The 53033-nt window shown below is 74.3% G+C and carries 54 protein-coding genes and 2 pseudogenes (2 of these 56 running past the window's edge); 36 read left to right on the forward strand and 20 right to left on the reverse strand.

Annotated elements, in window-relative coordinates; all coding sequences use genetic code 11:
- The 5 genes from ACYVLJ_RS20590 to ACYVLJ_RS20610 all read left to right on the forward strand — a co-directional run.
- Positions 1 to 112 carry the end of an Hsp20/alpha crystallin family protein gene (locus tag ACYVLJ_RS20590; protein WP_460439867.1) on the forward strand. 299 nt of this gene lie to the left of the window's left edge, so the window shows 112 of its 411 coding nt (coding positions 300-411); the start codon falls outside the window, past its left edge; it ends in the stop codon at positions 110 to 112.
- Between the two features lie 67 nt (positions 113 to 179).
- Positions 180 to 2858 carry a bifunctional acetate--CoA ligase family protein/GNAT family N-acetyltransferase gene (locus ACYVLJ_RS20595; RefSeq protein WP_460439868.1) on the forward strand — a complete coding sequence of 893 codons (2679 nt, stop codon included), beginning with the start codon at positions 180 to 182 and terminating at the stop codon, positions 2856 to 2858.
- Between the two features lie 15 nt (positions 2859 to 2873).
- Entirely contained in the window at positions 2874 to 3959 is a 1086-nt protein-coding gene (locus ACYVLJ_RS20600) for an acetate/propionate family kinase (RefSeq protein ID WP_460439869.1), read from the forward strand.
- Between the two features lie 3 nt (positions 3960 to 3962).
- Positions 3963 to 4355 (forward strand): hypothetical protein, encoded by a 393-nt coding sequence (locus tag ACYVLJ_RS20605; protein ID WP_460439870.1) that lies wholly within the window; start codon positions 3963 to 3965, stop codon positions 4353 to 4355.
- Positions 4352 to 5080 (forward strand): hypothetical protein, encoded by a 729-nt coding sequence (locus ACYVLJ_RS20610; RefSeq protein ID WP_460439871.1) that lies wholly within the window; start codon positions 4352 to 4354, stop codon positions 5078 to 5080. Before ACYVLJ_RS20605 ends, ACYVLJ_RS20610 begins: the two co-directional genes overlap by 4 nt.
- Positions 5081 to 5173: 93 nt before the next feature.
- On the opposite strand, the gene ACYVLJ_RS20615 is transcribed toward ACYVLJ_RS20610, so the two are convergent.
- Positions 5174 to 6814: a hybrid sensor histidine kinase/response regulator gene (locus ACYVLJ_RS20615; protein WP_460439872.1), complete on the reverse strand. Its 1641-nt coding sequence runs from the start codon at positions 6812 to 6814 to the stop codon at positions 5174 to 5176.
- Complete coding sequence (locus ACYVLJ_RS20620) at positions 6811 to 7566, reverse strand: response regulator transcription factor (RefSeq protein WP_460439873.1); 756 nt, start codon at positions 7564 to 7566, stop codon at positions 6811 to 6813. The genes ACYVLJ_RS20615 and ACYVLJ_RS20620 overlap by 4 nt, the downstream gene beginning before the upstream one ends.
- A 53-nt stretch (positions 7567 to 7619) precedes the next feature.
- On the opposite strand from ACYVLJ_RS20620, the gene ACYVLJ_RS20625 reads away from it, so the two are divergent.
- The gene (locus tag ACYVLJ_RS20625) at positions 7620 to 7799 is read left to right on the forward strand and encodes a hypothetical protein (RefSeq protein ID WP_460439874.1); all 180 of its coding nucleotides are present in this window, start codon (positions 7620 to 7622) and stop codon (positions 7797 to 7799) included.
- Positions 7800 to 7807: 8 nt separating this feature from the next.
- Here the strand turns inward: ACYVLJ_RS20625 and ACYVLJ_RS20630 are convergent, their stop codons facing one another.
- The gene (locus ACYVLJ_RS20630) at positions 7808 to 8263 is read right to left on the reverse strand and encodes a universal stress protein (protein WP_460439875.1); all 456 of its coding nucleotides are present in this window, start codon (positions 8261 to 8263) and stop codon (positions 7808 to 7810) included.
- Positions 8264 to 8434: 171 nt separating this feature from the next.
- Here ACYVLJ_RS20630 and ACYVLJ_RS20635 point away from each other — a divergent pair, with 171 nt between their 5' ends.
- From ACYVLJ_RS20635 to ACYVLJ_RS20660, 6 genes are all read left to right on the forward strand, one after another.
- Positions 8435 to 9391, forward strand: coding sequence for a nitroreductase family protein (locus ACYVLJ_RS20635; RefSeq protein ID WP_460439876.1), 957 nt, complete (start codon positions 8435 to 8437; stop codon positions 9389 to 9391).
- Complete coding sequence (ppsA, locus tag ACYVLJ_RS20640) at positions 9388 to 11631, forward strand: phosphoenolpyruvate synthase (protein ID WP_460439877.1); 2244 nt, start codon at positions 9388 to 9390, stop codon at positions 11629 to 11631. The genes ACYVLJ_RS20635 and ppsA overlap by 4 nt, the downstream gene beginning before the upstream one ends.
- Positions 11628 to 12536 (forward strand): ABC transporter ATP-binding protein, encoded by a 909-nt coding sequence (locus tag ACYVLJ_RS20645; RefSeq protein ID WP_460439878.1) that lies wholly within the window; start codon positions 11628 to 11630, stop codon positions 12534 to 12536. Before ppsA ends, ACYVLJ_RS20645 begins: the two co-directional genes overlap by 4 nt.
- Entirely contained in the window at positions 12533 to 14125 is a 1593-nt protein-coding gene (locus ACYVLJ_RS20650) for an ABC transporter permease (protein WP_460439879.1), read from the forward strand. The genes ACYVLJ_RS20645 and ACYVLJ_RS20650 overlap by 4 nt, the downstream gene beginning before the upstream one ends.
- A gap of 22 nt (positions 14126 to 14147) precedes the next feature.
- A complete protein-coding gene (locus ACYVLJ_RS20655) occupies positions 14148 to 15551 on the forward strand; it encodes an MBL fold metallo-hydrolase (protein WP_460439880.1) in 1404 nt (467 codons plus the stop codon).
- A 128-nt stretch (positions 15552 to 15679) separates the two neighbouring features.
- A complete protein-coding gene (locus ACYVLJ_RS20660) occupies positions 15680 to 17809 on the forward strand; it encodes a N,N-dimethylformamidase beta subunit family domain-containing protein (protein WP_460439881.1) in 2130 nt (709 codons plus the stop codon).
- 4 nt (positions 17810 to 17813) lie between these two features.
- Here the strand turns inward: ACYVLJ_RS20660 and ACYVLJ_RS20665 are convergent, their stop codons facing one another.
- The gene (locus ACYVLJ_RS20665; RefSeq protein WP_460439882.1) at positions 17814 to 18326 is read right to left on the reverse strand and encodes a DinB family protein; all 513 of its coding nucleotides are present in this window, start codon (positions 18324 to 18326) and stop codon (positions 17814 to 17816) included.
- 167 nt (positions 18327 to 18493) lie between these two features.
- Here ACYVLJ_RS20665 and ACYVLJ_RS20670 point away from each other — a divergent pair, with 167 nt between their 5' ends.
- Entirely contained in the window at positions 18494 to 19480 is a 987-nt protein-coding gene (locus tag ACYVLJ_RS20670; protein ID WP_460439883.1) for a nitroreductase family protein, read from the forward strand.
- Positions 19481 to 19484: 4 nt separating this feature from the next.
- On the opposite strand, the gene ACYVLJ_RS20675 is transcribed toward ACYVLJ_RS20670, so the two are convergent.
- A complete protein-coding gene (locus ACYVLJ_RS20675) occupies positions 19485 to 19874 on the reverse strand; it encodes a CBS domain-containing protein (RefSeq protein ID WP_451987343.1) in 390 nt (129 codons plus the stop codon).
- Positions 19875 to 20045: 171 nt separating this feature from the next.
- Between ACYVLJ_RS20675 and ACYVLJ_RS20680 the strand changes: the two genes are divergently transcribed.
- The 3 genes from ACYVLJ_RS20680 to ACYVLJ_RS20690 are packed head-to-tail and all read left to right on the forward strand — an operon-like array spanning position 20046 to position 21892.
- Positions 20046 to 20645 carry an Rv1733c family protein gene (locus ACYVLJ_RS20680; protein ID WP_460439884.1) on the forward strand — a complete coding sequence of 200 codons (600 nt, stop codon included), beginning with the start codon at positions 20046 to 20048 and terminating at the stop codon, positions 20643 to 20645.
- A 24-nt stretch (positions 20646 to 20669) separates the two neighbouring features.
- On the forward strand, positions 20670 to 21182 hold the full coding sequence (locus tag ACYVLJ_RS20685) for a universal stress protein (RefSeq protein ID WP_460439885.1): 513 nt from the start codon (positions 20670 to 20672) through the stop codon (positions 21180 to 21182).
- A gap of 11 nt (positions 21183 to 21193) precedes the next feature.
- Complete coding sequence (locus ACYVLJ_RS20690; RefSeq protein ID WP_460439886.1) at positions 21194 to 21892, forward strand: CBS domain-containing protein; 699 nt, start codon at positions 21194 to 21196, stop codon at positions 21890 to 21892.
- Between the two features lie 57 nt (positions 21893 to 21949).
- Here the strand turns inward: ACYVLJ_RS20690 and ACYVLJ_RS20695 are convergent, their stop codons facing one another.
- The gene (locus ACYVLJ_RS20695; RefSeq protein WP_460439887.1) at positions 21950 to 22987 is read right to left on the reverse strand and encodes a zinc-dependent alcohol dehydrogenase family protein; all 1038 of its coding nucleotides are present in this window, start codon (positions 22985 to 22987) and stop codon (positions 21950 to 21952) included.
- Positions 22988 to 23054: 67 nt separating this feature from the next.
- A complete protein-coding gene (locus ACYVLJ_RS20700; RefSeq protein ID WP_460439888.1) occupies positions 23055 to 23663 on the reverse strand; it encodes a hypothetical protein in 609 nt (202 codons plus the stop codon).
- 210 nt (positions 23664 to 23873) lie between these two features.
- Between ACYVLJ_RS20700 and ACYVLJ_RS20705 the strand changes: the two genes are divergently transcribed.
- Complete coding sequence (locus ACYVLJ_RS20705; RefSeq protein ID WP_460439889.1) at positions 23874 to 24722, forward strand: universal stress protein; 849 nt, start codon at positions 23874 to 23876, stop codon at positions 24720 to 24722.
- Here the strand turns inward: ACYVLJ_RS20705 and ACYVLJ_RS20710 are convergent.
- Positions 24662 to 24913, reverse strand: coding sequence for a PLD nuclease N-terminal domain-containing protein (locus tag ACYVLJ_RS20710; protein ID WP_460439890.1), 252 nt, complete (start codon positions 24911 to 24913; stop codon positions 24662 to 24664). The two genes, ACYVLJ_RS20705 and ACYVLJ_RS20710, sit on opposite strands and share 61 nt — an antisense overlap.
- Before the next feature lie 150 nt (positions 24914 to 25063).
- On the opposite strand from ACYVLJ_RS20710, the gene ACYVLJ_RS20715 reads away from it, so the two are divergent.
- Complete coding sequence (locus tag ACYVLJ_RS20715) at positions 25064 to 25726, forward strand: CBS domain-containing protein (RefSeq protein ID WP_460439891.1); 663 nt, start codon at positions 25064 to 25066, stop codon at positions 25724 to 25726.
- Between the two features lie 94 nt (positions 25727 to 25820).
- On the opposite strand, the gene gap is transcribed toward ACYVLJ_RS20715, so the two are convergent.
- Positions 25821 to 26834: a type I glyceraldehyde-3-phosphate dehydrogenase gene (gene gap, locus ACYVLJ_RS20720; protein ID WP_460439892.1), complete on the reverse strand. Its 1014-nt coding sequence runs from the start codon at positions 26832 to 26834 to the stop codon at positions 25821 to 25823.
- 169 nt (positions 26835 to 27003) lie between these two features.
- On the opposite strand from gap, the gene ACYVLJ_RS20725 reads away from it, so the two are divergent.
- The 9 genes and pseudogenes from ACYVLJ_RS20725 (at position 27004) to ACYVLJ_RS20765 (ending at position 33645) form a co-directional block, all read left to right on the forward strand.
- Complete coding sequence (locus ACYVLJ_RS20725; RefSeq protein ID WP_460439893.1) at positions 27004 to 28113, forward strand: 4Fe-4S dicluster domain-containing protein; 1110 nt, start codon at positions 27004 to 27006, stop codon at positions 28111 to 28113.
- Positions 28100 to 28561: a Crp/Fnr family transcriptional regulator gene (locus ACYVLJ_RS20730; RefSeq protein WP_460439894.1), complete on the forward strand. Its 462-nt coding sequence runs from the start codon at positions 28100 to 28102 to the stop codon at positions 28559 to 28561. Before ACYVLJ_RS20725 ends, ACYVLJ_RS20730 begins: the two co-directional genes overlap by 14 nt.
- Entirely contained in the window at positions 28554 to 29375 is an 822-nt protein-coding gene (locus ACYVLJ_RS20735; protein ID WP_460439895.1) for an FAD/NAD(P)-binding protein, read from the forward strand. Before ACYVLJ_RS20730 ends, ACYVLJ_RS20735 begins: the two co-directional genes overlap by 8 nt.
- Position 29376: 1 nt before the next feature.
- Entirely contained in the window at positions 29377 to 30147 is a 771-nt protein-coding gene (locus tag ACYVLJ_RS20740; RefSeq protein WP_460439896.1) for an NADH-quinone oxidoreductase subunit B family protein, read from the forward strand.
- A complete protein-coding gene (locus tag ACYVLJ_RS20745; RefSeq protein ID WP_460439897.1) occupies positions 30144 to 31430 on the forward strand; it encodes a Ni/Fe hydrogenase subunit alpha in 1287 nt (428 codons plus the stop codon). The genes ACYVLJ_RS20740 and ACYVLJ_RS20745 overlap by 4 nt, the downstream gene beginning before the upstream one ends.
- The gene (locus ACYVLJ_RS20750) at positions 31427 to 31879 is read left to right on the forward strand and encodes a hydrogenase maturation protease (RefSeq protein WP_460439898.1); all 453 of its coding nucleotides are present in this window, start codon (positions 31427 to 31429) and stop codon (positions 31877 to 31879) included. Before ACYVLJ_RS20745 ends, ACYVLJ_RS20750 begins: the two co-directional genes overlap by 4 nt.
- 73 nt (positions 31880 to 31952) lie before the next feature.
- Positions 31953 to 32450, forward strand: a complete 498-nt coding sequence (locus tag ACYVLJ_RS20755) for a universal stress protein (protein ID WP_460439899.1) — start codon at positions 31953 to 31955, stop codon at positions 32448 to 32450.
- 137 nt (positions 32451 to 32587) lie between these two features.
- Positions 32588 to 32833, forward strand: a pseudogene (locus ACYVLJ_RS20760) (hypothetical protein); the annotation flags it as partial.
- Positions 32830 to 33645: a slipin family protein gene (locus ACYVLJ_RS20765; RefSeq protein WP_460439900.1), complete on the forward strand. Its 816-nt coding sequence runs from the start codon at positions 32830 to 32832 to the stop codon at positions 33643 to 33645. The pseudogene ACYVLJ_RS20760 and the gene ACYVLJ_RS20765, both read left to right, overlap by 4 nt.
- Before the next feature lie 55 nt (positions 33646 to 33700).
- Here ACYVLJ_RS20765 and ACYVLJ_RS20770 read toward each other — a convergent pair whose 3' ends face one another.
- The gene (locus ACYVLJ_RS20770; RefSeq protein ID WP_460439901.1) at positions 33701 to 34483 is read right to left on the reverse strand and encodes an NAD(P)/FAD-dependent oxidoreductase; all 783 of its coding nucleotides are present in this window, start codon (positions 34481 to 34483) and stop codon (positions 33701 to 33703) included.
- Positions 34453 to 34968: an NAD(P)/FAD-dependent oxidoreductase gene (locus tag ACYVLJ_RS20775; protein WP_460439902.1), complete on the reverse strand. Its 516-nt coding sequence runs from the start codon at positions 34966 to 34968 to the stop codon at positions 34453 to 34455. Before ACYVLJ_RS20775 ends, ACYVLJ_RS20770 begins: the two co-directional genes overlap by 31 nt.
- A gap of 141 nt (positions 34969 to 35109) precedes the next feature.
- Between ACYVLJ_RS20775 and ACYVLJ_RS20780 the strand changes: the two genes are divergently transcribed.
- Positions 35110 to 36648: a WS/DGAT/MGAT family O-acyltransferase gene (locus ACYVLJ_RS20780; protein ID WP_460439903.1), complete on the forward strand. Its 1539-nt coding sequence runs from the start codon at positions 35110 to 35112 to the stop codon at positions 36646 to 36648.
- Positions 36649 to 36654: 6 nt separating this feature from the next.
- On the opposite strand, the gene ACYVLJ_RS20785 is transcribed toward ACYVLJ_RS20780, so the two are convergent.
- Genes ACYVLJ_RS20785 through ACYVLJ_RS20805 form a run of 5 tightly spaced genes read right to left on the reverse strand, consistent with a single transcriptional unit; the run spans position 36655 to position 41540 of the window.
- A complete protein-coding gene (locus ACYVLJ_RS20785) occupies positions 36655 to 38016 on the reverse strand; it encodes a WS/DGAT/MGAT family O-acyltransferase (protein WP_460439904.1) in 1362 nt (453 codons plus the stop codon).
- Positions 38017 to 38025: 9 nt separating this feature from the next.
- Complete coding sequence (locus ACYVLJ_RS20790) at positions 38026 to 38730, reverse strand: AMIN-like domain-containing (lipo)protein (RefSeq protein ID WP_460439905.1); 705 nt, start codon at positions 38728 to 38730, stop codon at positions 38026 to 38028.
- Positions 38727 to 38966 carry an SHOCT domain-containing protein gene (locus ACYVLJ_RS20795; RefSeq protein ID WP_460439906.1) on the reverse strand — a complete coding sequence of 80 codons (240 nt, stop codon included), beginning with the start codon at positions 38964 to 38966 and terminating at the stop codon, positions 38727 to 38729. Before ACYVLJ_RS20795 ends, ACYVLJ_RS20790 begins: the two co-directional genes overlap by 4 nt.
- Positions 38967 to 38979: 13 nt before the next feature.
- Complete coding sequence (locus tag ACYVLJ_RS20800) at positions 38980 to 39990, reverse strand: nitroreductase family protein (RefSeq protein ID WP_460439907.1); 1011 nt, start codon at positions 39988 to 39990, stop codon at positions 38980 to 38982.
- Complete coding sequence (locus ACYVLJ_RS20805; protein WP_460439908.1) at positions 39990 to 41540, reverse strand: bifunctional aminoglycoside phosphotransferase/ATP-binding protein; 1551 nt, start codon at positions 41538 to 41540, stop codon at positions 39990 to 39992. Before ACYVLJ_RS20805 ends, ACYVLJ_RS20800 begins: the two co-directional genes overlap by 1 nt.
- A gap of 129 nt (positions 41541 to 41669) precedes the next feature.
- On the opposite strand from ACYVLJ_RS20805, the pseudogene ACYVLJ_RS20810 reads away from it, so the two are divergent.
- The 6 genes and pseudogenes from ACYVLJ_RS20810 to ACYVLJ_RS20835 form a co-directional block, all read left to right on the forward strand.
- A pseudogene (locus tag ACYVLJ_RS20810) lies at positions 41670 to 42182 on the forward strand (ABC transporter ATP-binding protein); the annotation flags it as partial.
- Positions 42183 to 42479: 297 nt separating this feature from the next.
- On the forward strand, positions 42480 to 42923 hold the full coding sequence (locus tag ACYVLJ_RS20815; RefSeq protein ID WP_460439909.1) for a DUF6292 family protein: 444 nt from the start codon (positions 42480 to 42482) through the stop codon (positions 42921 to 42923).
- A 5-nt stretch (positions 42924 to 42928) separates the two neighbouring features.
- Positions 42929 to 43921, forward strand: coding sequence for a nitroreductase family protein (locus ACYVLJ_RS20820; protein WP_460439910.1), 993 nt, complete (start codon positions 42929 to 42931; stop codon positions 43919 to 43921).
- Positions 43918 to 45258 carry a WS/DGAT/MGAT family O-acyltransferase gene (locus ACYVLJ_RS20825; protein ID WP_460439911.1) on the forward strand — a complete coding sequence of 447 codons (1341 nt, stop codon included), beginning with the start codon at positions 43918 to 43920 and terminating at the stop codon, positions 45256 to 45258. Before ACYVLJ_RS20820 ends, ACYVLJ_RS20825 begins: the two co-directional genes overlap by 4 nt.
- Positions 45259 to 45347: 89 nt before the next feature.
- A complete protein-coding gene (locus ACYVLJ_RS20830) occupies positions 45348 to 45827 on the forward strand; it encodes a hypothetical protein (protein ID WP_460439912.1) in 480 nt (159 codons plus the stop codon).
- Positions 45824 to 46957: a hypothetical protein gene (locus ACYVLJ_RS20835; protein ID WP_460439913.1), complete on the forward strand. Its 1134-nt coding sequence runs from the start codon at positions 45824 to 45826 to the stop codon at positions 46955 to 46957. Before ACYVLJ_RS20830 ends, ACYVLJ_RS20835 begins: the two co-directional genes overlap by 4 nt.
- A gap of 3 nt (positions 46958 to 46960) precedes the next feature.
- On the opposite strand, the gene ACYVLJ_RS20840 is transcribed toward ACYVLJ_RS20835, so the two are convergent.
- The gene (locus ACYVLJ_RS20840) at positions 46961 to 47893 is read right to left on the reverse strand and encodes a galactose-1-phosphate uridylyltransferase (protein ID WP_460439914.1); all 933 of its coding nucleotides are present in this window, start codon (positions 47891 to 47893) and stop codon (positions 46961 to 46963) included.
- Positions 47890 to 49299 carry a glycosyltransferase gene (locus ACYVLJ_RS20845; RefSeq protein ID WP_460439915.1) on the reverse strand — a complete coding sequence of 470 codons (1410 nt, stop codon included), beginning with the start codon at positions 49297 to 49299 and terminating at the stop codon, positions 47890 to 47892. Before ACYVLJ_RS20845 ends, ACYVLJ_RS20840 begins: the two co-directional genes overlap by 4 nt.
- Positions 49300 to 49496: 197 nt before the next feature.
- Between ACYVLJ_RS20845 and ACYVLJ_RS20850 the strand changes: the two genes are divergently transcribed.
- The gene (locus ACYVLJ_RS20850; RefSeq protein ID WP_460439916.1) at positions 49497 to 50117 is read left to right on the forward strand and encodes an Rv1733c family protein; all 621 of its coding nucleotides are present in this window, start codon (positions 49497 to 49499) and stop codon (positions 50115 to 50117) included.
- A 106-nt stretch (positions 50118 to 50223) separates the two neighbouring features.
- Here the strand turns inward: ACYVLJ_RS20850 and ACYVLJ_RS20855 are convergent, their stop codons facing one another.
- Both ACYVLJ_RS20855 and ACYVLJ_RS20860 read right to left on the reverse strand, forming a co-directional pair.
- The gene (locus tag ACYVLJ_RS20855) at positions 50224 to 50907 is read right to left on the reverse strand and encodes an ATP-binding protein (protein ID WP_460439917.1); all 684 of its coding nucleotides are present in this window, start codon (positions 50905 to 50907) and stop codon (positions 50224 to 50226) included.
- A 263-nt stretch (positions 50908 to 51170) separates the two neighbouring features.
- Positions 51171 to 52052 carry a LysR family transcriptional regulator gene (locus ACYVLJ_RS20860; protein WP_460439918.1) on the reverse strand — a complete coding sequence of 294 codons (882 nt, stop codon included), beginning with the start codon at positions 52050 to 52052 and terminating at the stop codon, positions 51171 to 51173.
- A gap of 78 nt (positions 52053 to 52130) precedes the next feature.
- On the opposite strand from ACYVLJ_RS20860, the gene ACYVLJ_RS20865 reads away from it, so the two are divergent.
- A protein-coding gene (locus tag ACYVLJ_RS20865; RefSeq protein ID WP_460439919.1) for an EamA/DMT transporter family protein crosses the window boundary here: on the forward strand, positions 52131 to 53033 show its 5' portion. It continues 15 nt past the right edge of the window; the window shows 903 of its 918 coding nt (coding positions 1-903); the start codon lies at positions 52131 to 52133; the stop codon falls past the right edge of the window.

Consider the following 53033-nt stretch of genomic DNA (forward strand, 5'->3'; position numbering starts at 1 on the left):
CGACCCGGCGAAGGTCAAGGCGACGTACGCCGACGGCATCCTCGAGATCTCGATGCCGGTTTCGGAGCACCCGCGCGACAAGCACGTCAAGATCCAGGTCACCAAGAGCTAGGTGACCCTCCGCGGTGGGCGCGGCCCCTTGGCCGGTCGCGCCCACTCTCGTGCCCTGAGGAGAAGCGATGACGCGGGCTCTGCTCGCCGGGGGTGACGTGGTGCGCGTGCGCCCGTTGCACCCGGCCGACACCGCCGAGGTACTCGCCCTGCACACCCGGCTCACCGACCGGGACACCTACTTCCGGTTCTTCGGCGCACCGTCCGGATTGGACAGACTCGCGGCGGGGATCGCGGCCGAGCCCGGGCCCGGCCACTACGCCGTGGGCTGCTACCTGCGCGGCGAACTCGTCGGCGTCGCCGACTACGAAGTGCTGACCGGCTCGGCCGACGCCGAAGTGGCCCTCGTCGTGGACGCCTCGGTGCGCACCCAGGGCGTCGCCACCCTGCTGATGGAACACCTCGTCTCCCACGCCCGCAAGGCCGGCCTGAAGCGGTTCCTCGCCGAAGTGCTGGCCGAGAACGCCAAGGTGATCCGCGTCTTCGCCGACCTCGGCCTCCGGTTCGAGGCCAGTACCGGCGGGCCCGAGCGCGACGTCGTGATGGTCCTCGAGGACGACCCCGCCTACGTGGACGCCGTGCTGAAGCGCGACTCGGTCGCCGACTCGGCCAGCCTGGCGCACCTGCTCAAGCCGGCGTCGATCGCCGTGATCGGCGCCGGGCGGCGGCCGGGTTCGGTGGGCCACGCCGTGTTGGCCAACCTCGTCGACTCGGGTTTCCGCGGGCCGATCGAAGTCGTGAACCGCAACGCCCGTGTCGTCCTGGGGGTGCCGAGCGTCCCGTCCGTCGCCCAGCTGAGCCGGACGCCTGAACTCGCCGTGGTCTGCCTGCCCGCACCGGCCGCCGCCGACGCCGTCGAAGCGTGCGGGAAGCGCGGCGTGCGCGCGGTCCTCGTGATCTCCTCGGGGCTCACGGGCACCGAGCACGGGGCCCGCGTCCGGGCGGCGGTCCGCGAGCACGGCATGCGGCTGGCCGGCCCGAACTGCCTCGGCATCCTCTCGACCGACCCGGCCTGCCCGCTGAACCTGACTTTCCTGGCCGGACCGGTGAAACCCGGCCACGTCGGCGTGGTCACCCAGTCCGGCGGGGTCGGCATCGCGCTCGCCGAATCGCTCACCGACCTCGGCCTCGGCCTGTCCACCCTGGTCTCCACCGGGGACAAGTACGACGTCAGCGGCAACGACCTGCTCATGTGGTGGACCGCCGACCTCCGCACGGAACTGGCCGTGCTCTACCTCGAATCGTTCGGCAACCCCCGCAAGTTCGGCCGGCTCGCGCGGCAGCTCGCCCGGACCCGGCCGGTGCTGGCCGTGCGGTCCGGCAGCGGGGACACCGCCCAGCGCGCCGCCGCCTCGCACACCGCCGCGGCCGCGACCCCGGCCGTCACCCGGGACGCGCTGTTCGAGCAGGCCGGGGTGATCGCCGTGGACACCGTCGCCGAGCTGGTCGACGTCATCGCCGGGCTGTCCTGGCAGCTCCTGCCCGGCGGCCCGCGGGTGGCCGTCGTGAGCAACGCCGGGGGAGCCGGGGTGCTGGCCGCCGACGCCTGCGAGCGCGAAGGCCTGATCATGGCGGACCTGTCCGGGGAGACCCGGGAGCGGCTGGTGAAGCTCCTGCCCGCCGAGGCCGCGCCGCGCAACCCGGTCGACACGACCGCCGCGGTCCCGCCCGAGGTGTTCGCCGACGCCCTGCGCGCGGTCCTGGACGACGACGGCGTCGACGCGGTGATCGCCGCGACCGTGCCGACCGCCGTCGGCGACCCCGGCACGTCCCTCGCCGCGGTGCTGCCGCCGGAGTACAAAACCGTCTTCGCCGTCCGGCCCGGCCAGCGGGCCCGGGTGACGGCGCTCGTGCCCGGCGCCGGCGTGACCGCCTGCTACGACGACCCGGCCGCGGCCGCCGCGGTGCTGGCCCGGCTCGTCCGCTACGAACAATGGCTCAACCGGCCCGAAACCGACGACCGCGTCGAGCCGCTGGAAGATCCGGACGCCCTGCGCGCGTTCGTGGCCGAGCGCGAAGGCTGGCTCCCGCCCGAGGACGCGGTGGAGTTGCTGCGGCTGGCCGAAATCCCGATGGTGCAGACCCGCTACATCAAGGCGGACGACTCGATGACCGCCGCGGCCACCGACCTCGGCTCGCCCGTCGTGCTCAAGGCCGACGCCGAAGGCGTGCTGCACAAGACCGCGGCCGGCGGCGTCCTGCTGAACGTGCGCGGCGCCGACCGCATCGTGGAAGCGTTCCGCACCTTGCGATCCCGGTTCGGGCCGGCCCTGCGCGGGGTGACTGTCCAGCCGATGGCCGAGCCCGGCCGCGAGCTGCTGGTCGGCGTGCGGTCGGACCCGGTGTTCGGCCCGCTGGTCGTGTTCGGGCTCGGCGGCGTCGACACCGACCTGATCGCCGACCGCGCGGCCCGGCTGGCGCCGTTGACCGGCACCGACGCCGACCTGCTGCTCGACGGCCTGCGCTCCTCGAAGGCGCTGTGGGCGTCGGGGCAGCTCGACCGCGCCGCCGTGCGCGAGCTGCTGCTCAAGGTCAGCCGGCTGGCCGAGCTGGTGCCGGAGCTGGCCGAGCTGGACCTCAACCCGGTGCGCGTACGGGCCCGTGACGACCGGGACTCCGCCCCGGGCCGGGGGCTCCGCCACCCGGAACCCCCGCAAGAAGGTGCGGGCTGCGTCGCCCTCGACGTCCGCGCCCGGCTGGCGCACCCGGTGGCCGAAGACCCGTTCCTGCGCCGGTTGCCGGACTGACCCGAGAGGAAAGCTGTGCGTGTGCTCACCCTGAACCCCGGCTCGTCGAGCATGAAGGTGTCGCTGGTGGCGGACGGCACCGGCGTCGGCTGGGCCGCCTGGGACCTCACGGCGCCGGACGCGATCGGCCAGGCGATCGGCCGGTGGTCCGATGTGGACGCCGTCGCCGTCCGGTTCGTCCACGGTGGTGCGCAAAAGGCCCCGGCCCGCGTCGATGACACCCTGCTCGCCAACCTCGAACGCCTGACGTCCCTGGCCCCGAACCACCAGCCCCGGTCGCTCTCGGTGGCCCGGGAGGTCCGCCGCCTGCTGCCGGACGTCCCGGTGGTCGCGTGCTTCGACACGGCGTTCCACGCCCGGATGCCCGAAGCCGCCGCACGATACCCGCTGCCGCGGGCGTGGACCGCGCAGAACCGCCTGCGCCGCTACGGTTTCCACGGTCTTTCGTGCCAGTACGCGCTGCGCCGCACCGGTGAGCTGCTGGGCCGGGAACCGGACGGGCTGCAGCTCGTGTGCGCCCACGTCGGCGCCGGGGTGTCGGTGACCGCGATCCGCGACGGCCACGGCGTCGACACCAGCATGGGGTTCACCCCGCTCGAAGGCGCGATGATGGCGACGCGCTCCGGCTCGGTCGATCCGGGGCTGCTGCTGCACGTGATGCAGACGGCGCCGATGGGCCCGGAAGAGATGGCGGACGCGCTGTTCCACCGCTCCGGCCTGGCCGGGATGACCGGCACCAACGGCGACCTGCGCCGGGTGCTCGCCGCCGCGGTGCGGGGCGAACCGGACGCCAAAGCCGCCCTCGCGGTGTACCGCCACCGGCTCCGCCGGGAGATCGGCGCGGCCGCCACGAGCCTGTCCCGGCTGGACGCCGTCGTGTTCACCGGCGGGGTCGCCGAGCACCAGCCGGACGTGATCACGTCCGTCCTCGACGGGCTCGGCGTGCTCGGCCTGCGGGCCGGGAAGGTCCCGCACACCGAAGCCGACCGGATCGTCACGCAGGCGGACTCGCCGGTGCCCGCCCTGATCGTCCTGCCCCGGGAAGACCTGGAGCTGGCCCGCGGCGCCGAAGAAGCGCTCGCCCGAACCTCCGCGAGGTGACCCATGCACGTCCTGCTGACCGAAGCGTCCTTCGGAGACGCCGACTTCCTCGTCCAGCCCCTGCGGGACGCCGGCTGCCTGGTCAGCCGCTGCCACACGCGGGCCGGGGTCTGCCGGGCCCTCGCGGTCGGCGGCCGGTGCCCGCTCGACGAGCCGTTCGCGCAGCCCGACCTCCTCGTCGACGTCCGCGGCCGGACCGGAGATCTGACCGCACGCGAGTACGGCGTCGTGTGCGCGGTCCGCGACCACGTGCCCGTCGCCCTGGTCTCCCCGGACCCGGACGTCCCGGCCGAGGTCCCGGCCGGGCTGGAGAACCGGGTCACCGTCATCGACGTCGACGGCCTGCTGGCCACCTGCCGGGCCGCCACGAGACACCTCGGTTCGCCGGGAAGATGACCGGCCCCGGGTTCCGGTGGGAGCGCTCGTCCCGGGCCGTCCTCGGCGACGCGCTGGCCCGGCTGGGCCCGAGCCGCGTCGTCGTCGAGGTCCGGCCGGACGAGGTCGTGCTGACCGAACCGCTCACCCGCCGGGAGCGGGCCGGGAACGCCGCTCTGCTCGACTGCGGAGCGGCACTGTCGACGGTCTGGACGGTCGTGCGGGTGCTGGGCCGGGAACCGGTCGTCACGTTCCCGGCCGACCCGGACCGCCCCGACGTCGCGGCCGTCGTCCGGGTCGGTGGCCCGCGCACGGCGTCGAGCGGGGATCGGGCCCGCTACGCGGTCTTGCGCAAGCTCGGCGAGCCGGGACACGGCGTGCCGCTGCGGCCGGTCGGTCTCGCCGTGCTCGACGCGCTGGCGGGCGACGACTTCTGGCCGGACACCGACGTCCGGATCGTCCGGCCGGGCTGGGCGCCGGCGCTCAAGCGGCTCGGCGCCGACCTCGCCGGCCAGTCGTCCCTGCTGGTCACCACCCCCGGCGACAGCCGCCGCGAGCACGTCCTCGCCGGCGCCGCCCTGCACGGGACCCGGCTCGCCGCGGCCGTCCGCGGGTGCGCCTCCCGAAGGGTGGTGCTGTCCGTTCTCGGGACGGCGGAGCGGGCCCGCCAAGCCGACGTGCTGCCCGGCGTCCCCCAGAGCGTGTTGCTGGTCCGCCTCGCCACCCCGGCGCGACGGAAGCCGTGACGACCACCCACCTGAGGCCGAAACCGGCGGAGCCCGAGCCGGTCGACGCCCGGCTGCCGATGCCGGTCCTGGTGCGGGGCGCGGACGAACTGTTCAGGTGGGCGGCTCGCCGCCGTCGTCCCGCGGCCGTGGCAGGGCGTCCAGTTCGGTGAGGTCGAGCGGTTTGGCGAAGTGGGCGTCGAACCCGGCGGCGCGGCTGCGCTCGCGGTCGGCGTCCTGGCTGAACCCGGACACCGCCACCAGCAGCGCGTGCCGGTGCCGCGGGTCCCGGCGCAGCCGCCGGGCGATTTCGTAACCGTCGATGTCCTCGCCGAGCGCGAGGTCGCAGAGGACGAGGTCGAACGCCGCCGAGCCGGCCGCGGCCAGCGCGTCGCGCGCGGTGGTGGCCACGGTGACCGTGTCGCCCCGGCCGCGGAGCATGATCGCGTACATCCCGGCCAGGTCGGCGTTGTCGTCCACGAGCAGCACCCGCAGCGGCCGGTGCGCGGAACCCGGCCCGGCCGGGGCGAGGGTCCTCGTGGTCAGCGGGAGCCGGACGGTGAACGCCGCGCCGGTGCCCGGGCCGGCGCTGTGCGCGCTGACCTCGCCGTCGTGGAGTTCCGCGATGCCGCGCACGATGGCGAGCCCGAGGCCCAGCCCGCCCGGCGCGCCCGCGCCCGTGCCGACCCTCGTGAACGGGTCGAACAGCGTGCCCGCCAGCGCGGGGTCGAACCCGGGGCCGGTGTCCCGGACGCGCAGTTCGGCCCGGCCCTCCCGCACGCCGAGGTGCACGGTCACCGCGGTGGTGTCGCCGGTGTGCTTGCGCGCGTTGTCCAGCAGGTTGGTCAGCAGCTGACCGAGCCGGACGGGGTCGCCGTCGATCACCACCGGCTCGGCCGGGAGGGCGACCGCCGGCCGGGGGACGTGCGCGGGCAGGTCGTCCACCGCCGCGTGCACGAGCGCGCGCAGGTCCAGCGGGGCGCGGCTGGCGCGGAGGTTGCCGGTCACGACGCGGGCGGCGTCGAGCAGGTCGCCGGTGAGCCGGGTGAGCGCGGTGAGCTGGCGCTCCAGCACCGCCTGGGCCGGGTGGCCGGCGACGTCCAGGCCCAGCACGTCCAGCGCCGCGCTGGCGGAGGCGAGCGGGTTGCGCAGCTCGTGGGACAGCGTGGCGATGAACCGGTCCTTGGCCCGCTGCTGGGCCCGCAGCTCCTCGGTGACCACGGCGAGCTCGGCGTTCGCCTCGCGCAGCCGCCGGTTGGCCTCCTGCACCTCGCGGGCACGGGAGAACAGGTCCGCCTCCATCTGCTGCAGCCGCGCGGCGGTGCGCTCCCGGTCCCGCTCGCGCAGGTCGATCAGCTCGGTGACGTCCTGCACCCGGTGCACGATCAGCACGACCCGGCCGTCGTCGTCGAAGACCGGGCTGTTGACCGGGCTCCAGTGCCGCACGACGAACCGGCCGTCCGGCTCGCGGATGTCGTAGCGCTGCAGGGCCATCGCGTCCGCCCGGCCGGTCTCCACCACGGTCTCCAGCGAGCGGCGCAGGTTGCCGACGCCGTCGGCGTCCGGGTCGTCGGGGTTGTCGGGGAACACCTCGAACATCGGCTTGCCCGCGACTTCGGCCGGGTCGATCATCGTGGCCCGCGCGTAGGCGTCGTTGACGGTGACGATCGTGAACCCGGCCGTCATCAGCAGGTACGGGGAGGGCAGGTGCTGGAACAGCCGGCGGTAGTCCAGGCCCGCGAACTCGCCGGTCACGGGTCCAGCCGGTAGCCGGCGCCGCGCACGGTGACGATCCGGGGCCGCTCGACCCCGGCCTCGGCGAGCTTGCGGCGCACCCGGTAGACGTGCTCGACGACCGACGACGGGTCGTGGCGCTCGTTCGCCCACCCCCACACCGCGGTCAGCAGCTGCGCGCTGGTGAAGACGCGGCGCGGCGCGGCGGCGAGGCACGCCAGCAGCCCGTATTCCAGCGGGGCGAGCTGAACCGGGCGGCCGTCCGCGGCGACCTCGTGCGAGGCGGTGTCGATCGTCAGCGGGCCGAGCCGGAGCACCGTGCCGGCCACCGGCGGCCGGCTGCGGCGCAGCACCGCCCGGATCCGCGCGGCCAGTTCGGGCAGCGAGAACGGTTTGACCACGTAGTCGTCGGCACCCAGCTCCAGGCCGACCACGCGGTCCCGCTCGCTGCTCCACCCGGTCAGGATGATCACCGGCAGGTGCCGGCCGGCGCGGACCCCGCGCAGCAGGTCCAGGCCGTTGCCGTCGGGCAGCCCGAGATCGAGGACCATCAGGTCGGCGTCGCGGTCGCGCAGGACCGTCGCGGCCGACCGCGCGTCGCCCGCGGTCACCACCTGGAAGCCGTCGCGGCGCAGGTAGGTCTCGGCCATCGCCACGAGGTCCGCTTCGTCTTCGACGAACAGCACCACCGGCCGGGCGAGGTCCGTGCTGAGCGGCTCGTACGGCTCGACTTCGTCGACCGGATGCCGATCGGGCGGCGATGCGGCGTCCATGTTCGGAAAGTACCACTGGAACGGCCGTCTCACGCCGGCGAAGGGAGCCCTCGTTGTCCAGTGCACGCGTCGAAGGCGGGGCCGGGTCCGACAGGGCGCGGCGCGCGACCGAGGCGGCCGAACGGGTCCGCCGGCGCCGCGACGCGTCCAAGGACCTGATCGACCGCGCGGAACGGCTGATCGAGGGCTCGGAGCGACGGATCGAGCGGTCGCCGCGGCTGCCGCCGGAGTGAAACCGCCGCTACGCCGGTGTCAGGCGGTGCGCGGCTTCGGGCGTGATCACCACGACCGGGCACCGCGAGTACCGCACGCACTCGCGCCCGACGCTGCCGAGCACCAGGTCCGCGACCGGGCCCCCGCGGTGGGCGCCCAGCACCAGCAAGTCGGCGTCGGCCGAGGCGGTCACCAGCTCGGTCGCGGGGTCGCCGTGGACCGTCCGGGTCTCGACGGTCGCCCGCGATTCCAGGCCGAGACCGGAAATGTGCGACGAGAGCGAGTAGCCGGCCTCCGGCACCCGGCCGTGCGGCTGGAGGGTGAACGACGTCCCCGGCAGCAGCGTGTCGCGGGGCCGGACGAGGATCGCGCGGACCGTGTCGCCGGCGTGCGCCGCGACTTCGAGGACCCAGCGCAGAGCCGCGTCGCCGCGGGGCGAACCGTCCATGCCGACGACGATCACGCGGCCGGTCTCTGACTCCATGGTCTTCCTTCTTTCCTCCGGTGTGGCCGCGATCGTGCGCCCGCCGGCCCGCCGCGGGTAGGGGACGAATTCCGCCGGAGCGGAGGACTTTGTGCTCCGGTGCCGGGCACCGGATCGCGGTGACGATGGCTCTCGGCGGAGCGCCGGGCTCCGCGCCGAGGAGTGACCGCGATGACCGCCGCCCTGACCACCGAGCAGATCGGTGTGCTCGCCCGGGCCGTGAGCCGGGCACCGTCGGTGCACGACAGCCAGCCGTGGCAGCTGCTCGTCCGCGGCACCGAGGTCGACCTGCTCGAACGCCGCGACGTCGAGCTGCGCCGGCACGACCCGTTCGGCCGGGACCGGCTGTTGTCCTGCGGTGCCGCCGTGACCAACCTCGTGCTCGCGGTCCGCGTCCTGGGCCGCGAGTGCCACGTCGAGTACGGCGACGACGTCGCGGCCACGGTGACGATCGGCCGCCCGCACACGACGTCGGCCCGGGACTTCGCGCTGTACAACGCCATCGCCCGCCGTCGCAGCTACCGGCACGCCTTCCACCCCGGCCGCGTACCCGCCGCCGTCCACGCCGCCGTGGCCGCCGCGGGGGAGACCCCGGGCGTGCACTTCGTCGCGCCCGGGCACCTGGACAAGCTGGCCGAGCTGCTCGGCTTCGCCACGCGCGTACTCCGCGAAGACCGCGGCTACCAACGCGAACTGGAAGTGTGGACCGCGCACACCCACGGCTGGGGCGACGGCGTGCCCGAGGACGCCCTGAGCGCCGAGGGGCCGCCGGTGGCGGGCCTCGTCCGCCGGAACACCCCGGTGCCGGACGACACCGTGCTCGCCGCCCGGCTGGCGGCCGAAGACCTGCTGGTGGTCTGCACCGACGGCGACACCCGCGCCGACCACCTCGCGGCCGGCGCGGCCCTGCAGCGCGGCTGGCTCACCACGACGGCCAAGGCCCTGGCCGGCTCGGTGCTCACCCAGCCCCTGCACCTGACCGGTTTCCGGGCGCGGCTCGTGTCGGAACTGGCGCTTCCCGGGTGCCCGCAGGCGATCTTCCGCTTCGGCTGCCCCGCCGTCCCGGCGGCACCCTCACCGCGGCTTCCGCTCGGCGAGCTGTTCCGAACCCCAGGAGGACCCCGATGACCTACGTACGCGACCTGACCGAAATCCGGCTCGCCGACGACGAAACCGTCGGCGGCAAGGGCGCCAACCTCGGCGAGCTGATCTCGGCCGGCTTCCCGGTGCCGGGTGGCTTCGTCATCTCGCGCGACGGCTACTGGGCCGCGCTCGAGAAGGCGGGCGTCCGCGCCGAGGTGGCCGACCTGCACGCCAAGGCACTGGCCAATGTGGACGACGCGAACTTCCTGGCCGAGCAGTGCGACCGCATCCGCGATCTCGTCCGCCTCGCCGGGCTCACCGGCGAGCTGCGGGAGGAGATCGCGCAGGCCTACCGCGAGCTCGGCTCGTCGACGCCGGTCGCCATCCGGTCCTCGGCGACCGGTGAGGACGGCGCGGAAGCCTCGTTCGCCGGGATGAACGCCACCTACACCAACATCTGGGGCGACCACGCGGTCGCCGAGCACGTCGTCGACTGCTGGACGTCGCTGTTCAGCCCGCGCGTCGTCAGCTACCGGGCCAGCCGCGGCTTCACGGGCGAGCCGGCGATCGCCGTCGTCGTCCAGCGCATGATCCGCTCCGAGCGCTCCGGCGTGATCTTCACGGCCGACCCGCGCACCGGCGACCGGGACCGCGTGGTCATCGAGGCCGTGTTCGGGCAGGGCGAGGCGATCGTCAGCGGGGCCGTCGAACCGGACACCTACGTCGTCGGCAAGCAGGACCTGCTGATCCTTTCCGTGCGGATCGGGAAGCAGACCCACAAGATCATCGCGGACACCGACGGCGGCGACGTCACCGTCCGGCTGCCGGAGCCCGCCGGCGGGCGGCGTGTGCTGAGCGAGACCGCCGTGCTCGAACTGGCCCGCATGGCCACGCGCGTCGAGGAGCACTACGCCGTGCCGCAGGACATCGAGTTCGCGATCGCCGACAGCGAGATCTTCCTGGTGCAGTCCCGGCCGATCACCACGCTCCCGCCGACCACGCCGGCGAGCACCGTCGCGCTGGTGACCGGGCTCGGCGCGTCGCCGGGCGAGGGGAGCGGCGCGGTGCGCGTGCTGCACGACCCGGTCGAGGCGAAACACCTGCGGGACGGCGAAATCCTGGTCGCGCCGATGACGAACCCGGACTGGGTGCCCGCGATCCGCCGGGCGGCCGCGGTCGTCACGGACGGCGGCGGGATGACCTGCCACGCCGCCGTCGTCGCGCGCGAGCTGGGGGTGCCCGCCGTGGTCGGTACCGGCGACGCCACCCGCGTCCTGGTCGACCGCAGCCTGGTCACCGTCGACGGCACGCAGGGCGAAGTCCGGCCGGGTGCGGCGAAGCACGAAGCCGCCCGTACCGCGCCCGTGGTCACCCAGGTCGTGCCGGAAGCCATCGGCACCAAGCTCTACGTCAACCTCGCGATGCCCGAGCACGCCGAAGAGGTGGCGGCCCAGCCGGTCGACGGCGTCGGCCTGCTGCGGGCGGAGTTCCTGCTCACGGAAGCTCTGGGCGGCCGGCACCCGCGCGACCTGCTCGCCAAGGGCGAAGAACGGTCCTTCGTGGACAAGATGGCGGAGTCGCTGCTGAAGATCACCAAGCCGTTCGGCACCCGGCCGGTCGTCTACCGGGCGACCGACCTGCGCACCAACGAGTTCCGCGGCCTGGCCGGCGGGGAGGAGTTCGAGCCGGCCGAGAGCAACCCGATGATCGGTTACCGCGGCTGCTACCGGTACGTGCGCGAGCGCGACCTGTTCGCGCTCGAGCTCGAGACCCTCGCGCGGGTGCGCGAGCAGACGCCGAACCTGCACCTGATGATCCCGTTCGTGCGCACCAAGTGGGAGCTCGAGGAATGCCTCGAGCTGGTCGACGCGAGCCCGCTGGGCAAGCAGCGCGGCCTGCACCGCTGGGTCATGGCCGAGGTGCCCTCGGTCGTGCACTGGCTGGGCGAGTACGCCGGGATGGGCATCGACGGCGTCTCCATCGGCAGCAACGACCTCACCCAGCTGATGCTGGGTGTCGACCGCGACTCGGGGCAGTGCGCGGAGCTGTTCGACGAAGCCGATCCCGCGGTGCTCGACGCCATCGAGCGGATCGTCCGCATCGCCCGCCACCGCGGCATCACCTCGTCGCTGTGCGGCCAGGCGCCGTCCACCAAGCCCGGCTTCGCCGAGCACCTGGTGCGCTTCGGGATCACGTCGATCTCGGTGAACCCGGACGTCATCGGCAGCGCCCGCGCGGCGATCGCGTCGGCCGAGCGCCGGATCCTGCTGGAGGCCACCCGATGAGCGCGGCGATCGAGATCCGCGGTCTGCGGAAGTCCTTCGGGCGCACCCGCGCGCTCGACGGGCTCGACCTGACCGTCGAACCCGGTGAGGTGCACGGCTTCCTCGGCCCGAACGGCGCCGGGAAGACCACCACGCTGCGTCTCCTGCTGGGCCTGCTGCGCGCCGATGCCGGCGAGATGCGGCTGCTGGGCGGCGATCCCTGGCGCGACGCGGTGCCGCTGCACCGGCGGCTCGCGTACGTGCCGGGGGAGGTGTCGCTGTGGCCGAACCTCACCGGCGGCGAGGTCATCGACCTGCTCGGCCGGCTGCGCGGCGGCCTGGACCCGGTGCGCCGCAAGCGGTACCTGGACCGCTTCGAACTCGACCCGCGGGTCAAGGGCCGGGCGTACTCGAAGGGCAACCGGCAGAAGGTCGCCGTCGTCGCGGCGCTCGCTTCGGACGTCGAGCTGCTGCTGCTCGACGAGCCGACCGCGGGGCTCGACCCGCTGATGGAAGAGGTCTTCCGGGAGTGCGTCCGCGAGGAACGCGAGCGGGGCCGCACGATCCTGCTGTCCAGCCACATCCTGTCCGAGGCGGAGGCCCTGTGCGACCGGGTCAGCATCATCCGCGCCGGGAAGCGGGTGGATTCCGGCAGCCTCGACGACCTTCGCCACCTGACCCGGACAACGATCACCGCGCGGCTCGCGGGCGCACCGGACGGCCTGGCGCGCTTGCCCGGGGTGCACGATTTCACCGCGGACGGCCCGGACATCCGCCTGACCGTCGACACTTCCGCGCTGTCCCCGGTGCTCGCGGCACTCGGGCAGTGCGGGGTGCACAGCCTCGTCAGCCGGCCGCCGACGCTCGAAGAGCTGTTCCTGCGGCACTACCGCGGTGCGGCGGCGACGGAGGCGGTGCCGGTATGAGCGGCACCTTCACCGGCACCGGCGCGCTGGTCCGGCTCGCGCTGCGGCGCGACCGGATCCGGCTGCCGGTGTGGACCGCCGTGTTCGCGGCGACGGCCGCCTCGGCGTCGGCCGCGACCGCGGCGGTCTACCCGACGGCCGCGGACCTGCACGCCGCGGCCGGCAGCATCAACGCCGTTCCCGCGCTGCGGGCCCTGTACGGGCCGGTGCACGAAGCGACCCTCGGCGCGATTTCGGTGTTCAAGCTGACCGCGTTCGGCGCGGCGCTGGTCGGCCTGGTGATGATCTTCACCGCGGTCCGGCACACCCGCGCCGAAGAGGAAGCGGGCCGGCGCGAGCTGCTCGGCTCGGCGGTGGTGGGCTGGTACGGCGGTCTCGCCGCCGCGCTGGCCGTGACGGCCGGGGCGAGCCTCGGGCTCGGCCTGGCCACGGCGGTGGCGCTGGCGGCGACCGGGCTGCCGGTCGCGGGCTCGCTTTCGTTCGGGCTCTGCTGGGCGTCCGCGGGCCTGGTCTTCGGTGGCGTCGCGGCCGTGACGGCCCAGTTGACCAAGAGCGCCCGGTCGGCTTCGGGGCTGGCCGTGCTCGTCCTGGTCGCCGCGTACTTCCTGCGCGCGGTGGGCGATTCCACCGGCCCGGCCTGGCTGTCGTGGGCGTCGCCGATCGGGTGGAGCGAAGAGATCCGGCCGTACGCCGGGGACGTCTGGTGGGTGCTCGCGATCCCGGCCGTGACGGCCGTGGTGCTCGGTGGGACCGCCGTCGCGTTCGCGAGGATCCGCGACCTCGACGCGGGACTGCTGCCCGACCACCCCGGCCCTGCCGGGGCGGGAAGGTCGCTGCGGAGTGCGTGGGGCCTCGCGTGGCGGCTCGACCGCGGCTCGCTGGCCGTCTGGGCGAGCGCGTACGTGCTGCTCGGCATGGTGTGCGGCAGCCTGGCCGGCAACGTGGGTTCGATGCTGACCAATGCCCAGGCCCAAGCCATGATCACCGCGCTGGGCGGGGAAAAGGGCATCTCCGACGCGTTCCTCGCGGCCGAGTTCGCGATGGCCGGGGTGATCACCTCGGCCTACGTCATCGCGGTGCTGGCCCGGCTGCGCGCCGAGGAGCGGGCGCTGCGCGTCGAACCGCTGCTGGCCACGGCCGTGGACCGGCGCCGGCTGCTCGGGGGCTACCTGGTCTTCGCCGCCGTCGCCCCGGCCCTGCTGCTGACCGCGCTCGGCCTGGCGGCCGGGCTGACCAACGGCGCCCACCTCGGCCGGGTCGGGCCCGAAGCCCTCCGGCTCACCGGCGCGGCGCTGGCGCAGCTGCCGGCGGTCTGGGTGCTGACCGGGATCGCGACCGTCGTGTTCGGGCTGCTCGGCCGCGCGCTGACCGCCGCATGGGTCGCCCTGGTGACGTTCCTGCTGCTCGGCGAGTTCGGCGCGCTGCTGAAGCTCGACCAGTGGGTCCTCGACCTCTCACCGTTCACCCACTCGCCGAAGCTTCCCGGTGCGGCCGTCCAGGGCGCGCCGTTGTTCTGGCTTACCGCGCTGGGCGCCGCGCTCGTCGTGGCCGGCGTGGCCGGGTTCCGCCGGCGGGACATCGCCGGCTGACGCCGCGAAAGGGGACGAACCGATGTCCGAAGGTTCCCGTGCCGCCGCGCTGACCGCGGCCCGCCGCGCGTCCGCGCGCTACCGCACCAGCCCCTGGCCGGGCCGGCTCCACGTGACCGGGCACCGGCCGGCGTCCCACGCCGATCCGGTGCTGACCTTCCTGGGCGGGGCCGGCTGCGCCCGGCACCTGCTCGAGACGCCGGACACCAGGTTGCTGGTCGGCTGCGGCCTGTTCGCCGGGCCGGAGGCGTTGTGGCGCCGCAACTTCTCGCCCGGCCCGGACGAGCTGCACGCGGTCGACGCGGTGATCCTGCCCGGCGCGAGCCTCGGGCAAGCGGGGTTCCTGCCGCAGCTGGTGGCCGAAGGCTGGCACGGAACCGTGGTGGCGACGCCCGGGACCGCGGCGTTGCTGCCGATCGTGCTTTCCGATGCCGCGAAGCAGTTCGCGGAAGACGCGGAGCGGGCCCCGTTCGGCCCCGAGCTGCCGCCCTTCCGGCCGGAGGACGTGACCCGGGCCGTCGCGCTGGTGCGGCCGGTCGAGTTCGGCACGCTCCGGCGGTGCGAAGGCGCGGAGGTCGAGTTCGGCCGCGCCGGCGGGCGGCTCGGGGCGGCCTGGGTCCGGGTCCGCGCCGGGGGCCGGTCGGTCGTGTTCGCGGGACCGCTCGGCGCCGCCGGTCACTCGCTGCTGCGCGCCCCGGACCCACGTCCGCGCTGCGACGCACTGGTGCTCGCCGCCCCGCGCCCGCCCGGCGACGGTCACCTGCCCGGCCGCCTGGCCGCGGCGATCCACCGCGCGGTCCGGCGGGGCGGCAGCGTCGTCGTCCCGACCTCCGTGACCGGCAGCGGGGAACTGCTGACGCTGCTGCGGAAACTCATGGACGCCCACGAGGTCCCGCGGTTGCCGGTCGTGCTGGATACCCCGGCGGACCGGGCCGCGCTCGACGTCCACCGGCGGGCCGAAGCCGAGCGGTGGCCCGAACTGCGCCGCGACGCGCACGCCGCGATCCCCGAGGCCGCTCAGGTGCCGGACGGGCCGTCGGTCGTCCTGGCCGGCTTCGCGACCGCGGACTCCGGCCGGGTGCTGCGGCACCTGGAAGCCCTGCTGCCGGACCCGCGCAACGGCGTCGTCCTGCTGGGGCACGCCTGGCCGGGAACGCGGGCCGCCCGGCTCGCGGAAGGCGCTCGCCAGCTGAAGATCCACGGGCGGTACGTCCCGGTCCGGGCGGAAGTGACCGCGCTGGGCGAGACCGGCGGGTTCGCGGGCCCGGCGGAGGTGCTGGCCTGGGTGACCGCGACCCCGGCCCCCGAGACGGCGTTCGTCGTCGAGGGCGAGCCGGAGCCGTCGCACGCGTTCGCGCGGGAACTGCACGCGGCCGCCGGGTGGTGCGCGGTGGTGCCGGAAAGCGGTGAACGAGTACTCGGCTGACTCCGAATCGCAATCAACCGTTGGGCTCATCGGGTGATCGTCACCCATTCGTGTAAACCTGCCGGGTGCTTTCCGCGCTTGACAGGTAGGCGTGCGCGAGGGCGCGCGGCGCAAGCATGGGGGTGAGCATGGGATTCCTTACCGGCCGTGAAGAACTTCCGATCAGCGAAGCCGAAGTACCCAAGGGCTACCGGCGGGCGAACGAAGTGCCGGCGGCGGCCGCCGCGGCCGTCGCGTCCGATCCGCACCAGCGGTGGAGCCGGTTCGTCGGCGGTGGCGACGGCATCCTCTACGGCGTCCAGTCGGACGGCGCGCTCTACTGGTACCGGCACCGCGGCTGGTCCACCGCCGCCTTCGACTGGGCCGGCGGCGGCTTCGGGGTGCAGATCGGCTCCGGCTGGCAGGACTTCACCACCGTGCTCGGCGACACCAACGGCGTCCTCTACGGCGTGCGCGGGGACGGCACCGTCCTGTACTACCAGCGGATCGTCTCCGACCTGGAAACCGGCGCGGGCACCTGGGCCAACGGCGGCACCGGCGTCGTCGTCGGGACCGGGTTCAACGCCTTCCCGCGGATCTTCGGCGGCCCGGGCGGGGTCATCTGGTGCGTCGACGCCGACGGCGTCCTCTACCGCTCGCGCCGGATCAGCGGCACCTTCGAGACCCCGCAGCCGCTCGGCGGCGGGTTCAACGTCGCCCGCTACCTGTTCGCCGACACCGGGAACGTCATCTACGCCGTCGGCGGCACCGGCGCGCTGACCTGGTTCCGCTACCGCGACGGCGTGGGCTGGGCGAACAACGGGACGCCCATCGTGATCGGCGACAGCGACTGGTTCGAGCTCATCCGGCGGGACCTGTTCGCCGGCGTCGCCAACGGCGCCGTCTACCTCGTCCGGATCGACCACTCGACCGTGCCCGGCGACGACGGCGACCTGATCGAGCTGCGGATGACCAACTTCCAGACCGTCGACACCGACGGCGGGGCGCGGTGGATCAACAACGCCACCGGCAAGCTCGTCGGCCAGGGCTTCACCATCGAACGCAGCGCCGGGCTGCAGGGCTACCCGCAGCGGCAGAGCGTGCCCGCCGGCGGCCGGGTGTCGGTCGCGCTGTCGACGGCGTTCACCTCGGTCAGCGCGCAGGTGGTGCGGGTCGTGCCCGGCGGGGACACGCCCACGGCCGTCACCGGCACGACGACCGTCACCGGCGGGCTCCAGGCGCTGCCGTCGAACTACCGCTCGGCCGGGTGCGGCTGGGCCGAGCGGTACGGCGTCACCATCCCCGCCGACTGGCCGTCCGGCGTCTACTCGGCCCAATTCACCGGGCGGTACAACCGGGTGCAGCACATCCCGTTCGTGGTGCGGCCGGCGGCACCGGCGAAGAAGATCGCCGTGGTCCTGCCGACCAACACCTACCACGCCTACAACGGCTGGGGCGGCCACGACCAGTACTCCGAAGGCCAGGACGGCGTCCAGCGCGTGATCTCGTTCCTGCGCCCCAGCTACGACTGGCTGATCGCGCCGAAGGGCCAGTACGACAACGAGCTGTGGAGCGACCTGGAACTGCTGCGCTGGCTGAGCGGCGAGCAGATCGGCTTCGACTGCTACACCGACTACGACCTGCACACCGGCGGCTGGCTCCGGTCCTACAGCGCGATCGTGCTCGGCGCGCACCCGGAGTACTTCTCGCTGGCCATGCGCACCAACCTGGCCGGCTACCTCGCGGCCGGCGGCAGCGTCATCGCCACCGGGGGCAACCAGATCTACGAGCGCGCCGAGTTCAACGCCGACGGCACCGCGCTGACCTTCCGCGCCGCCGACGGCAGCCGCGACCTGTTCCTGGACCACTACAACCTGCCAGAGTCGCAGCTGCTCGGCGTGAACTTCGAGTACGAGGGCTGGATGACGTTCGCGCCGTACCGGGTGCTGCACGACCACCCGTTCCTGGCCGGCACGGGGCTGTCGGTGGGGAGCGAGTTCGGCGCGCACGGCCGCAACGGCGCGGCGAGCGCGTGGGAGTTCGACACGCTGCAGGGCTTCGACGGCGAAGTACCGCCGGCCGCGGTCATCGCCCAGGGCACGAACCCGACCGACCGCGCGGGCGCGGCCATGGTGTGCAAGGAACTGCCGGGCGGCGGTTTCGTGTTCAGCACGTCGTCCCTGACGTTCAACGGCGCGATCCGCGTGGACCCGGTGGTGCAGCAGCTGCTGCGGAACGTCTTCGCCCGGGCGGTGAGCCGGCCCGCGCCGGGCGCCTGAGGCGCTAGCGGTCGAGGGTGAGCTGCCGCAGGTGGAACTCGAAGTGCCGCGCCGGGTAGCGGTAGACGTCGGCCAGCGTCATGTACGGCCGGAAGAACGGGTCCCACCGGACCGGGTAGTGCATCCCGCGGGCGAGGTCCGCTTCGCCGGCCCGGTCCAGGCTCCGGTGCAGTGAGGCGACGATCCGGTCGAGCCATGCGGCGGCGAGCCGCGGCCCCAGCAGGCCGCCGCCGCAGGACCCGAGGTAGTTGACCACGTGGAAGGGGGCGGTGGCCGCGTCGAGGAGGGCGGCGAACCGGCGGCTCACGGGGTCCGGGAGCCGCCCGAACACGCGGACCAGCACCAGCAGCGCCCGCACGATCTGGTAGCCGAACACGAGGTGGAAGACCAGCTGCCGGTTGGTCCACCGGGTGCCCCGCGACCGGCGGCGGAGCTCGGTGGCCGTGGCGGAGGCGACGAGCTCGTGCAGGGTCGCGCGATCGCGTTCCCACTGTTCGTGCACTGCCTGCCGATCCATGGCGCACCCTCCGGCCGTGGGGACAGGATCCCACCGGAAGGCTGAGAACGGCTTCAGCCGGGCCGGAGGTCTTTGGTCCCTCGGGGACGTGACGCGCGGCCGTCGTCATGGGTGGGCCGGCGGCGCGATGCTGGGCTGGTCCGCTACCCAGGAACCGGAGCCCGACGATGAACCGACCGCTGCCCACCGCGTTCGACCAGGCCCTCGCGTCGGCCGTGCGCGCGCCCTCGCCGCACAACACCCAGCCGTGGCGGTTCGTCGTCGAGCACGACGTGTTCGAGGTCTGGCTGGACCGCGAGCGCATGCTGACGGTCGCGGACCCGCACGGGCGGGAGGCCCGGCTCGCCTGCGGCGCGGCGGCCCTCAACCTGCAGATCTGCCTGCGCGCCAACGGGTTCGCGACGGTCGTGCGCCTGCTGCCCGACCCGGCCGAGCCCGACCTGGTCGCCGTGGTCCGCCTCGACGGCAACCAGAAGGCCACCGCCGCCGACCGCCGCCTCGCCGAGGCCGTGTTCCGCCGGCACACCAACCGCCGTCCGCTGCTGGACAAGGAAGTGCCGTCCGCGGTGCGGGCCGCGCTCAAGTCCGCGGCGCTGCACGAGGGCGGGCAGATCGAGTACCTCGACGTCTCGGGCCGCTACACCCCGGTCGCGTCGCTGGTCCGGCAGGCCGAGGCGCTGCAGGCCGACGACCTCGCGTTCAAGGCCGAGGCGGCGTACTGGACCCAGCGTGAACCCGGCAGTCCCGACGGCGTGCCGAAGGTCGCGGCCGGGCCGCCCCCGCGGAGTCCGGGGATCGTGTCGCTGCGGGCGACGCACGAGAACCCCGCGCTGCCCGAACGTGAGTACGAGCAGGAGCCCTTGCTCGGCGCCGTGCTGACGCGGGACAAGGGCCCGCACGCGGAGGTCCGGGCCGGGATGGCGATGCAGCGCGTGCTGCTCACCGCGACGGCCGAGGGCCTGGCGACTTCGTTCCTCTCGCAGCCCTTCGAGACCCCGCGCACGCGCGAGTCGCTCGACCGGCTCTTCGCCGGGCTCGGGCAGCCGCACACCCTGCTGCGCATCGGCTACGGCTACCCGACCCGGCTCACCGCCCGGCGTCCCGTCGAGGACGTGCTGACCTACCGCACGGGCCCGGACGTGCCGGCGAGCTGACGCCTCACCGGTGTCGCAGCACGTCCTGGAAGGTCACCATGCCGACCACGCGCCCGCCTTCGACGACCGGTGCCGAGCGCACGCCGGCGTCGGTCATCAGCCGCGCGAGCTCGCGCACTTCGGCGTCGGCCGGCACGGCCAGCCCGGACGTGCGCATGACCGAGCCCGCCGTGTGCCGGCCACCGTCCACCATCACCCCGGTGTCCGGGTCACCGGGCGGGACGGGCGCGCGCAGGATGTCCACTTCGGACAGCAGGCCGAGCAGCCGCCCGTCCGCGTCGACGACCGGCATCGTGGTGAACCCGTGGGCGGTCATCATCGCGGCGGCCTCGCCGAGGCTCGCCGACGGCGACAGGGCGAACGTCGGGGTGCTCATGATGTCGCGTGCGCGCATGGCCGGTGCTCCGTTTCCGTCGGGTGTCCCGACGATCTCGCTCCACCGCGCCGTGGCACAGGGCCCTAAGTCCCCGGCGTGCCCGCCCACGGACACCAGGCTGGGGTCCAAGGCCTCTTCGGCGAAGCGGGAATTCCGATGATCCTGGGAGGAACGGAAGGGAGCAGGACCATGAGCACGTCGTCGAACCGGGTCGCGCGGATGTGGCGCACGGTCTTCCCGCGCCGCGGTTCGGTGGCGCGGCCGTCGGACCGCGTCCAAGCCGGCCTGCTGGTCTTCGTGGTCCTCGTCGTGCTCGCGGCGCTGCCGGTGGCGGCGAGCTTCGGGTCGGAAACGTACGTGCGGCAACAGGCCCGGTCCGCGCAGCAGCTGAGCGAGCGCACCCGGGTCACCGCGACGCTGCTGGCCGACGGCCCGCCGCTGACGGTGAACTCGCGCACCGGCGTCACCGGATCCGGCGAGCCCACCGACGCCACGTGGGTGCTCCCGGACGGGACCCGCAAGGTCGGCAAGGTCATCGCGGACGAAGGCACGCTGAAGGGCGACACCCTGCCGGCCTGGGTGGACCGGGACGGCACCGTCGTCGACGCGCCCCTGAGCGGTGCCGGGGCCGCCATCGACGCCGTCGGCGTCGGGCTCGGCCTGTGGCTCGCGACCCTGGCCCTGCTGGCGGCCGCCTACCGGCTCACCGTGTTCGCCCTCGACCGGCTCCGCTACGCCCGGTGGCAGCAGGAGTGGTCCCAGGGCCAGGACCGCAAGACCCGTTCTTGAAGACGAGGAGAAGGTGAAACGGAAATGACCACGGCAAACCAGGGCGACATCGTCGTCGGCGTGGACCATTCGGCGGTCAGCGTGGCGGCGCTGCGCTGGGCGGCGGACGAAGGAGCGAAGAGCGGCCGCCAGGTCGTCGCGTTGCGGGCGTGGACGTTCGAACCGGTCTACGACCTCGGCGCGGCGGTCGCCGGAACCCCGCAGACGGTCGCGGACCGGGAGCGGCGGCAGCTCGACGAGGTCGTCGGGCCGGTCCGCGACGAGCACCCGGGTGTCGCGATCCGGGCCGAACTGGTCGAGCACTCGGCCACGGTGGCGCTGGAAGAGGCGTCGAAGACCGCGGCGATGCTCGTGCTCGGCAGCCACGGCCGCGGCCGGCTGCTGAAGCTGCTCGTCGGCTCGGTCGCCGAGCACTGCCTGCGCGAGGCGAGCTGCCCCGTCGTGGTCATCCCGGCGCGGACCGTCCCGGAGCCGGACAGGGAAACGGCCCCGGCCGGGGAGCCGGCGGCCACCTACTACCCCGGGCCGCTGCTGTGAAGGAGGTCGGGATGCCCAGTCGCCGCAAGGTGGGGATGGTCATGACGACCGACGTCGCCACCGTCGGGCCGGACACGCCGTTCAAGGCCGTCGCGGTCCTGCTGGCCTCGTGGAACATCAGCGGCGCCCCGGTCGTGGACGACGACGGGCTGGTGCTCGGCGTCGTCTCGCAGGGCGACCTGCTCGAGCACGAGGCGCCGCACGGTCTGCTGCAGCCCGGCGCCCGGCAGGCGAAGCGGAAGGCGGGGGCGGCGTTCGTCTCGGACCTGATGACGAAGCCCGCCGTCACCGTGCGGACGGACGACGACGTGACGGTGGCCGCGAAACTGCTGGAGAAGCACCACTTCCACCGGCTGCCGGTGGTGGACGGTGAGGGGAAGCTCGTCGGGGTGGTGTCCCGGTCGGACCTGCTCCGGGTGTTCCTGCGCACCGACAGGGAGATCCGGGACGAAGTCCGGGAGGAGGTGCTGCTGCGGGAGATGGCCCTTGACCCTGCTTCGTTGTACGTCGCGGTGCACAACGGGATCGTCACGCTCAACGGCTCCGTCGAGCGTGAGAGCATGATCCCGGTGATCACGGCGCTGATCCGCCGGGTCGACGGGGTGGTCGAAGTGCGGCAGAGCCTGAAGGCGCAGTTCGACGACCGGAGCATTTCCCCGACGCCGCCGGGCCCGGTCGGAGTCCTCAGCCCGCACAAGCCGCACAACTGAGCGCCGGCGCCGAAGGGGCCACTGTCCGGATCGGACGGTGGCCCCTTCGGCGTGGGATCAGCTGCGGAACAGCGCGACCTTCAAGGCGTTGCTGTCCTGCGGGTGGGCGAAGACGTCGTAGGCCTCGTCCATCTCGTCGAGCCCGAACCGGTGGGTGACGAACCGGCTGGTGTCCAGCCGCCCGGCCGCGAGCATGCGCAGCAGCGTCGGCGTGCTGGACGTGTCGACCAGCCCCGTCGTGATCGTCACGTCCTTGATCCACAGCTCCTCGAGGTGCAACGTCGCCGGCGCGCCGTGCACGCCGACGTTCGCCACGTGCCCGCCCGGGCGCACCAGGCGGGTGCACAGCTCGAACGTCTCCGGGACGCCGACGGCCTCGATCGCGACGTCCGCGCCGAGCCCGCCGCTGGCCTCGGCCACCGTCGCCGGAGCTTCGCCGGGCTGCACCATCAGGTCGGCGCCGAACGACTTCGCCGCGTCGAGCCGGGCCGGTTCCTTGTCCACCACGATGATCGTGCTGGGCGAGAACAGCTGGGCGTTCGTGATCGCGGCCAGCCCGATCGGCCCGGCGCCGATGATCACCACCGTGTCGCCCGGCTTGACCCCGCCGTTGCGCACGCCGACCTCGTAGGACGTCGGCACGATGTCGGCCAGCATCAGCGCGGACTCGTCGCTCACCCCGGAGGGCAGCACGTACGTCGAGGTGTCGGCGAACGGCACGCGCGCGTACTCCGCCTGGACGCCGTCGGTCGTGTGGCCGAGGATCCAGCCACCGCCGCCGAGGCACTGGCCGTACGCCGCCGCCCGGCAGTATTCGCAGCGCCCGCACGCGGAGATGCAGGACACGAGGACCCGGTCGCCGGCCTGGACCGAGGTCACCGCGGTCCCGGCCTCGACGACCGTGCCGACCGCTTCGTGACCGAGGATCCGGCCGCGTTCGACCTCCGGCACGTCGCCCTTGAGGATGTGCAGGTCGGTCCCGCAGATCGTGACGGCGTCGACCCGCACGATCGCGTCGGTCGCCGCGGTGAGCTCCGGTTCGGCGTGGTCGGTCCAGCTGCGCCGGCCGGGGCCGTCGTACACGAGTGCCTTCATCTTTCTTCCTTCCGGCAGGAAAACGGGCGCCCGCCGACCGGCGGGCGCCCAGGGGAACGGATCGCTTTCAGCGCAGCCACTTGCGCTCGCCGACGAGGTCGGCCCAGCGGCGGCCCAGACCCCACGTGTTCCCGGCCGCCGCGGCGGCCAGCGCGATGAGGACGAGCCCGTAGATGATGTGGTAGTCGACGATCGGGTTGGTCGAGTGCGTTGCTTCACCGGTGCTCATGCTCTGCGCGAGCGGCCATTCGGCGGCCCACATCATGAGCATCATCAGCCCGCCCGCCGCGGCGGACAGCCGCAGCCCGACGCCCGCCATGACGGCGATGCCGATGCCGCCCAGGCCGAGCATGAACAGCCAGTCGGCCCACCAGGTGCCGGCCCAGGCGTGGAACATCGACTCGAACGGGCCGACGTGGACGCCGCTCAGGAAGCCCTTGGTCGGGGAACCGCCACTGATCCACGCGCCCTTCGACGGGGTCGCGTAGCCCAGGCCGAACAGCTTGTCGAGGAACGCCCACAGGAAGATGAACCCGGTGGCGATCCGGAGGACGGCCAGGGACCTGCCGGCGACCGTGGGTCCGGCGACGAAATCGGGGGCCGGCGCCGGTTCGGTGGCCCGGTGGTTCGGGGCCTGGCTCGTGGCCGTCTTCTTTTCGTCCGGTCGGATGGACATGGGAAACCTCCGTTCTTTCGGTGCTGCGGTCAGTTTCTTCCGGCGCCACGGCCGTTTCTGGGGCCGAAGGTCCCCGGCGAGGAGGCCCTTCGGTGCCGGTTCACGAGGACCGCGGCGGAAAGGACCGAAGTCCTCCCGAACCGGGGCGGAAGCCTCCCGCCGCCGACGCCACCGGCCGGTTGACTTCGGCGAGGCGAAAGGGGAAAGCGGATGAACGGCACGGAACTGGTGGTCGGGGTCGACGGCTCGGCCGGAGCGCTCTCGGCGGTCCGCTGGGCGGCCCGCGTCGCGCGGGAGCGCCGGCTCGGCCTGCGCCTGGTCCATGCGTTGCCGGACCTGCCCGCGCCCTACCCGCGGGGCGATCCGACGTACGAGCAGCTGCTGGAAGCGGCCAGTGGGCAGGGCCGGGCCATGCTGGCCGAGGCGGGTGCGGCCGCTGCGGGCCTCGACGCGAAGGAGGTGCTGCGGCCCGAACGGCCCGCCGACGCGCTGGTCGCCGAGTCCGGCGACGCGGCGATGCTCGTGCTCGGCACGCCGGGGCTGCGGCCACTGGGCCGGATCCTGCTCGGCTCGGTCACGGTGGCCCTGGCCGCGCACGCGCGCTGCCCGGTGGCCTTGGTCCGCCCGCACGCCGGCGAAGACGAACCACCCGCCGAAGGCCCGGTGGTGGTCGGCGTCGACGGCAGCCCGGCGAGCGAGGAGGCCATCGCCACCGCCTACGAGGAGGCGGCCTGGCGGGGCGCCCGGCTGATCGCGGTGCACTGCCGCCGCGACGGCTGGTGGAGCGCGGGCGAAGGCGTGGACGAGTACGAACGCGAGCTGCTCGCCCAGCGGCTGGCCGGCTGGGCGGAGAAGTACCCGGACGTGGTGGTGGATCGCGAAGTACGGGCCGGGCGCCCCGCGGAGCGGCTGCTCGACTTCGCCGACCGGGCACAGCTGCTGGTCGTCGGCAGCCGGGGCCGGGGCGGGGTGACCGGGCTGGCCCTCGGCTCGACGAGTCAGGCGCTGATGTCGTACGCGCTCTGCCCGGTCGTGGTGGCCCGTCCCCGCGCGAAGTAGAGCACGGGCCCGACGAAGTTCACCGCGATCACGAGCGCCCACAGCCACTTCGGGCCGCGGACCTGCGTGGCGGGCCGGTGGGCCAGGTCCCACCACGCGGTCGCGGCGAGCAGGAGCTGGACGCTCGCCGCGACCCGGATCCGGGCCCGCTGCCGGGGAGTGAGGTCGCGCCACCGCCGGTGGTCGGTCATGTCGTGCTCCTTCCGCTGGGCCCTTCAGGGAAGGCCGTCCGGGGTGCGGGGCAAAGGGGCGAAAGACCCCTGGACGGGGGACCGTCGCCCACAGCGCGGCGGCGAAGCGGGTTTCTACCGTGAAGGCGAACCCTCAGCCGGAGGTGTGCGATGCGCGGTCCGCTGGTGTCGGATCTGATGACCTGGCCGGTGGTGACCGCCGGCACCGGGACGTCCTTCAAGGAGCTCGTCTCGCTGCTGGCCGAGCACGGCATCGCGGCGATCCCGGTGGTCGACGAGCACCGGCGCCCGATCGGCGTGGTCGGTGAAGCGGACCTGCTGGCCCGCCACCGCCGCGAGGCGCACCGGCCGGAGCCGGTGTTCCGGAAGCGTCGCGTGTGGACGAAGGCCCAGGGGCTGACCGCGCGCGAGCTGATGACCCGGCGCGTGCAGACCGTGGCCAAGGACGAGCCGGTGACCGGCGCGGCCCGGCGGCTGGTGGAGGCGAAACTGCGCCGCCTCTACGTCGTCGACGGCTCCGGCCGGCTGATCGGCGTGCTCGCCCGGCGGGACGTCCTGCGCGCGTTCCTGCGGCCGGACGACGAGATCAAGGAGACCGTCGAGCGCGAAGTGCTGCGGCGGTCGATCTGGGCGGACCCGGCGACCGCCGAGGTGCGCGTCGACGACGGTGTGGTGACCCTGACCGGCGTGCTCGACCGTCGGAGCGAGGTCGAGCGCGCGGGCTGGCTGACCGAGGCCGTGCCCGGGGTGGTCGCGGTGCGGAACCGCCTCAGGTACACCCAGGACGACGGCTCGGCCGCCGAGCTGCGCTGACGGGAGGGACCGGGAACCGCGTCGTGATCCCGGTTCCCGGCCCGGTGGGGACGGGTGCCCGCCGGGCGGCGTCACCGGCGGGCACCCGGGGCACCTAGCCCAGCGAGCGCCCGATCAGCTCCACCAGCTCGACCGTGCGGGTCGCGTAGCCCCATTCGTTGTCGTACCAGCCGAACACCTTCGCCAGGTGCGAGTCGGCCTTCGTCAGCTCCGCGTCGAACACGCACGAGGCCGGGTCGCCGATGATGTCGCGGGACACCACCGGGGCTTCCGTGTAGCGCAGGATGCCCTTCAGGTCGCCGTCCGACGCCTCGGCGAACGCGTGGTTGACCTGCTCCGCGGTCACCGGGCGGTCCAGCTCCACCGTCAGGTCGGTCAACGAGCCGTCCTCGACGGGGACGCGGACCGCGACGCCGTCCAGCTTGCCGGACAGTTCCGGCAGCACCAGCCCGATCGCCTTGGCGGCGCCCGTGCTGGTGGGCACGACGTTGACCGCGGCGGAGCGGGCGCGCCGTGGGTCCTTGTGCGGCCGGTCCAGCAGGGCCTGGTCGCCGGTGTAGCTGTGGATCGTGGTGAGCAGGCCGCGGCGGATGCCGAACGCCGAGTGCAGCACCTTCACCATCGGCGCGACGCAGTTCGTCGTGCACGAGGCGTTCGAGATGACGTGGTGCTTCGCGGGGTCGTAGCCGTCTTCGTTGACCCCGAGCACGATCGTCGCGTCGACGTCCTTGCCGGGCGCGGAGATCACGACCTTCTTGGCGCCCGCGGCCAGGTGCACGCCGGCGGCTTCACGGGTGCGGAACTTCCCGGTCGACTCGACGACGACGTCGGCGCCGTACTCGCCCCAGGGCAGGTCCGCCGGATCGGCCTTCGCGCTGACCTGGATCAGGTGGTCCCCGACGCGCAGGGCTTCGCCGTCGACGACCTCGACCGGGATGCGCAGCCGCCCGTAGGTGGAGTCGTGCGCGAGCAGGTGCGCCAGCATCTCCGGCGACGTGATGTCGTTGACCGCGACCACTTCGATCGGGCTGTCCGGGGTTTCCAGCACGCACCGGAGGATGTCGCGCCCGATCCGCCCGAAGCCGTTGATCCCGAGCCGTACCGTCATCTGCTTCTCCCTGTCTACGTCTGCTCCTCCTGATGGTTCGGCACCCGCGAGGCCGCTCGTAGGGCCCTAGTTCCCCGGTGGGAGGGCCGAACTTCCCCGGTCGGTGACCTTCGGCCCTAGGGCCGCGTGCCGCCCACCCGGTTCCCTGGACGCGGCGAAAGGGGAGCCGATGACCGGCGACATCCGGGTGCTCGACCGGGCGGGGCTCGACCGGCTGGTCGAGGTGCTGCTGGCCGAGGGGTACCGGGTCGTGGGCCCGACGGTCCGCGACGACGCGATCGTGCCGGCGGAGCTGGGTTCGGCGGCGGAGCTGCCGGCGGGCTGGAGCGTGGACACCGCGCCCGGCCGGTACCGGCTGCGGCGCCGCACCGACGCGGCGGTGTTCGCCCATTCGGCGGGACCCCAGTCGTGGAAGCGGTTTCTGCACCCGCCGCACCGGCCGCTGTGGCACACCGGTCCCGGCGGCGAGTACGTCGCGGCGGACGACGACGTGCCGCGGTACGCCTTCCTCGGCGTCCGCGCCTGCGACCTGGCCGCGATCTCCGTGCTCGGGACGGTGCTCGCCGCGAGCGGCGCGTTCGCCCGGCGGCGGCAAGGGCTGTTCACCGTCGCGGCCAACTGCACCGAACCCGGTGGGGTGTGCTTCTGCGCGTCGATGGGCACCGGACCGGGCGCCTCCGGCGGCTACGACCTCGCCCTCACCGAACGCATCGACGACGACGGCCACCGGTTCGTGGTCGACGTCGGGTCCGCCGAGGGCGCCCGGATCCTGGGGCTCGTCACCACCCGGGCCGCGGCGGACGGCGAGGTCGCCACGGCCCGGGCGGACGTCGCGGCCGCCGCCGGGAAGATGGGCCGGGAAATGCCCCCGGGCGACCTGCGGACGCTGCTTCGGGAATCGCGCGAATCACCGGTCTGGTCCGAGATCGCGAGCCGGTGCCTCACCTGCGGCAACTGCACCATGGTCTGCCCCACGTGCTTCTGCACCACGACCGAGGACGGCACCGACGTGACCGGCGAGCACGCCGGGCGGGCCGAGCGCTGGGCGTCCTGCTTCGAGCTCGACTTCTCCTACGTGCACGGCGGCAGCGTGCGCGAGTCCGGGCAAAGCCGGTACCGGCAGTGGATGAGCCACAAGCTGAGCACCTGGCACGACCAGTTCGGCACGTCGGGCTGCGTCGGCTGCGGACGGTGCATCGCCTGGTGCCCGGCGGGCATCGACATCACGGCCGAAGCCGCGCGGCTCGCCGGGGAAGGAGCCGGTCATGCCGGCGGTTGACCGCTTCACCGCGCTGCCCCCGTTCTCGCGCCTGTCGCCCGCCGAGACGGCCTTGCTGACCCGCGCCACCCGCGAGGTCGCGTTCGCCGCCGGCGAGCGGCTGTGCGCGGAAGGCAGGCCGGCGGACCGGCTCTGGGTGCTCGAGAGCGGCCGGGTCGAGATCGACACCGCGGTCCCCGGCCGCGGTGACGTCGTCGTCCAGACCCTGGGCGCGGGGGAGCTGCTGGGCTGGTCGTGGCTGGTCCCGCCCCACCGCTGGGACTTCGGTGCCCGCGCGGTCACCACCGTGACCGCGGCCGAGCTGGACGGGCACCTCCTGCGCGAGCTGGCCGACGCGGACCCGGCGTTCGGCTACGCCCTCACCCGCGCGCTGTTCGAAGTGCTCGCGAACCGGCTGCGCGGGACCCGGGCCCGGCTGCTCGACCTCTACCGGAGCGGTCGTGACTGAACCGATGCTGCCGGTGCCCTACCGCGTCGAGCGGCGCACCCAGCAGACCCGGGACACGGCCACGCTGCGGCTCGTCCCCGAGGGCGGGGCCGTGCCGCGGTTCCGGCCCGGGCAGTTCACGATGCTCTACGCCCGCGGCGTCGGCGAGGTCGCGATCTCGATCAGCGGCGATCCGTCCGAACGGGACGGTGCGCTCGAGCAGACCGTGCGGGACGTCGGCGCGGTCAGCCACGCCCTGCACACGTCGGGACCGGGGACGGTGCTCGGCGTGCGGGGGCCCTTCGGCCGCGGCTGGGACGTCGAGTCCGCGCGCGGCCGCGACGTCGTGATCGTCGCCGGGGGAGTGGGGCTGGCGCCGCTGCGCCCGGTCGTGCTCGCCGTGCTCGCCGACCGGGCGGCGTACGGCCGCGTGGTCCTGGTCGCCGGCGCCCGCACCCCGGGGGACTTCCTCTACCGCGACGAGTTCGCCGCGTGGGAGACCTCGATCGAAGTGCGCCGCACCGTCGACCAGCCCGCCGCCGGCTGGGCCGGCGAGGTCGGCTTCGTCACCGAGCCACTGGCCCGGGTGAAGCCGGCCGCGGGCCGGACCGTCGCGTTCGTCTGCGGCCCGGAGCCGATGATGCGCTTCAGCGCCCGCGTGCTGCGCCACGACGGGGTGGCCCCGGAAGACATCCGCGTCTCACTGGAACGGAACATGCAGTGCGGCGCGGCTTTGTGCGGGCACTGCCAGCTCGGCCCGCTGCTGCTGTGCCGCGACGGCCCGGTCGTGACCTACGCCGAAGCCGAACCCCTCCTCCTGGTCCGGGAGCTGTGACATGAGCCTGCCCACCCTCGCCGTCTGGAAGTTCGCCTCGTGCGACGGCTGCCAGCTGACGCTGCTCGACTGCGAGGACGAGCTGCTCACCCTCGCCGGCCGGGTGAAGATCGCCTCGTTCACCGAGGCGACCAGCGCCGTGGAGCCCGGGCCGTACGACGTCTCGCTCGTCGAAGGCTCCATCACCACCCCGGCGGACGAACGGCGGATCCGCGAAGTCCGCCGGCAGTCGCGGGTGCTCGTCACGATCGGCGCGTGCGCGACCAGCGGCGGCATCCAGGCCCTGCGCAACTTCGGTGACGTCGCCGAGTTCGCCGCGTCGGTCTACGCGAGCCCCGATTACCTGTCCACCTTGGACACTTCGACGCCGATCGGGGCCCACGTGCCGGTGGACTTCGAACTGCGGGGCTGTCCCATCGACCGCGGCCAGCTGCTCGAGACGCTCACCGCCTTCCTCGCCGGGCGGAAGCCGGACCTGCCGGACACCAGCGTCTGCACCGAATGCAAGCGCCGGGGCCTCACCTGCGTCACGGTCGCCGACGGCACCCCGTGCCTCGGGCCGGTCACGCACGCCGGGTGCGGCGCGCTCTGCCCCGCACACCGCCGAGGCTGCTTCGGCTGCTTCGGCCCGATGACGAAGCCCAACACCGCCGCACTGCTGCCGATCCTGCGGACCTGCGGGATGGGGGAGGACGCCGTCGGCCGGGTCTTCGCCACGTTCAACGCGGCCGCTCCCGAGTTCGAAGCGGTCTCGCGGGGGCGGCGGCCGTGACCGCGCGCCGGCTCGCGGTCAACGCGATCGCCCGCGTCGAAGGCGAAGGCGCCCTGCGGCTCGTCGTCGAGGACGGGCAGGTGCACACCGCCGAGCTGAACATCTACGAGCCACCGCGGTTCTTCGAAGCGCTGCTGCGCGGCCGGGACTTCACCGAGCCGCCGGACATCACGTCGCGCATCTGCGGCATCTGCCCGGTGGCCTACCAGACGAGCGCCTGCAACGCCCTCGAAGCGGCGTGCGGTGTCGAGCTCGACGGGCCGCTCGCCGACCTGCGGCGCCTGGTCTACTGCGGCGAGTGGATCTCCAGCCACGCCCTGCACATCCACCTGCTGCACGCGCCCGACTTCCTCGGCTACCCCGACGGGATCGCGATGGCGGCCGATCACCGCGGCGCCGTCGAACGCGGCCTGGCGCTCAAGAAGACCGGCAACGCGCTGATGGAACTGCTGGGCGGCCGGGCGATCCACCCGGTGAACGTCCGGGTCGGCGGGTTCTACTCGGTGCCGGCGCGCGCGGAGCTGGCGCCGATGCGCGAACGGCTGGCCGGCGCGCTGGACCAGGCGCGCGAAGTCGTCCGCTGGGTGTCCGCGTTCGACTTCCCCGACTGCGAAACCGACCACGACCTGCTGTCGGCGAGCGAGCCCGGGCGGTACCCGGTCGACCGCGGGAGCGTGGTCACGAGCACCGGCGAGGCCTTCCCCGCCACGGAGTTCCCCGGCCACGTCGTCGAACGGCAGGTGCCGCATTCGACGGCGCTGCACGCGAGCCTCGACGGCCGCCGGTACCTGACCGGGCCGCTCGCCCGGTATTCGCTGAACTCGGCGCTGCTCGGCCCGGCAGCGCGCGAAGCGGCCGCCGGCGCGGGACTGGGCGCCGAGTGCCGGAACCCGTTCCGGTCCATCGTGGTCCGGGCCGTCGAAGTCGTGTACGCGGTCGAAGAGGCGATCCGGCTGATCGACGGCTACGAGCGGCCCGACCGGCCGTGCGTCGACGTGACACCGCGCGCCGGGACCGGGCACGGGGTCAGCGAAGCGCCGCGGGGGTTGCTCTACCACCGGTACACCCTGGACGAGGCCGGGCTGGTCACCGCCGCGGCGATCGTCCCGCCGACGTCGCAGAACCAGGCGGCCATCGAGGACGACCTGTGCCGGCTCGCGAGTACCCGCCTCGACCTCGGCGACGACGCGCTCGCCCTGTTCTGCGAACGCGTGATCCGCAACCACGACCCGTGCATCTCCTGCGCCACGCACTTCCTCGACCTGACGGTCGTGCGCCGGTGACGGTCGTGGTGCTCGGGCTCGGCAACCCCCTGTGCGGGGACGACGGGATCGGCCCGGCCGTCGTGGCCGCGCTCCCGGCGCTGCCGGGCGTGCGGGTGGTGCCCCGGATCGCGGACCCGGCCGAGCTGGTGGACGCCTGGGCGGGCGCCTCGCTCGCGGTCGTCGTCGACGCTGCCCGGGGGCGCGTCCCGGCCGGGCGGATCCTGCGGTTCACCGGGGACGGCGGGTGGCCCGGCGGTGCCGGGCGGGGTGGCCACGCGCTCGACGTCGCGGCGGCGGTCCGGCTGGGCGAGGTCCTGGACCGGCGGCCTCGACACCTGGTCCTGCTCGGCGTCGCGGGCGCGGACTTCACGCCGGGTCACGGGCTTTCGGCGGCGGTCGCGGCGGCGGTCCCCGCCGCGGTGCGGGCCGTGCTCGCGGAAGGCCTTTGGTCCTCGCAGGTCGGGTAGAACTCCTGCTTCGCCGCACGTCACGCCGTAGTTCGCTGGACACCGGAGGGGACCGGGACGGAGAGGAGCGGTGATGACGGAAGCAACCGCGAAAGGCCGGATCGTGGTCGGCGTCGACGGATCGGAGGCGGGTACGGCCGCGCTCGTCTGGGCGGCCGGGCAGGCCGAGACCAGTGGCGCCGAACTGGACGTCCTGACGGTGTGGATGCACGACGAGATGCTCGACGAGGCCTCGGTCAACCGGACTCTGGAGGAGGCCAGGCGGGTGCACTTCCACGAACTCGAAAAGCTGGTCGCGGCGGTGACGAAGAACCTCAGCGGTGTCACCGCGCGGTGTTCGGTCCCGGACGGCGATCCCGCCGGGATCCTCACCGACCGGGCCAAGGACGCCACCATGCTGGTGGTCGGCAGCCACGGCAAGGGCAGGCTGCGCGGCGTGCTGGCCGGCTCCGTGAGCAGCGCGTGCCTGCGGCACGCGACGTGCCCGGTGGCCGTCATCCCGCCACCGGCCCGCACCCCGGACAGCCCGCTGGGCCGGCGGCTCGCCGAGCTCACCCAGGGCACGGCCTGACCGGGGCGTGACGGGCTTCCCTCGCTGCGCGTCCGGGGCGAAACCAAGAAGTTCGGGCCCGTCCAGGCACTGGCCGGGGTCGCCTCGACATCCCGGCCGGGCAGGTGACCGCGCTCGTCGGCGACAACAGCGCGGGCAAGTCCGTGCTGTGGCACTCGAAGCTGGTGATCATGGACGAGCCGACCGCGGCGCTCGGCGTGCAGCAGACCGAGGTCGTGCTGCAGCTGGTGGGGCGGCTGGCCGAACGCGGTCTCGGCGTGATCGTGGTGTCGCACAACATGAACGCCGGCGACCTGACCAAGGAAACGGTCGTCGACCTGATGACCGCCGGGCGCTCCGACCGCTGGAGCGGACCCGGCCGGATGAGAGGAGTCGCGTCATGATCGGCTGGCTGATCACCGCCGCGGTCGTCATCGTCTTGCTGGCGCTGTCGATCAGGATCGTCAAGCAGTACGAAAAGGGAGTGCTCTTCCGGCTGGGCCGGGTGGTCGGGGTCCGCGAGCCCGGGCTGCGGTTCATCATCCCGGTGATCGACGTGCTGCGCCGGGTTTCGCTGCGGATCGTCACGATGCCGATCCAGTCGCAGGGCATCATCACGCGGGACAACGTCAGCGTCGACGTCTCGGCGGTCGCGTACTTCCGCGTGGTGGACGCCGTGAAGTCCGTGGTGGCCATCGAGAACGTCTACGCGGCGATCGACCAGATCGCGCAGACGACGCTGCGGAAGGTCGTCGGCCAGCACACCCTCGACGAAACGCTCGCGGAGACCGACAAGATCAACTCGGACATCCGGCAGATCCTCGACGTGACCACCACCGAGTGGGGCGTCGACGTGACCCTCGTGGAGCTGAAGGACATCCAGCTGCCGGAGACGATGAAGCGCGCGATGGCCAAGCAGGCCGAGGCCGAGCGGGAGAAGCGCGCCAAGATCATCAACGCCGAGGGCGAGGCCCAGGCCGCGGCGGCGCTCGGCACCGCGTCGGACACGATGATGGCGCACCCGCTGGCGCTGCAGCTGCGCAACCTCCAGACGCTGATGGAGATCGGGGTCGACCACAACAGCACGGTGGTCTTCCCGGCACCGCTGATGAGCACGATCGGCGAGCTCGGCACGTTCCTCGCCCGCGAGGCGGCCGCCGCCGCACCGGCCAAGGCCGTGCCCAACGGCGAACCCGTCGTCCCGGCACCCCGCTGACCCGCCGGTCCGTGAGGGCCACGTCGGGGGACTCAGCGTCCCCTCGATGTGGCCCTCACGGTTTCAGCGGGTCAGCCAGCGGGTAGCGCCGCGCAGGCCGAAGGCCATGGCGTCCCACCCGGTCCCGGCGTGCACCGGCAGCCCGGCGCGGAACCGGCCCGGCACGTACGCGCCGAGGGCCTTCTTGCCCAGCCGCCAAGCCGGGGACGTGCCGACGCGGTAGGCGTCGAGCGCGTCCGGGTCGACGACCACCCGGCCGCGCCGGGTCGCCGGTGACGGCGAGCGGAACCTGCGCGAAGGTCGCCTTGTCCGCCATCTCCAGCACGCACATGCTCACCGGCTCGAACCCGGGCCCCGGCAGGTGCTCGCCGGCGTCGACGGCGATCTGCCCGGCCACCGCCTGGGCCTGCAGCAGCGCGAGGAACGCCTGCTTGACCGGGAAGTCCCCGGCGTCGCCGGGCGCGTAGATCCCCTTGTTCCCGAGCACCTCGCGCCGGCTCTCCTCGCAGACGAGGAACCCGCGGTCGTCGGCGGGGAGCCCGTCGAAGCGCTGGGCCGCGACGTACGGCGGGAAGGCGACCAGCAGGTCGAACTCCTGCGAGGTGCCGTCGGTGTAGGCGATCTCCAGCTCGCTGACCTTGTCGGGCACCGTCCCCGTGCGGCCCTCGATCCCGCGGGCCGCGAACTCCGCCGCCACGACCTCGTGCAGCCGCGGCCCGAACGCCTGGACGTAGGACTGCTCGGCGGTGGTGAACGCGATCTGGACGCTGTCGCGGACGTCGCGGCGGCGCAGCCAGGTGTCGAGCATCAGCGCGATCTCGTACAGCGGCCGGCGCACTTGTTGCCCGGCGGCACGAGGAACAGGACCTGCTGCAGCCGGCCGTGCCGCGCGTTCTGCGCCACCCACCGCACCCTTTCCCCGAGCGCGTGCAGCTGGCCCGGTGTCCAGACCGCCCGGGCGTGCTCGGCCAGGCCCGGCACCTCTTCGGGCCGCATCGCGGCCCCGGTGGCGATGACCAGGTGGTCGTAGGGGACCGGGCCGTGCGAGGTGTGCACGACGCCGCGGTCGACGTCGATGCCTTCGGCTTCGCCGATCCGGAAGTCGATCTCGCGGCGCCGCAACGGTTTCGCGAGCGGTACGTGCAGGGGCGCTTCGGCCGCGCCGAAGGGCAGGTAAATGCTGTTGGGCCGGAAGAGGAAGTCGTCCCGGTCGGACACCAGGCTCAGCCGGACTCGGTCGGGACTCGTCAGCGCACGCAGCGCGAACGCGGTCTCCAGTCCGGCGAACCCGCTGCCCAGCACGACGACGTGGGTGGGGGACATGAGGTTTCTCCGATGCTCCAGGATTTCGGCAGACGTCTCCACGATGGGGCCGGCCGGGGTGGCGAGGCAGGGTCCTCGGCGGTACCCGCGGGGGACTTCCGGCCCTTTTCGCCGGGCCGGGCGCGGACAGACGCTGAACGGGTGTCGAACACTCGGAAGCTCGTCGGGCCCCACCGGCGCATCCCGGCGCAGGACAGCCTGTGGCTGCACCTGGACCGGCCGGAGAACCTCATGGTCGTCACGTCCGTGCTGTGGACGCGGACCCCGGTGGACCCGGCCCGGCTGCGGTCGCTCGTCTCCGACCGGCTGCTCGCGCGCTATCCGGTGTACTTCCAGCGCGCCGTTCCGCACGGCCGCAGCCTGGCCTGGGAGACCGATCCCGGCTTCGACCTCGACGACCACGTCGTCGTGCGGGACCTCCCGGCGCCCGGCGACCAGGCGGCGCTCGAGGAGTACGTCGCCGCCCGCCGCGGCGAGCCGCTCGACCCGAAGCGTCCACTGTGGACCATCGAGCTGCTGCGGGGCTACCGCGGCGGCAGCGCGCTGGTGTGCCGGACGCACCACGCGATGGCCGACGGGATCCGGCTGACGCAGGTGCTGTTCAGCCTCCTGGACCCCGCCGACGCCAGCGCCGGCACGGCGCTGCACGCGAAGGTCGGCGGTGCCGCCCCGCACCGGGAACCCGTGGCGCAGCCGGTGGTCCGGCTCGGCGCGGCGGCCCTGCGGGCCCTCGCCGACGCCGGCGCGAAGGCGCAGCAACGCGCGGCCGGGGTGCACCCGGTCCTGGAGTCCGCGGTGGCCCTGCCCGTGCTCGGCGCGACCGCGGCGGTGGGCGTCACCGGCGCCGCTGCCGGGTTCGTGTCTTCGGCCCTGAGCGGCGGCCCGCGCCGCGCGGTCGACACCGTCGCGGGCGCGGTGACGACGCTCTGGCACAGCGCCACCGGCACCGGCGACCTGCTGGGTCCCTCGACCGCCACCGGGCTGTGGGACGGCGAACCGGGCGTCGAGAAGACCGCCGCCTGGGGCGAGCCGGTCCCGCTGCTCACGCTCGGCCGGATCGCCCACGAGACCGGCACGACGATCAACGACGTCTGCACCGCCCTGGTCACGGGGGCGCTCGACCGCTACTTCGCCGCGCACGGCACCGCCCGCCCCGGACCGTCCGACCTCGGCTGGCTCATCCCGGTGAGCCTCTCCTCCTTCGACGACGAGCTCCCCTCGACCCTCGGCAACCACTTCTCGCTGGTGCTGGCCCAGCTCCCGCTCGGTCGCCGGACGTTCGCCGGGCGCCTGGCCGAGGTGCACCGGCGGGTCGCGCGGATCCGCGACTCCTTCGAACCCGTGCTGACCTTCGGCGTGCAGTACGCGATCGCGCGGAGCCCGGCGGCGCTGGGCTTGCCGGTGAGCCGGTTCTTCGCCGGCAAGGCCGTCGGGGTGCTCACGAACGTCCCCGGCCCCCGGACGCCGATGACGCTGGCCGGCGCGGAGGTGGCGGGCATCGTCGGCTGGGCGCCGTGCAGCGGCCGCCAGGCGATCACCATCTGCGTCTTCAGCTACGCGGGCGAGGTGCGGTTCGGGTTCGGCACCGACCGCAAGCTGATCCCGGACCCCGGGGCCCTGGTCGACGCGCTGGCCGCGGAGTTCGCCGCGGTCAGCCGGGCCGGGGAGCCCGAGGCGTAGCGATGCTCAGCGGGCCGCGGCCCGCAGCGCCCGGACTTCGCCCTCGATCGCCTTCGCGAGCAGATCCGTCTCCGGGATCGCCTCCGCGTCGGAAGTGATCCCGAACGTCACCCGGCCGGCGTAGCTGAGCATCGCCACGCCGATGCGCACCCGCAGCGCGATCGGGACGTACGGGTAGATTTCGACGATCCGGCGGCCCAGGGCCGACAGCGGTTCGGCCGGGCCGCGGACGTTGGTCGTCACCGTGACGATGTTGCGCTGCGGCAGGTGCGAGGCCGCCCGGATCGCCCACGCTACGGGCGCGAACGGCTCGCGGGCCGCGGCCGCGGTGAGCAGCGCGCCGGCGGCGGCTTCGTCGCCCGCCTTCAGGGTGCGCAGCCGGTCGTGGACCCGGACCAGCCGCTGGGCCGGGTCGGCCAGGTCGACCGGGAGCAGCGGCAGCAGGAGCGAGACCTCGTTGTCGAGGGTGGTGCCGGTCCGCACGGACACCGGGACCAGGGACCGCACGCTGTCGGCGGCGGGCGTCTCACCCCGGTGCAGCAGCAGCTCGCGGAAGCCACCGGTGACGGCCGCCAGCAGGACGTCGTTCACCGTGACGTCGAAAGCGCGGGCCACGGTCTTGACGTCGGCCAGGGCCACCGAGGCCGTCGCGTAGTGCCGGTCGTGCCCGAGCCGTCCGGTCAGCGGGGTCGGCGACGCCGGCAGCAACGCCGTCGTCATCGCCGCGAGGCCGCGCGCGGCCTCGCTGACGCGCCGGGCCAGCCGGTTCGGGTGCAGCACCTCGCGAGCCAGCAGCCGCGCCTGGTCCCACGGGCTGCGCAGCAGCGCCCCGGCCGCCTCCAGCAGCAGCTTGGCGGCGCCGGGATCGGGTGCCGCCAGGCTGGAAGCGGCGTCCGCCGGGGCGTCCCCGAACAGGATCGTCTGCAGCCGGGTCGCCGCGAGCCCGTCGGCCAGCGCGTGGTGCACCTTCGCCAGGATCGCCCAGCGCCCCTCCGGCAGGCCCTCGATCACCCAGAACTCCCACAGCGGCCGGTCCCGCTCCAGCCGTTCGCCCATCAGCAGGGCGACCAGGTCGGTGAGGGCCGGTTCGTCGTGCGGCGCCGGAAGCGCGACCCGGCCGAAGTGCGCGGGGGCGTCGAACGCCGGGTCGTCCACCCAGGCCGGGGGCCCGAGGTCGAACGGGACCGTGCGCACCTTCTGGCGGTAGCGCGGGATCCCGGCCAGCCGGGCCAGCACGGCCGTCTCGAAGTCGTCCTGCCCCGGTGCCGGCCCTTCGGCGATGGCCAGCGAGGCGATGGCCAGTGAAGTACCGGGGTCTTCGTCTTCGATTTCGAGGAAGGCCGCGTCGAGCGGGCTGAGCCGGTCCATGACGTCCTCTCAGTGGGCGATGTCGACGACCACCCGGCGGACCTGGTCCTGGGGCCCGAGCTGGGTGAAGACGCGGAACGGCAGCTTCGCGCGGACACCTGCGGCGAACGTGCTCAGCCCTTCGAACGAGCCCGCGAAGCGCACGGCCTTCAGCGACGGCCAGCCCGGCGTGCTGACGAGGGTGTCGCCGACCGCGGCGAGGACCCGGCCCGGCTGGTGCCCGGACTCGTCCGTGCCGAGGGCGGGCGCGCGCACGACGATCTCGAGCGCGGCGCCGCCGGGAACCGGCAGCGGGCCGCCCTTCGGGTCCGAGGTCACCACGGTGACGTACCGGACGGCGTAGCCGGCCGCGGCCGGGCCGTTGACGTCGAAGACCACCCGGTCGAAGCAGGCGTGCCGGCCGGCCCGGACGAGGTAGAGCGCGTCGCGGCTCATCGGGTCCGACGTGCGTGCGTCCGTGCGCCAGCCCGCCGTTTCGGGACAGGACGGCGGCGCCGGTGGCGCGGTGGTGGTCGCGGCGGGCGGCGCCGGTTTCGTGGTCGTGGCCGGGCCGGGCGCCGACGTCGCGGTGGTCGCGGGCGCCGGGGCTACCGATGCCGCGGGCAGCGTGCTGGTCGTGCCGGGGGCGGGCGACGCACCTTGGTCGCTCCCGCACCCGGCGACCGCGAGCCCGCACACGAGCGCCACGAGGGCAGCGCGCCCGCGTCCGGTCATCTCGTCCTCGCGAGGGCGTCGCGGCGGCTTTCGTACTCTGCCTGGTCGATCTCGCCGCGGGCGAACCGCTCGTCGAGGATCCGCCGGGCGGTGTCGGCCGGGCTCGGCGGCTGCGGAGCCCGCCGCGCCAGAACGACGGCGAGGCTGACGAGGGCGGCGAGGACCAGCGCCATCAGCACGAGCATGCCGATGCCGCCGACCCAGCCCATGGTTCCGGGGTAGTGCCAGTACGGCATGACGGCTCCTTTCCTAGTGGGCTTGGAAGTGCTTCGGGGGCGCTTCGAGCGGCTGCAGCACGTCGGCGAGGTCGCGCCGGGGGGTCGCGGGCAGCGGGTCGGCGTTCGCGGGGGCCCAGCCGATGCGCAGCACCATCTGCGGGAACGACCCGCCGGTGACCCGCTCGGTCACGGTTTCGCGGACGTCGGGCAGCTCGAGCGGCTCGGTCAGGGGGCAGGACGAGAGGCCGAAGGCGTTCGCCGTCAGCAGCACCGCGCTCGTCGCTTCGCCGGCCCGCAGCCGCGACATCCGGTCGTCGGACGCGGTGCTCAGCACCAGCAGGACGGTCTCGTCGTCTTCGGCCTTCGCGCCGGGAGGCTGGGCGAGGAGCGGGTCGGCGAACGGGCGGCCCCGCAGCGCGCCCGGGGTGTCGTCCGGCGCCGGCGTGTTGCGGGCCGGGACGCCGTCGGGGGAGACGTGGCGGCCGCTCCACGCGGCCAGCTCGGTGCGGTAGGCGGGGTCGTCGGCGTGGCGTCGCGACGCCTCTTCGATCGCCGTGGCCAGGTGGTAGCGCGCCGCGTTCTCGGCGACCTGCAGCACGGTGCCCTCGAGCGCGGCGGCCCTCGCCAGTGCTTCGACGTGCCCGCGCGGCACGGCCCACGAGCTGTGCCGGCGCCGGTCGGTCCGCCGGCGCGGGATCGCCGCCGCCATCGCGACCTCGTCCTGCGACGGGTCGTGCTGGTGCAGCGTGATCGCCGCGAGGTGGCCGGGGTCGTCCGGGTTCGGCAGCCGGTGCACCTCGGCGGCCCAGCCGAGCGCGGCCAGGCCGATCCGGAGGTGGTGCAGCGCGGCGCCGCAGCTGAGGACCAGGTCCCGGCCGTCCGGGTCGGTTTCGTGCAGCAGCCGGTCCTGGTCGGCGTAGAGGTGCAGCGAGCTGTGGCCGATCCGCCAGTACCAGGGCTGGGAGTTGTGCACCGACGGCGCGCGGACGGCCATGGCGACCGCGGTCTTGACGGTGAAGTCGTCCGGGAATCCTCGGTCCATCATCGGCCTGCCTCGGGGTCGGGTGTGGCTTCCGGGTCGAGACTCGCACCGCGTTCGCGCCCGTCGGCAGGGCCGGAATGCCTCTGGGCCGGGGACTTTCGGTGCTCGGGCGCCAGCACCGCGATCGCCCGCGCGATCGATTCGGCCGGCGTGCCGGTCGTCGGCAGGAGGTGCGCCTCGGGCCACGGATCGGCGTCCGCGGCCATCCGGTGCGCGATCTCCGGCGTGGCGTCGGACAGGGCCGCCGTCCGCGTGGTGAGCCGCTCGGCCGCCGTCGCTTCCGGTGCGTGGCAGTGGACGGCGAGCAGCGGGCTGCTCGCCGTCTCGGCCGCTGCGGCGGCGAGCGCGCGGTGCCGGGCCGCGGTCCACGACGCGTCCAGCACCACGGTCTCGCCGAGGGCCAGCAGCTCACCGGTGCGGCGCGCGAGCTCCGCGTAGGTCGCGTCCGTGTGGGCGGTGTCGTAGAGCCCTTCGCGGTAGGCCTCGGCGGGCCGGGGGACCGGCTCGAGCCCGGCCAGTTCCTTCCGCAGCCGGTCCGACTGCAGGAGGGTGGCGCCCAGCCGGTCGGCCAGCCCGCCGGCGATCGTCGACTTGCCCGTGCCCGGTCCCCCGCCGACCAGGACGAGGCGGACCGCGCCCAGCCGGAGGTGCCGCAGCGCCAGGCCGGCGTACTCGCGGGCCAGGTCCGCGGCGCCGGGGTCGCCCTGGGTGTGGCGCAGGCAGGCGACCTTGACCCGGACGAACGCGCGGTAGGCCACGTAGTGGTGCACCAGGGCCGGGGGAGCGGGATCGCCGGTGAACTCGCGGTAGTCGCGCAGCAGCTGGTCCGCCGGTCCGGGCGCGCCGAGCCGCTCGAGGTCCATCGCCAGGAAGGCGACGTCGTCGAGCACGTCGACGTGCCGGAGCTGGTCGTCGAACTCCAGGCAGTCCAGCACGCGCGGGCCGTCGTCGAGGCAGAAGACGTCGTCGGCGAGCAGGTCGCCGTGCCCGTCGACGACGTGCCCTTCGGCGATCCGGCGGTCGAACAACGGCTTCCGGCCGGAGAGGAAGTCCTCGGCGAGCGCCTCGATCTCGACGGCCACGGCCGGGTCGAGCACCTCGCCGTGGAACGGCCGGACCTGGGCGAAGCTGTCGCGCCACCGGCCGCGCACGGCGTCGCGGGTTTCGCCGGCGCTGATCCCCGGCCCGCGCGCGGCCCGGGCGTGGAAGGCGGCGAGCTGCCGGGCCAGCTGCCGGACGGCGGTGCGCAGTGGCGCCCCTGATCTGACCAAAGTGGACAGTCGCCGGGCCTCGGGCATCCGGCGCATCACGACGAGGTGGTCGCACACCCCGCCGTCGGGACCGGTGACGTCGGCGACGCCGAGGTAGACGTCAGGCGCGAGCCGCCGGTTCAGCGCCACCTCCCGGTGGCAGACCCGCTCGCGCGTCTCGCGCGCCGAGAAGTCGAGGAAGCCGAGGTCGACCGGCTTCTTCAGCTTGTAGGCGAGGTCCCCCACGAGGAACACGGCGCCGATGTGGGTTTCGTGCACGGCGGCCCAGGGTCCGGTCATGCCCCGAGGATCGGCCCGGACGCCGGACGGGCACCGGGGACGAAAGTCACCGAGGCCGGGGACTCGGGGCACCTGTCCCGCACCGGGCGGCCGCCCACGATGGAGTCGTCGAGAGCGGAGGAGCGCGTCGTGGACGAAGCGGCGATCGAGGTCGCGGGCCTGCGGGTCCGCCGGGGCGGCCAGGAGGTGCTGCGCGACATCGGGTTCACCGTGCGGCGCGGCACGGTGACCGGTCTGCTCGGGCCGAACGGCTGCGGCAAGAGCACGCTGATGCGCTCGATCGCCGGGGTGCAGATCGTCGAGTCCGGCCGGGTGCACGTGCTGGGCCGCCCGGCGGGCAGCCCCGACCTGCGCCACCGGATCGGCTACGCGACCCGGGAACCGGCGATCTACGCCGACCTGACCGTGACCGAGGCCCTGCTGGGCACACCGGACCTGCTGGTGCTGGACGAGCCGACGGTCGGCTCCGACCCGCGGCTGCGCGACGAGCTCTGGCGGTTGTTCCACGACCTGGCGGAGACCGGCGTGACGCTGCTGATCTCCAGTCACGTGCTCGCCAGAGGCACCCCGGACACGCTGCGCGCGCGGACCGGGGCGGCCGACCTCGAGCAGGCGTTCCTGCGGCTGATCAAGACCGGGGAGGAACGCCTCATGACGATGCCGATCGCCATCCTCGAAGTGACGGTCCCGCTGGCGAAAGCCGAAGCGGGCGGCCAGGTCGAAATCCCGGTCACGACGAACTGACCGCCGGACGGCGGGCGGCGCGGCGCACTCCCGTGCCGCCCGTGGCCGCGCTCGGAACAGTGGCCGGCCGGAGTGACGAAAGTCCTCGCCACCGAGGCCGAAGGACGCCATCCGGCGGGCGTTCGGCGAACGTACGGTCGAAGCTCGGCGGGAACCGGTCCGATGTGGCCGGTCCACGCCCCGACGCGATGGAAGGTGATTCCCCTGCTGACCGGTATCGACCGTGACCACGGCCTGCGCGGCGGGCTGACCGGCTACCTGGCCGCGGTGAGCGCCGCGGTCGGCGTGGGGGAGGAGTCCTGCACCGCGGACCTCGACGTCCCCGCTTCGGCCTACGTCGCGCTGGACCTGCGGCTGCCCCGGTACCCCGGCCGCGACCTGGCGCTGCTGTGGGACGAGCGCCACGGCTGGGCGTTCGCCGTGGAAACCCATTCCGGGGAGGACCTGCTGGTGCTCGCCTACCTGTGCGCCGGGCTCGTCCCGCCGCCGGCCCGGGTCCGCGGCTTCGTCGCCGCGATCCGTTCCGCGGGCGGCGCCCGCGGCGAACCCGTGCCGCCGGACCTGCGTGCCGGCCACGGCGACCTCGCCGGTCTCCTGCGGCACCACCGCCGGGCACCCGTGCTGTCCAGGGCCAGGTGAGCAAAGTGTCCACTGTGGATACCCCGGCCTGGACGCCCGCCGAAACCCAGGTGCTGGTCCGCTCGATGACGCGGGCGCCGTCGGTGCACAACACCCAGCCGTGGCTGCTGGAGGTGTCGCCGGAAGCCCTCGTCGTGCGCGAACGCCCCGAACCGGTCCTCCCGCACCACGACCCGCACGGACGCGACCGCGCCGCTTCCTGCGGGGCCGCGGCGGCCAACCTCGAACTCGCGGTCCGCGCGCTCGGCCGGTCGGCGGAGGTGACGTTCCCGCCCGATGCCGGACAGCCCGACGTCGTCGCGCGGATCGCCGTCGGTGCCGCGGCGGCACCGGGCACCGAGGAACTGCGCCGCTTCGGCGCGATCACCCACCGGGCCAGCCACCGCGCGCCGTTCGAAGCGGTGGCGGTGCCGCCGCAGGTGGTGCGCGCCATCGTCGCGGCGGGCAGTGCACCGGGCGTCGAGGCACGCCCGGTCCGGCCGGGCCGTGAGGTGGCCGTCATCGCGCGCCTGCTGCACGCCGCCGCCGAGACCTTCCGGCGGGACAGCGGGTACCAGCGGGAACTTTCCCTCTGGACGATCCGGGACGAGAGCTCCCACCACCACGGCGTGGGCCTCGCCGCCAGCCGCATCCCCGCGGGGTCGATGCCGTGGGCGGGCCTCGTCCGCCGCGCGACCGAGGTGCCGGAACAGGCCGAACTCGAACGCCGGCTCGCCGACGAGACGCTCATGCTCTTCGTCACCGCTGACGACGGCCGCCCGGACCACGTCCGGGCCGGCTACGCGATGGAACGGGCCTGGCTGGCGACGGTCGCCCTCGGCCTGGCGGGCGCGGTGCTCACCCAGCCGCTGCACCTCGAGCCGGTCCGGTCGGCCCTGTGCGAGGACCTCGGGCTCACCGGCTTCCCCCAGGTGCTCCTGCGCATCGGCTACGCCGCCGAAACGGTCCCGCCCGCGCCACGCCGGGCCGTCGAAGAGGTCCTCCGGCCGGACCGATGACGCGGACGAGCGGCGCTCCGGTCGTCGACCGCGCGAGTCCCACCGACCGCGCGTTCCTCGCCATGGGCACGAGCGACCGGCCGGTGCAGTTCGGCGTGCTCCTGCTGCTGGGCCGGGCCCCCGGTCTCGACCTGGCCCGCGTCCGGCAGCTGATCGCCGAGCGGGTCCCGGCGGTCCCGCGCCTGCGCCGGCGCCTGGTCCCGGTAGCGCCGGGGGCGGGCGGCCCGATCTGGGCCGACGACCCCGGCTTCGACGTCCGCCGCCACGTCCGGGCCGCGGTGTGCCTGCCGCCGGGGGATCGGCAGGCGGCGCTCGACACCGCGCTGGCGCTGGTCTCCGACCCGCTGCCCCGGACCGCCCCGCGGTGGTCGGCGACCTTCGTCACCGGGCTGGCCGGCGGGGAAACCGCCCTGGTGATCGTGCTCGACCACGTGCTCGCGGACGGAGTCGGCGGCCTCGCCGTGCTGGCCCGGCTGGTCGACGGCGGTCCCGACGTGCCGGCCGTGCCGTTCCCGCTCCCGTGGCCCGGGACCGGGGCCCTCGTCCGGGACGCCCTGGCCGGCCGGCTGCGGGCGGTGCGCCGGATCGGCCCCGCCGTGCGGGCGCTGCGTGCGTCGACCGCGGCGAGCGGCGGCCTGCACCCGGCGCGGGCCGCGCCGTGCTCGCTGCTCGGGCCCACCGGAGCGCACCGGCTGGCGGCGGTCGTCACCACCGAGCTCGCGGCCCTGCGGGCGGGCGCGCACCGGCACGGGGCTTCGGTCAACGACGCGGTCCTGGTCGCCGTGGCCGGTGCCCTGCACCGGCTGCTTCTGGCCCGCGGCGAAACCGTCGAGACGTTCGCGATCGCCGTGCCGGTGTCCGGCCGGTCCGCGGAGGCGGGCACCGCGCTCGGCAACGCGGTCAGCCCGATGCTCGTCGCCGTCCCGGCCACCGGTCCCGTGCCGGACCGGCTGGCCCGGGTCGCGGCCCGCGTCCGCGCCACGAAGACGGCCGCGACGGGACCGCCGCCGATCGCGGTGCTGGGCCCGGCGTTCCGGACCCTGGCCGCGCTCGGCGGGTACCGCCGGTACCTGAACCACCAGCGGCGGATGCACACGCTCGTCAGTCACGTGCGGGGCCCGGCCGGGCGGGTCGCGTTCGGGGGCGTGCCGGTCCGGGCGGCGATCCCGCTCGGTGTCGGCGAAAACGGGAACCTGACGGTCGTGTTCGAAGCGCTGTCCTACGCCGGCGCGCTGACGATTTCGCTGCTGGCCGACCGTGACCGGTGCCCGGACCTGGACGTCCTGGCCGGCGGCCTGGCGGCCGAGCTCGCCCTGCCGGCCCGCGAACCCCGCTGAGGAGCGGCCTTTCGGCTCTGCGCCGGGGGACCCAGGACCCTGCCGCCGGGTCCGGCGGTGGCGCGACGATCGGGCGAACGGAGGTCACGATGACGACCGAAGCGAAACCCCGCCGACCACGCGCCAGGACCCGGCTCGCCGGGTACTTCGCCGGGGTCGTGGTCAACGGCGTCCTGCTCGCCCTGATCAACGGCCGGCCCGGCTGGGCGGCCGTGCCGTTCCTCACCGCCGGGTTCTCCTCCGTGGTCGGGCTCGTCGACCTCGCCCTGGTGGCCGGTCTGGTCACCGCGTTCGTCCACCTCTGGCACGACCCCGAGTGGCTGGTCGCCCTCGACGGCGTCGTGACGACCTGCGCCGGCCTGGCCGCGCTGGTCCGCCTCTGGCAAGTCTTCCCGCTCGACTTCGGCCCTTCGCCGTCCGGCTGGGCCACGGTGGCCCGGGTCGTCCTGGCCGCCGCCGTCGCGGGGTCCGTGCTCGGCCTGCTCACCGGGCTGGTCACCCTGGCCCGCGCGGCGTTGCGGCGGCACCGACCGGAAAGTGTTCCCTCCGAACGAAAGGATCGGTCATGACCGATTCCGTCCTCACCGGGCAAGCGGTCACCGAAGACCTGCTGATCGACCGGTTCCTGCCCCGGTACGACGTGACGCTGATCGAGCACGTCGTCGTCGGCGCCGGCGTCGAGGCGACCTGGCGGGCCGTGCGTGAGCTGGACCTGCTGCGGGTTCGCTCGCCGTTGACCGGGCTGGCGATCTACGCGCGGCACGTGCCGGCCACGCTGGCCCGGCGGGCCAGGGGAACCGGCGCGGACGAGCCGCCACCCCGGCTGGTGCCCTTCGGCGCCGGCCCCGGGCTCCCCGGCTGGCTGCGCCTGGGCGAGACCCCGGGCCGCGAGGTGGTCCTGGGCGCCGTCGGCCGGTTCTGGCAGCCCGACATCGAGTGGTACGACGTGCGGGAGATGACCCCGGAGGCCTTCGCCCGGTTCACCGAGCCGGGCTGGGGCCGGATCGCCGCCGCGATCTCGCTGCGGCCGTACGGCCGGTCGCACACGCTCGTCACGTACGAGGCGCGCACCGCCACCGCCGATCCCGCGTCGGCGCAGCGGTTCGCCCGCTACTGGACGCTGGTGCGGCCGTTCGTGCGGGTCGTGATGCGAGCGGCCCTGCGCACCGTCCGCCGGGACGCCGAATCGCCCCGCGGCGGCTCGGCGCCGTCCGGCGGCCCGGTGCACCGGTGGTCCCGCCGGCAGTACCGCGGCGCCCGGCCCCACGGCGTGGCCCGGCTGATGAACCGCGGTGACGCGGTCGCGTACGGGGCCGGCGCGCTGCCGCACCGCGGCGTGACGCTGGAGGTCCCCGGCCGCACCTCCGGGCGGCTGGTCAAGGTGCCGCTCGTCGTCGCCGACCTCGCCGGGGAGCGCTACCTCGTGGCGATGCTCGGTGACCGGACCCAGTGGGTGCGCAACGTCCACGCCGCCGGTGGTCACGCGGTGCTGCGGCACGGCCGCGCCGAACCCGTGCGGCTCGAAGCGGTGCCGCCCGGTGAACGTCCGCCGGTGCTGCGCCGGTACCTCGCCGTGGCTCCCGGAGCCCGGCCCCACATCCCGGTCGACCGGCACGCTCCGCTCGAGGAGTTCGGCCGGATCGCCGCGGACTTCCCGGTGTTCCGGATCGTGCCCGAGCCGGCGACCGCCGGGAGCTGACCGCTACCGCGCCTGCGCCGTCCCGACCGCGGTGCGCAGGCGCGCCGCGGCGTGCTCCGGGGCCACCGTCGTCACCGGGACGCCCGTCGCCAGCTCGAGCCCGGCGGGGATTTCCAGGCGGGGGACCACCTGCAGCGACCACGCGAGGAACGGCGCGGTCTCGTAGCTCCGGGGCGCGGTCCGGACGACGACGTTGTACGCCGGGTCGCCGAGTTCGGCGCGCAGCGCGGCCAAGACGGTGCGCACGCAGCCGGCGGTCGCCCGGATCTCCTCGGTCGTGGCGGCCGCGAAGTCGGGCCGGGCGTGGTGCGGGACGATCCGGACCTCGTACGCGGCGACCTGCGCGAACGGCGCGTAGGCGACCACGTGGTCGTCCGCGAAGACGATCCGCCTCCCGTCGCTCAGCGCCGCTTCGAGCTGCTCGTCCGCCAGCCGCCGCCGATGACCGGCGTGGTGGGCCCGCGCCGTCTCCAGCTCACGGCGGGTCCCGGCCGACAGCACCGGCAGCCCGGCCACCTGCGAATGCGGGTGCGCCAGCGAGATCCCGGCCGCGGCGCCGTGGTTGCGGAACACGACGACCTGCGCGGCGGACGTTCGCAGCGCGCGGTGCCGGTGCTGCCAGGCGGTGAGGACGTCCGCGACCTCGGCCTCGGTGCCGGTCGCCAGGTCCCAGTCGTGGCGGGGTGATTCGATGACGATCTCGTGCTTGTCGGACAGCGCGTAGCGGTTGGGGACCGCGCGGACGCGCCAGGCCGGCCCGCCGCCGGGGAGCCGCCAGGTCTCCGGCGGGGTGTCCTGCGAGGAACCCGGGCAGAACGGGCAGGCGGCCCGCGCGACCCCGTGCGGACGCCCCCGCCGCCCCGGTGCCAGGACGGTCCAGTCCTCGGTTTCGTCGTTCCAGCGCAGCTCGCCACCGTGCCACTGCCGGGTTGTCATGACGCTTCTCCGGCCAGGAACGCGGTGCGGCACCGCTCGGAGCAGAAGACGTGGGTCCGCCCGTGCCCGGACGCCGTCGGCGCGCCGTCCGGCGGGACCGTCAGCCCGCAGACCGGGTCCCGGTGGGCGGACCGCGTCATCAGCGCACCCGGCGGGTCGTCGTGGGCGAGGCCGTCCAGCAGGGTCAGTTCGTCGAGCAGGAGCCGGGGCAGGAGGAAGTGCCGCCGGACGCGCTCGCGGCCCGAGGCGCCGGTGGCCGCCGACCGGCCCGGGTCGCGGAGGAGCCCCAGCAAGGCCTGCGCGCAGTCCTCGGCCGAGTCGACGAGCAGGCCGCCGGCGCCGTCGGCGACCTGCAGCGGGATCCCGCCGGCCCGGCCCGCGACGATCGGCGTGCCCTTCCACAGCGCTTCCGAGACCACCAGCCCGAAGCCCTCGCGGACCGACTTCTGGATCATCACCGAAGAAAACCGCTGGAAGGCGTTGACCTCGACGTTGCCGACGCCGGTGAGGTTGGTGAAGACGTGGATGTCCGGGTCGTCGCGGCCGGCCTCGCCGATCTGGCGGTAGACCTCCCAGCCCTGCGGGTCGTCCAGCGCCATCGAGCCGACCAGGGCCAGCTGCAGGCCGGGCAGCTCGGACCGGACCAGGCGGAACGCCTCGATCACCCCCAGCGGGTCCTTCCACGGGTCGAAGCGCGACACCTGGGTGACGAGCGGGCGATCGGGTTCGATGCCGATCCAGTTGAGCACGGCGTGCGCGGTCCGGTCGTCCAGCGACATGTTCTTGGGACTGAGCGGGTCGATCGCCGGGCAGATGATGTCCGCGCGGTCGCGGGACAGCGTCGGCGGCACGAAGTCCGCCATCGTGAACACCGTCGCGTCGTAGCGCTCGACGAACTTGCCGAGGTAGTCCCACACCCCAGGGGCCGGCTCCGAGGTGTCGACGTGGCAGCGCCACACCGACCGCGCGCCGCGGGTGTCCGCAAAGGACAGCACGGCGGCGGGCTGGGGGTCGTGCACGAAGACGAAGTCGCAGTCCCGGAAGTCCGGGTCGGCCGAGAGCTGCTCGGCGTTGCGGCGCGAAGTCTCCTCGTACAGCCGGATGTCGGCGTCGGTGACCGGTTCGGCGCCGCCCTGCAGGGCGTTGTGGAGCTTCTTGGTCACCGCGAAGAACGCGGGTTCGCCGCTGATGATCTTCCAGCTCGCCCGCACACCGAGGTCGTTGCAGAGCGGGACGGCCGACCGCAGCAGCTCGGAAACCCCGCCACCGTAGGGGGTCGCGCTCAGGTGGAGCACGCGGGCGCCGCGAAGCCGCTCCGCGACGGCGAGCAGCGGCTCGATGATCCAGGGGGGCGCGACCGCCCGGTAGGCCGAGACGGACAGCGCACCGACGTCGACGGTCTGCATCTGGCGGCCTCTCGCTCGGCGGACGGGTCTCCAGCGTCGGGCACTCCGCCCGTCGCGGACAGGGCCCAAAGTCACCGGAACCCCGGCCGCGGAAACGGCCGCACGGCCCGCGAACCGAGGACCCTCGCCCCTGCGGATCGCCCGCCCCGCCCGGCGATGCTGGGCCACGTCTTCCAGCGAACCGAAAGGCAGGGGCGATGTACACCAGGATGCGGTTGACCCGGTTACGGCACAGCCTGCTGCCCGGACGCGGCTCGCTCGCCCGCCCGTCCGACCGCTGGCAGGCGGCGCTCCTGGCACTCGTCATCCTGCTGTCGCTCCTGGCGGCCGCGGGGGCGGTGCTGCTGGGCATCGGCGTCTATTCGGCGCAGGCGGCCAAGGCCCGCGAACAGGCGGCGACCCACTACCCGGCGACGGCGGTCCTGCTGGCCGACGGCCCGTTGCCGGCCGCGGCCGGCCGGGGTGGCACGCCCTTCGACTCCGCGCCGACCCGCGCGACGTGGTGGACGCGTGACGGGCAGCAGCGCGTCGGGGACGTGGACGCGGCAGCGGGCGCACTCGCGGGCGGCCGGGTCGACATCTGGCTCGACGAAACGGGAATGCCCGCGGAGCGCCCGCTGACCCCGGCCGCGGCGATCATCGGCGCCCCGCTGGCGGCGGCGACCTTCTGGACGGCTTTCGTGACGCTGCTCGTCGCGTGCTACCGCGGCGTGGTCTTCGGGCTCGACCGGCACCGCCTCGCCCAGTGGCAGCGCGAGTGGACGGCCCGCCAGACCGGCCGCACCCGCCGGGACGACCAGAGCCCCGCCGGCTCCTGACCCGGCGGCTCGGCCTGGGCCGGGTGCGGCACGGCAGCCCCGAAACGGGGGCGAGCACGGGCCCGGTCCCTTGCACCCGAGCCGGACACGACGGGCCCGGCTTCGGTCAGCCGATGCGGCCGACCCCGAGCACGGCCCAGACGACCTTGCCGCCGGACCAGCGCGGGCTGCTGCCCCACGTCTTCGCCGCGTGGGCCACGAGCCGCAGCCCCAGGCCCGGGCCGCGGGGGCCGGGCCGGTCGATGAGCGCGGCGGGCCGCGGGTCGTCGTCGAGGACCGCGATCGACAGCAGGCCGCGGCGGAGGTCCAGTTCGAGCCGGGGGACCGAGGCCGTGTGCTGGATCGCGTTGCCGACCAGTTCGGCCGCGATGATGGTGCCGTCGTAGACCGACTTGGGGATCGCCCAGTCGTGGCAGCACCGCCGGACGAACTCGCGGGCGAGCTCCGTCGCGTCGCGGGTTCGGGGCAGCGTCCGGCCGGCCCGCCACCGGAACGGGTGGCGCAACGCCTCCAGGGCCGTGTCGGCGTCGGGGCTGACCGAGACGTGCCGGTCGATGGCGGACAGGTGGAACAGCCGGAGGTGCTCGCGTCGCCCGGTGACCAGCGCGAAGGGGATGCCCGGCCACTCGCCCATACGCTTGGCGACGAGCGTGAACACCATCGCGGGCGAAGCCTCGCCGATGACCAGGCCGTCGACGTCGGCGATCAACCCGGACGGCGAGTCCGCAGCGATCTTCAGCAGCCCGTCCCGCAGGACCGCGTAACCGGCGAGGTCGAGTTCCCCCCTCACAGTCACCAAGATCGTGGTGTGGCGGGGTTCCGCTGTCAGTTCGATGCCCATCACGTTAGTCCGTGGCCGGGCGTTGGCAATGCTCCGCCGGGGACCGCCTCGAATTCACCCGGGTGGCCCTGTGGGCAGCAAAGCATTAAACGCCAGTAGGTAAAGCCTCGCCGAATTTCTCTTCAGGCCACAGTGGACGGTCAGGGCGCCGGCCGCCGCCGAGTGGAGCAGCTCGTCCTGCTCCGCACTGTCCACAGTAGAGAGTCAGGGCGTCAGTCCCGGCGGGTGTCGATGCCCAGCAGGGCGACGAACGCGCTCGCGGCCGGTGTCGGGTTCGCCCGGTCCCAGATGACGTACTCGACGCGGGCCGGGGCGTCGGTGATCTCGATCGTCACCACGCCCGTCAGCTGCGGCGCGTACCCGGCGGGCACCATGGCGACGCCCAGGCCGGGGCCGACCAGGCGCGCGATGTAGTCGGCGCTGGTGACTTCGTAGGCGACGTCGCGGTCCAGGCCCGCCGCGGCGAAGGCCTGGTCGGACTGCAGGCGCCCGGCGGTGCCGGCCGGGAGGTCGACGAACACCTCGGAAGCCAGGCGCCGCAGGCTGACCGTCGCTTCGCCGGCCAGCGGGTGGTCCGGCGCGACGACGGCGACCAGGTGGCCGCGCGCCAGTTCGTGGACCGCGACGCCGCGCGGGTGCGCCGTGGTCGGCAGGCCGAGGAAGGCGACGTCGAGGCGGCCGTCGGCGACCTGCTCGATGAGGTCGTCGCTGGCGCCGACCCGGAGGCTGATGCGCACCTGCGGGAAGCGTTCGTGGAGCTCGCGCAGCGCGGCCGGGACGTCGGCCGCGGTGACCGTCGGGATCAGGCCGACGGCCAGGCGCCCGCGCACCTCGCCCACGGCGGCCGCGACCTCGGCGGCCGCCCGCTCGGCCGCGTCCAGGCACTGGCGCGCCGACGGCAGGAACGCTTCGCCGGCGGGGGTCAGCCGCACGCGGCGGCTGGTCCGTTCGAACAGCCGCGCCCCGAGCTCGCGTTCCAGCCGGGCGACCTGGTGGCTGAGCGCCGACTGGACGACCAGGCACCGCTCGGCGGCACGGGTGAAGCTGGACGTCTCGGCGACGGCGACGACGTAACGCAGCTGCTGCAGTTCCACCGATTCATCTTGGATCACGATCGCTGCCGTGACAAACATGTATTGGACTCATGGATCGGGCTCCGGTGGGATCGGGGTATGACAAGCCAACTCCTGCGGCCGGACGCCGGGGGGACCCGCCGCGCGGACCTGCCGCGCGTCGCGCTCACCGCGTTCGCGCCCGCGGTCTGGGGGACGACCTACGTCGTCACCACCGAATTCCTCCCGCCGGGCCACCCGCTGTTCGCGGGCCTGCTGCGCGCGTTGCCCGCGGGCGTGATCGCGCTCGCGCTCACCCGGACGCTGCCGCGCGGCGCGTGGTGGGGGAAGGCCGCCGCGCTCGGGGTGCTCAACATCGGGCTGTTCCTGCCGCTGCTGTTCGTCGCCGCCGAACGCCTGCCCGGCGGCGTGGCCGCGACCCTGGCCGCCGCGCAACCGCTCGCCGTCGCCGTGCTGTCGGTCGCCGTGCTGCGCGAACGGCTGTCCGGCCGGCGGCTGCTGTGGGGCGCGGTCGGCATGACGGGCGTCGGCCTGGTGGTGATCGGGCCCGAAGCGGCGTTCGACGGCGTCGGCGTCGCGGCCGGCCTGGGCGGCGCGGCGACGATGGCGCTCGGCGTGACGCTGACGAAGCGCTGGGGACGGCCCGAAGGCGTCGGCGCGACCGCGTTCGCCGGGTGGCAGCTCACCGCGGGCGGCCTGGTCCTGCTGCCGGTGACGGTCCTCTTCGAAGGGGCACCGCCGCCGATCGACGGCCGGGCCGTGCTGGGTTACCTGTGGCTGGGCCTGGTCGGCGGGCTCGTCACCTACGCGCTGTGGTTCCGGGGCGTCACGACGCTGCCGGTCGCGTCGGTGGCCGTGCTGGCACTGCTCTCACCACTGGTCGCGGCCGTGCTCGGCGCGGTCGTCCTGGACCAGACGCTCGGCCCGGTCCAGCTCGCCGGGTTCGCGCTCGCCCTGGCCGCGCTCGTCGCCGGCCAGCTCCCCGCCCCGTTCCCCCGGAAA

This window comes from Amycolatopsis stemonae (genome assembly GCF_054781455.1).

Excerpts from the sequence above, each read along its gene's own strand:
- ACYVLJ_RS20695 (WP_460439887.1), bottom strand. The coding sequence starts at position 22,987 with ATGAAGGCACTCGTGTACGACGGCCCCGGCCGGCGCAGCTGGACCGAC.
- ACYVLJ_RS20825 (WP_460439911.1), top strand. The coding sequence starts at position 43,918 with ATGACGCGGACGAGCGGCGCTCCGGTCGTCGACCGCGCGAGTCCCACC.
- gap (WP_460439892.1), bottom strand. The coding sequence starts at position 26,834 with ATGACGGTACGGCTCGGGATCAACGGCTTCGGGCGGATCGGGCGCGAC.
- ACYVLJ_RS20595 (WP_460439868.1), top strand. The coding sequence starts at position 180 with ATGACGCGGGCTCTGCTCGCCGGGGGTGACGTGGTGCGCGTGCGCCCG.
- ACYVLJ_RS20680 (WP_460439884.1), top strand. The coding sequence starts at position 20,046 with ATGAGCACGTCGTCGAACCGGGTCGCGCGGATGTGGCGCACGGTCTTC.
- ACYVLJ_RS20835 (WP_460439913.1), top strand. The coding sequence starts at position 45,824 with ATGACCGATTCCGTCCTCACCGGGCAAGCGGTCACCGAAGACCTGCTG.
- ACYVLJ_RS20670 (WP_460439883.1), top strand. The coding sequence starts at position 18,494 with ATGAACCGACCGCTGCCCACCGCGTTCGACCAGGCCCTCGCGTCGGCC.
- ACYVLJ_RS20785 (WP_460439904.1), bottom strand. The coding sequence starts at position 38,016 with ATGGACCGGCTCAGCCCGCTCGACGCGGCCTTCCTCGAAATCGAAGAC.
- ACYVLJ_RS20645 (WP_460439878.1), top strand. The coding sequence starts at position 11,628 with ATGAGCGCGGCGATCGAGATCCGCGGTCTGCGGAAGTCCTTCGGGCGC.
- ACYVLJ_RS20775 (WP_460439902.1), bottom strand. The coding sequence starts at position 34,968 with ATGTCCCCCACCCACGTCGTCGTGCTGGGCAGCGGGTTCGCCGGACTG.
- ACYVLJ_RS20850 (WP_460439916.1), top strand. The coding sequence starts at position 49,497 with ATGTACACCAGGATGCGGTTGACCCGGTTACGGCACAGCCTGCTGCCC.
- ACYVLJ_RS20715 (WP_460439891.1), top strand. The coding sequence starts at position 25,064 with ATGCGCGGTCCGCTGGTGTCGGATCTGATGACCTGGCCGGTGGTGACC.
- ACYVLJ_RS20795 (WP_460439906.1), bottom strand. The coding sequence starts at position 38,966 with ATGCCGTACTGGCACTACCCCGGAACCATGGGCTGGGTCGGCGGCATC.
- ACYVLJ_RS20635 (WP_460439876.1), top strand. The coding sequence starts at position 8,435 with ATGACCGCCGCCCTGACCACCGAGCAGATCGGTGTGCTCGCCCGGGCC.
- ACYVLJ_RS20610 (WP_460439871.1), top strand. The coding sequence starts at position 4,352 with ATGACCGGCCCCGGGTTCCGGTGGGAGCGCTCGTCCCGGGCCGTCCTC.
- ACYVLJ_RS20755 (WP_460439899.1), top strand. The coding sequence starts at position 31,953 with ATGACGGAAGCAACCGCGAAAGGCCGGATCGTGGTCGGCGTCGACGGA.
- ppsA (WP_460439877.1), top strand. The coding sequence starts at position 9,388 with ATGACCTACGTACGCGACCTGACCGAAATCCGGCTCGCCGACGACGAA.
- ACYVLJ_RS20675 (WP_451987343.1), bottom strand. The coding sequence starts at position 19,874 with ATGCGCGCACGCGACATCATGAGCACCCCGACGTTCGCCCTGTCGCCG.
- ACYVLJ_RS20705 (WP_460439889.1), top strand. The coding sequence starts at position 23,874 with ATGAACGGCACGGAACTGGTGGTCGGGGTCGACGGCTCGGCCGGAGCG.
- ACYVLJ_RS20765 (WP_460439900.1), top strand. The coding sequence starts at position 32,830 with ATGATCGGCTGGCTGATCACCGCCGCGGTCGTCATCGTCTTGCTGGCG.
- ACYVLJ_RS20650 (WP_460439879.1), top strand. The coding sequence starts at position 12,533 with ATGAGCGGCACCTTCACCGGCACCGGCGCGCTGGTCCGGCTCGCGCTG.
- ACYVLJ_RS20840 (WP_460439914.1), bottom strand. The coding sequence starts at position 47,893 with ATGACAACCCGGCAGTGGCACGGTGGCGAGCTGCGCTGGAACGACGAA.
- ACYVLJ_RS20740 (WP_460439896.1), top strand. The coding sequence starts at position 29,377 with ATGAGCCTGCCCACCCTCGCCGTCTGGAAGTTCGCCTCGTGCGACGGC.
- ACYVLJ_RS20620 (WP_460439873.1), bottom strand. The coding sequence starts at position 7,566 with ATGGACGCCGCATCGCCGCCCGATCGGCATCCGGTCGACGAAGTCGAG.
- ACYVLJ_RS20725 (WP_460439893.1), top strand. The coding sequence starts at position 27,004 with ATGACCGGCGACATCCGGGTGCTCGACCGGGCGGGGCTCGACCGGCTG.
- ACYVLJ_RS20800 (WP_460439907.1), bottom strand. The coding sequence starts at position 39,990 with ATGGACCGAGGATTCCCGGACGACTTCACCGTCAAGACCGCGGTCGCC.
- ACYVLJ_RS20685 (WP_460439885.1), top strand. The coding sequence starts at position 20,670 with ATGACCACGGCAAACCAGGGCGACATCGTCGTCGGCGTGGACCATTCG.
- ACYVLJ_RS20700 (WP_460439888.1), bottom strand. The coding sequence starts at position 23,663 with ATGTCCATCCGACCGGACGAAAAGAAGACGGCCACGAGCCAGGCCCCG.
- ACYVLJ_RS20730 (WP_460439894.1), top strand. The coding sequence starts at position 28,100 with ATGCCGGCGGTTGACCGCTTCACCGCGCTGCCCCCGTTCTCGCGCCTG.
- ACYVLJ_RS20710 (WP_460439890.1), bottom strand. The coding sequence starts at position 24,913 with ATGACCGACCACCGGCGGTGGCGCGACCTCACTCCCCGGCAGCGGGCC.
- ACYVLJ_RS20660 (WP_460439881.1), top strand. The coding sequence starts at position 15,680 with ATGGGATTCCTTACCGGCCGTGAAGAACTTCCGATCAGCGAAGCCGAA.
- ACYVLJ_RS20805 (WP_460439908.1), bottom strand. The coding sequence starts at position 41,540 with ATGACCGGACCCTGGGCCGCCGTGCACGAAACCCACATCGGCGCCGTG.
- ACYVLJ_RS20830 (WP_460439912.1), top strand. The coding sequence starts at position 45,348 with ATGACGACCGAAGCGAAACCCCGCCGACCACGCGCCAGGACCCGGCTC.
- ACYVLJ_RS20605 (WP_460439870.1), top strand. The coding sequence starts at position 3,963 with ATGCACGTCCTGCTGACCGAAGCGTCCTTCGGAGACGCCGACTTCCTC.
- ACYVLJ_RS20790 (WP_460439905.1), bottom strand. The coding sequence starts at position 38,730 with ATGACCGGACGCGGGCGCGCTGCCCTCGTGGCGCTCGTGTGCGGGCTC.
- ACYVLJ_RS20665 (WP_460439882.1), bottom strand. The coding sequence starts at position 18,326 with ATGGATCGGCAGGCAGTGCACGAACAGTGGGAACGCGATCGCGCGACC.
- ACYVLJ_RS20630 (WP_460439875.1), bottom strand. The coding sequence starts at position 8,263 with ATGGAGTCAGAGACCGGCCGCGTGATCGTCGTCGGCATGGACGGTTCG.
- ACYVLJ_RS20690 (WP_460439886.1), top strand. The coding sequence starts at position 21,194 with ATGCCCAGTCGCCGCAAGGTGGGGATGGTCATGACGACCGACGTCGCC.
- ACYVLJ_RS20655 (WP_460439880.1), top strand. The coding sequence starts at position 14,148 with ATGTCCGAAGGTTCCCGTGCCGCCGCGCTGACCGCGGCCCGCCGCGCG.
- ACYVLJ_RS20845 (WP_460439915.1), bottom strand. The coding sequence starts at position 49,299 with ATGCAGACCGTCGACGTCGGTGCGCTGTCCGTCTCGGCCTACCGGGCG.